This is a genomic window from Rahnella victoriana (assembly GCF_021276285.1).
GTDB lineage: Bacteria > Pseudomonadota > Gammaproteobacteria > Enterobacterales > Enterobacteriaceae > Rahnella > Rahnella victoriana.
Genome location: NZ_CP089919.1, coordinates 4,543,743 through 4,601,413 on the forward strand (window position 1 = coordinate 4,543,743; position 57,671 = coordinate 4,601,413).

Sequence of the window (57,671 nt, forward strand, 5' to 3'; positions counted from 1 at the left end):
CGAATGAGGCATCCGGCATATCCTCCGCAGTGGCCGAGGAACGAACAGCAAATGAGGCATCTGGCTCACCCTCGGAAAGCTGCTGATAAGCTTCGCGGATGGATTTTTCCAGTTCAGGCTGGAAGGGTGTTTCAATGATCCACTGACGGATTTGGGTGCCCGCTTTAGTCAGTTGCCCGATATCATCCACATCCGTTTTATCCAGCAATTCATGGATTCGGTGGTTTACGCCGCTCTGATCGAGAAAATCATTGAATGCCTGAGACGTCGTGGCAAAACCGTTAGGAACGGAAACACCCAGATCAGACAGATTGGTGATCATTTCCCCGAGGGATGCGTTCTTGCCCCCGACTTTATCAACGTCGTTCATACCCAGTTGGTTGTACCAGATAACATTGCGTAAATCGGGATCGAGATGAGCCATGAAACAGTCCTTTCTTAATTTATTTACAGTAAAGGTCAGGAGGAATGCGAACCGGTTATTCAGTCGTTGCCTGCCACCTTTTTGAGGGGTTTTAACAACGCTGTCATTTTGAGACTAGCATAATGATCCATAAGGAACAGACAGGTGAATCGATCCAGCAAATCAAACTATTTTTGTTTAGGAAAATTCCAGCGCTTCAAATTTTGTGATCGGGACAAAATCGTTATTATTCCTTATGAATCATGGATAAATCGCATCTAGTTTCTCAGCGGAATTAATGCTATCAGAGCTGCTGAAGTTCTGCTGAAGCAATTCAAAAAGCTGCGAGATATCGTGGAAAATTTAAAATGCCATTTCATTTATTACAGCCATTTTGCGCACTGCCTCGCAGCAATGAACAGAACATCCCGCAGCAGAAGAATTAGGCTTTTTATTTCCGCGAATTCTGGTTATTACTAAATACGCACCGGAAGGGTGTGATGAGCCGATCAGTAAATGAAGTGATATCAATCAGGAGCAGTGCGTGGACAGAAGCGTGTTTTATATTTCCGACGGTACCGCCATCACGGCTGAGGTGTTAGGCCATGCTGTGCTTTCTCAATTTCCGGTCAACGCGACAACTTACTCGTTGCCCTTTGTAGAAAGTGAAGAACGCGCCAAAGCGGTCTGCCGCCAGATCAATGACATTTATGAAAAAACCGGTGCCCGCCCGCTGGTGTTTTATTCCATCATTTCACCCAATATCCGCGACATCATTAAAGGCAGTGAAGGCTTTTGTCAGGACATTGTTCAGTCACTGGTTGCGCCCCTGCAAAATGAACTCGGTGTAGATCCGACCCCTATCGCCAACCGCACTCACGGCCTGACGGCAAGCAACATCAGCAAATATGATGCCCGTATCGCCGCGATTGATTACACACTGGCGCATGACGACGGCATCTCCCTGCGTAATCTCGATCAGGCGCAGGTCATTTTGCTCGGCGTGTCCCGCTGCGGTAAAACGCCCACCAGCCTCTATCTGGCGTTGCAGTTTGGTATCCGTGCCGCTAACTATCCCTTTACCGCCGACGACATGGACAACATCCAGTTACCCGCCGCCTTAAAGCCACATATGCACAAGCTGTTCGGGCTGACGATTGACCCGGAACGTCTGACGGCAATTCGTCAGGAGCGTGTTGAAAACAGCCGTTATGCCTCTTTACGCCAGTGCCGGATGGAAGTCTCCGAAGTTGAAGCCTTATTTCGCAAGAACCAGATCCGCTACCTCAACAGCACAAATTATTCCGTTGAGGAGATTTCAGCGAAGATCATGGACAGCTTTGGCATGAGCCGACGTATGTTCTGAATCCTTTTACTGATGTGGATGGCATATCCTGCCAACAGTGGTTGAATTCGTCGGTTTTTGCGTTATTGTGATCGGCATCACTTCCCGGTATTCCTGCCGCAGAGAAGAAACAAATTTTCGAGAACACGATGTCACAAACAGATGAACTGCGTACGACGCGCATCGACAGCCTGATCACGCCTCAGGCACTGGCAGACAAATTGCCAATTTCCCCGTCGGTCGCACAACACGTGATGGAATCACGTAAACGGATTGAAAAGATTATCAGTGGTGAAGATCAGCGGTTGCTGGTCGTTGTCGGTCCCTGCTCTATCCACGATATCGAAGCGGCTATTGATTACGCGGGTAAGCTCAGCGTAATGCGTGAAAAGTATCAGGACCGTCTTGAAATCGTCATGCGTACCTACTTTGAAAAGCCACGTACTGTTGTCGGCTGGAAGGGCCTGATCTCAGACCCGGAACTCAACGGGTCTTGCCGGGTTAATGACGGTATTGAGCTGGCGCGTAAAGTGCTGCTGACCGTCAACCAGATGGGTATCCCGACCGCCACTGAGTTTCTGGATATGGTGATCGGCCAGTATATTGCCGACCTCATCAGCTGGGGTGCCATCGGTGCCCGCACCACGGAAAGCCAGATCCATCGCGAAATGGCATCGGCGCTGTCTTGCCCGGTAGGTTTCAAAAACGGGACGGATGGCAACACCCGTATCGCCATTGATGCGATCCGGTCTTCACGCACCAGCCATATGTTCCTGTCGCCGGACAAAAATGGTCAGATGACCATTTACCGCACCGCCGGTAACCCTTACGGGCATGTGATTATGCGTGGCGGTAAAAAGCCGAATTATCATGCGGATGATCTTGAGCAAGCCTGTCTGAATCTGGCGGAATTCGATTTACCTCAGCGTCTGGTGGTCGATTTCAGTCATGGCAATTGCCAGAAACAGCACCGCCGTCAGCTGGAAGTGGCAGACGATATTTGCCAGCAAATCATCAGCGGTTCGACCGCCGTTGCGGGCATTATGGCGGAAAGCTTCCTGGTTGAAGGCACTCAGCCTATCGTCGCGGGTAAGCCACTGGTTTACGGCAAATCGATTACCGATCCTTGCCTGAGCTGGGAAGATACCGAAACCTTGCTGGAGATGCTGGCAAACGCCACCGACAGCCGCTTTTGATCACCTCGCTGTAACCTGACTGAGGGCAACAAATGTTGCTCTATTTACTCTCTTCTTATGGCTGACACCCTGTCAGCACTGTCTGTTTCAGTTTCTTAAATGCTGCTTCCCCTCTTAAATGAAGAGGTTATCAGCGAAAAATTACATCCCCGCCACAAAAATTTCCTTGATGTGTTCTGGCAATGATTTGATAATGATTATCAAATTGATATTAATTCCCATTACTATCCATGGATAATCCGGGCTTCTGACCCGAATATTTTTACAAATCATTCACATAACATCGCGAGTTTTTATCCGCGCACCTCGCGGATGACTTTAGAAAACGAGGAGACAGCAATGCATTCAGTTCACTATCAGGACTATTTACAGGCCAAAGAAGCCAATCCCGGTAAATATGCCCGCGATCTGGCGGAAATTTTGGGGATCAGCGAAGCGGAGTTAACCGCCCTGCGCGTTTCCCACGATGCCTCACGACTGGATGTTGATGCCCGCACGCTCCTCGCTGCGCTGGAAAATGTCGGTGGCACCAAATCCATTACCCGTAACGACTATGCAGTGCATGAACAACAGGGCCGTTACGAGAACCAACATCTGAACGGCCATGCAGGTCTGATCCTTAACCCGCGTGCGCTGGATCTGCGTCTGTTCCTGCAACACTGGCAGCATATTTTCAGCATGTCAGAAACCACTGCCCGTGGCGTGCGTCACAGCATTCAGTTCTTCGATGCGCAGGGCGATGCGGTGCATAAAGTCTATAACACTGATGAAACCGATATGGCGGCATGGGACGCGCTGATCGCGCAGTACAAAAGTGATGTTAACCCGCCGTTGCTGCCTGAAGCCGCGCCGGCAGTACCTGCCCTGAATGCCGCCGATGCCCAGGCTATCGATGCTGACTGGCGCGCAATGACCGACGTTCATCAGTTCTTCCAGTTATTGAAACGCCATGACATCACCCGTCAGCAGGCTTTCCAGGCTGTCGGCGACGATCTGGCATGGCGTGTCGAAAATGGTTCGCTGACCCGCTTACTGAACATCGCCAAAGAAGACCAGAATGAAATTATGATTTTCGTCGGTAACCGTGGCTGTGTGCAGATCTTCACCGGGCAGATTGAAAAAGTCATGCCGCACGGTGAATGGATTAACGTCTTTAACTCACGCTTCACACTGCATCTGGTAGAAAGTGCCATTGCACAAAGCTGGATCACCCGTAAGCCAACCAAAGACGGTTTCGTGACCAGTCTGGAATTGTTCGCTGCCGATGGCACCCAGATCGCGCAACTTTATGGTCAGCGCACCGAAGGCAATCCGGAGCAAACGCAGTGGCGCGAGCAGCTGGCTCAGCTCAGTCATGAAGGCGTAGCCGCATGAAATACACGCTGAAAACACTGATGGCTGCCGCTTTTTTGCTGGCGGCTCCGGCGTTGCAGGCGGCTGAAAAGCTGATCAGCATCGGTGGCGATGTTACTGAGATTGTCTACGCACTGGGCGCAGGCAATGAGATGGTCGCCCGTGACAGCACCAGCCTGCATCCGCAGGCGGTACTGGCGCTGCCGGATGTCGGCTATATGCGCCAGCTGAACACGGAAGGCATTCTGTCCATGCACCCTTCGCTGGTGCTGAGCAGTGAACTGGCTGAGCCTTCGCTGGTATTACAGCAGCTGGAGCAAAACGGCGTGAAGGTTGTCCGGGTCCCGGGCACGCCTTCTGCTGATACCGTGCCGAAAAAAATCGAGGTGATTGCTGCGGCGCTGAACCGTCAGGCAGAAGGTGACAAACTGATCGCGACGTATCGTGCTCAAATTGCTGCCATTCATCACGATGCCCTGCCGGTGAAAATGCTGTTTGTGATGAGTCACGGTGGCATGTCCTCGATGGCGGCCGGTCAGAATACCGCCGCAGATGCGATGATCACCTCCGTCGGTGCGCAAAATGCCATGCAGGGGTTCAGCCGTTATCGCCCGCTCTCGCAGGAAGGTGTGATCGCCAGCGCGCCGGATATCATTCTGCTGACGTCAGACGGCGTCAAATCACTGGGCGGAATGGATCAGGTGTGGAAATTACCGGGTGTGGCCATGACGCCTGCGGGCAAAAACAAGCGCGTGCTGGTGCTGGATGATATGTCATTGCTGGGCTTCGGCCTGCAGACCCCGGCCGTGATGGCGCAGCTTCGTCAGGCAGCGGAACAGCACCCATGAGCAGCATGAGCCCTCCAATGCCATCACGACGCCGCTCGCCGGTTTGGGCGCTGATCGGCCTCGGCGGTGCTCTGCTCGTACTGGCGGTTCTGGCAACCAATACCGGCGCCATGTCCCTGTCACTGAGAACCTTGTTCACGCGGCCATTTGATGATGGTTTGTGGCAGGTCTGGCTGACCATCCGTCTGCCAAGAGTGTTACTCGCGGTGGTGGTCGGGTGTGCACTGGCCTGTTCCGGCGCAGTAATGCAGGGACTGTTCCGCAATCCGCTGGCGGATCCGGGTTTGCTTGGTATCAGCAGCGGAGCTGCGCTGGCCGTGGCGCTGACGATTGTCATGCCACTGGCGCTGCCGCCCTTGCTGGCGCTTTACAGCCACATGATCAGCGCATTTATTGGCAGTCTGGCGATTTCCGCCATTGTCTTTACGCTGAGCCGTTTCGGGCATGGCGGGTTGTCCCGGTTGTTGCTCGCGGGGATTGCCATCAATGCGCTGTGCGGCGCGGCGGTCGGCGTGCTCACCTATGTCAGTGATGATCAGCAGTTACGCCAGTTCTCTCTCTGGAGCATGGGCAGTCTGGGACAGGCGCAATGGCCTACGCTGGCCGTCGCCGCCTCGCTGATCCTGCCCGCCTGTGTCGCCGCCATGTTTATGGCCCGCCGCCTGAATATTTTGCAACTGGGTGAGGAGGATGCGCACTATCTTGGCGTCAACGTCCGTCGCACTCAGTTGCAGTTGCTGTTGCTCAGTGCCCTGCTGGTGGGCGCGGCAGTGGCGGTGTCGGGTGTGATCGGCTTTATCGGTCTGGTGATCCCTCATCTGTTGCGCATGCGTATCGGCGCGGATCACCGCTGGCTGCTGCCGGGTTCAGCGATGGCGGGTGCCTGTCTGCTGTTGCTGGCCGATACCCTGGCACGCACGCTGGTGGCGCCGGCTGAAATGCCGGTGGGATTGCTGACCAGCCTGATCGGCGGGCCGTACTTTTTATGGCTGATCCTGCGTTCAGGAGTGCCGCGCAATGTCTGATTTCAGTTCATCAATGCATGCAGAAAACCTCTCCTATTCCGCCGGCGGGCGTCGCCTGATCAATGATGTGTCGCTCAGTCTGCAAAGCGGCGAAATGGTGGCGCTGATCGGGCCAAACGGCGCCGGGAAATCGACACTGATGCGGATACTGACCGGTTATCTGACGCCGCAGTCAGGCCAGTGCTCGCTTCTGGGAAAACCCCTCACCGAATGGACCGCGCAGGAACTGGCCCGGACACGCGCCGTTATGCGCCAGAACAGCACATTAGCCTTTGGTTTCTCGGTGCGGGAAGTGCTGACGCTGGGGCGCTCACCTCACGGACAGCAAAATATGCAGCGCGCGCTGACGGAAGTGATGGCGCAAACGGACTGCCTGAGTCTCGCCGAACGCGATTACCGCCATCTTTCCGGCGGTGAGCAACAGCGCGTGCAGCTTGCGCGGGTACTGATCCAACTGTGGCAGCCTGAGCCCTCGCCGCGCTGGCTGTTTCTCGATGAGCCGACCTCGGCGCTGGATTTATACCATCAGCAACATTCATTGCGTCTGCTGCGTCAGTTAACCCGGCAGACGCCACTGACCGTGTGTTGCGTGCTGCACGATCTGAATCTTGCCGCACTGTATGCTGACCGGATCATTTTGTTGCACAGCGGCAGCGTGGTCGCCAGCGGTACGCCTGCCGAAGTGCTGAGTGAAGGGATTTTGAGTCGCTGGTATCAGGCCGATCTGAATGTCTGTCCGCATCCGGAAACGGCGCTGCCGCAGGTGTTTTTGCGCCAGTAGATCCGGCCCTGGTCAGCGGAAATAAAAAAAATGCCACAGCAGATGTGGCATTTTTTATGTCAGCTTGAGCAGGATATTTCGAGATGTTTTCCCCAGTCCGGCGGCAGCGCCGCCATCTCGTCATATTGCGGCGCATCGCTGTAAGGATCACGCAGCGCCTGATGCAGTTGCGTCAGCACGCTGATGTCATCTTCTTCTGCCCTTTCAATGGCTTTCTGCGCCAGATAATTACGCAAAATCACCCGCGGATTGCTCTGTTTCATCGCATCCTGCCGCGTGGCGTCATCCACCTCTTCCGTTTGCAGGCGCTGGCGATACGCCTGATACCAGCTGTCGAAAGCCGCACGGTCAATGAATTCATCACGCAACGGGGAGGAAGCCTGTTGCTGTTCTGTCTGGCTGAGCAATCTGAAGGTTTGGGTGAAATCCCGGCCTTCCTTCGCCATCAGACTGAGCAGGCCGGTCAGCAGGTCATTATCCTGTTTGTTCTCGCTAAAGAATCCCAGCTTGCCGCGCATCAGCGTGCCATAGGCTTTCATCAGTGCCGGTTCATAGGCACCCAGCGCGCTTTGCAACTGTTCCGCAGACATCAGGCCAGAAAGCGTTTGTGCCAGACGATGCAGGTTCCAGTACGCCACGGCGGGCTGATTATCGTAGCTGTAGCGACCCTGATGATCAGAATGATTACAGATGTAACCCGGCTGATAATCATCGAGGAATCCGTAAGGGCCGTAATCAATGGTCAGCCCGAGAATCGACATGTTATCGGTGTTCATCACACCATGAGCAAACCCGACACTCTGCCAGTGCGCAATCAGCCTGGCGGTTCGTTCAACGACATCCGTAAACCATTGCTGATAACGCGAAGCCTCTGCCGGTTCACTTTCCAGTAACTGCGGCCAGTGATGCGCAATGACATAATCGGCCAGCTGCTTCACTTGATCCGGCTGTTTGCGGTAATAAAAATGTTCAAAATGGCCGAAACGGATGTGACTTTCCGCCACACGGATCAGCATCGCGCCGCGCTCCGGTTGCTCGCGGAAGACCGGCTGGTCGCTGGTGGCGATCGTCAGTGCGCGGGTGGTCGGTATCGACAGATGATGCAAGGCTTCGGAAGCCAGAAATTCACGCACCACCGAACGTAATACGGCACGCCCGTCGCCCATCCGCGAATAGGGAGTCAGCCCCGCACCTTTCAGATGCCAGTCCAGACGCTTTCCGGAAGGCAAAACCTGCTCACCCAGTAAAATGCCGCGCCCGTCACCGAGTTGTCCGGCCCATTGCCCGAACTGATGCCCGCTGTAAACCTGCGCCAGAGGCAGCATGCCGGGGAATAATGTTTCACCGCACCAGTATCCATGGTGCGCGGTATCGAAAAGCGCGTCTTCCAGTCCCAGTTCCCGCGCCAGCGGTTCACTGTGATAAAGCAGCCGGGCGCCTTTGAGTGGCGTCGGTTGCAGCGCCGTGTAAAAACCCGGCAACTGGTCAGCATAATGATGTTCAAATTGCGGCATAAATCCCCCTTTTTAATAGTGTAGGACTGCAATGCCGCGATTAACACGGACTAACCGCAGGGAGATTAGCGAATGCAGAGGCAAAAAATCCCGGTGCAGCAGGCGCTGACCGGGATGTCGTTCTGTATGCGGGTGATGGCAATTAATGAAATTGGGCAGGCCGTACCAGCAGGCGGTCCAGTTCGGCAGGCTCTACGCCCGGCCACAGCAGACCTTTTAAGCCCTGAACCTCGGTTCTGCGCAGCGCCTCAAAATAGTCCTGATTATCCAGTCCGTCGACCACCACGTTGCGGCAAAACCGGTTAACGTTTCGGATCAGAGACGGCATTACGATAGTAAAATTTTCACCTTCGCAAAGCTGCCAGAACAGGTTTTTATCCAGCTTCACCCACTGGAACAGATGATCAAAAATCGGTGCCATGGTGATATTGCCTGAACCAAAATTGTCCAGCCATAAAGGGAAATGCTGCTTCAGGGCGATAAGTTGTGGGTTATTTCTGCCTTCAGCAAGACGTGGAAAAGATTCACTCAGATTAAGATGAATGAAGGTATGAGCCTTAAGAGCATTGCGAAGCCCGTCATCTTCCAGCAACAACGCCACCTGTTTTTCCTCAACGGCGATATTCAATATGACCTGATTATCGTTAAACCATTGAGCATGCTCATCCGCCCAACACTGTTGCTCAGTGAGAAAGCGCAGTAATTGCTGGCGGGTCAACAAGTTGAGCACCAGTTCCGTGGGCATGACTAACTTACTGTCTGTGCTGGAGAAGCGGCAAATGAGTTCAACCGCCAGTAATTTCCCCCCGACCGAGTAGATCGGCTGGCACAGGTAGCTGCTGTTAAAGGCCGTATCGAATTGTATTTTCATTTTTGTCCAAAACGTCAACGGCACTGCGTATTGATTAATAACTTTTTTGACTATCAATCAGATCATCATGATGCCGGAGCCCCGAGGCATAACCGAAACGTTAGAGAAATTGATATCAAGAAAGAGCTTGTCCGGTTGTAAATGTGCTGCACAGACCACGCGAACGGCTGCGAAATCAAATGTTTTTAATTGTGCGTTTCCCCTTAACACCTTCTTTTTGAGGGTTATGTCAGCAGATACAGGGGTTTCAGACTAATCTTATCGTCAGCCATGAAAACGCGCAACTTGCACGGTGAACGCTGTCAGACTTATTTCAACAAGAATTCCGCTCAGAATTTGTGCTAACGCACAATAAAGCATGTCACTGAATATTTTAGCTAATGGTTATAGTGGCTTATGAAATATTGCGCAAGCCACACTGCGTACAATGTGGCTTTTTCGGACTAATGGGTTATTTTTCTAACACGATAATAAATCGAAGTTTATTTGCGTTATGTCTGCACGGGACCACTACTGCACACAACGCACCAGCCAGTTTTGCAGTTCGGCGAGTTCTGCCCGCATCGACGGGTACTGCGCCATGACGTTCTGGCAGGTCAGAGCCACATCCTGCGCATGGTAGCGCGTTCCCGCCAGCGCATCGGCCAGGGCCAGCAACGGTGCCGGATTCAGGCTGTCAGTGAAAATCTGTGCGCGGCTGATATTGCCTTTCTCCACATCAAAGTGAATATCCACACCGCCCCAGACAAACCGCTCATTCAGCAGATGACTGAAAGCCGGTGCCTTACCGAAATTCCATTCCCAGCTACTTTGTTTGGCAAACCGCTCAGGGAATCCGGGAATGTCCGGGTAAACATCCGGTGAGATGATTTCTGGTTCAACGCGCGCACCGTACCAGTCAAAGAAAGCCGAGGTGACGGCTTCGCAAATTTGCTCGTGGTTGATCTCCGGGACAAATTCGCTGAGATTGGCCACCCGTGAGCGCACCGAGGTAATGCCTTTCGCCTGTAATTTTTTCACATCGGGATTGAGATAATTTGCCAGACGGCTGAGATCGGCATTGAGCAGCAGCGTGCCATGATGAAATCCCCGGTCAGCCGTTTCACGGTACGCCGAGCCGGAGATTTTCCGCTCACCTTCCGCAGTCTGTACCACCAGATCGTTGCGGCCTGAGGCGCTGGCCTGAATACCGAGCGAGTTTAATGCGTTCAGGATAATGCCGGTGGAGACGCTTTTATCGTATTCCGGCTTGCCTGCCATAAACGTAAAGCAGGTATTGCCCAGGTCGTGGAAAACCGCCCCGCCGCCGCTGCTGCGGCGCGCCAGCCGGATGCCGTCTTCTTCCATCCGGCGGGTATTGCATTCTTTCCACGGGTTTTGCGCCTGCCCGATCACCACCGTTTCAGCATTACGCCAGAGGAATAACACCCGCTGCGTGGTCATCTCGCGAAAGATGCAGTCTTCCACCGCCAGATTGAACCAGGGATCATAAGAGTCGGAAAGTAATAGTCTGAGAGGTTTCATCGCATATTCATCCTGAAAGAGTCTGTCCGGATAATAACAGCAAAAATCAGGATGAAATACGCAGTGAAATCAGGGGGAATGCGATTTAACGCCGCGTCAGATGCGGCGCGCCTGCCAGTACACTTTGCGCCAGTAAACGTTGTCCAGTGAGGACCGCGTTACACCCTGGCTGGTGGAGGCATGAATAAACTGATCGGCGGTGTCATAGATGCCTACGTGCAGGCCATTTTCGCCACTGCCGGTTTTGAAGAACACTAAGTCTCCGGGCAACAGTTCATCGCGGGACACTTTGGTGCCGATTTTAGTCTGGTCAGCCGTGGTTCTGGGCAGCACGACGCCAAAACGGTCGCGGTAAGTGCGGAAGACAAAGCCTGAACAGTCGACGCCGCTCGGCTGCAATCCACCGTAGCGATAAGGTGCACCGTGCCACTGGCTGAGCTGATCGTTAAGCTCGGCAACCACGGTAATCGAATCGGCAAACCGGCCACTTGGCGGCGGGGCGTGGCTGCTGCAACCGTTAAGAATTAACGCGGCAACAGCCAGCAGGGAATACATGGATACGGACGACCAGCGCATAGTGCATTCCTTCTCGAATAGCGTCACGGCATGACCAGAACGCGAAGGGTTGCGCGGGCCGGATAAGTCGCCGTTATCTAAGAACTAATAGAATTTAGCGCTATTTTATCCGTCATCCAATATTTAATGATGTTTTTTATCATCTCAAAAACGATTCAGTGTGATTTTTTTACCGGTTTACTGTGGATCAGCCAGACGCCGGACAGGATAAGCAGACCGCCCAGGGTTTTGGTTAAGCTGATGCTTTCATTGAACCACGGCAGTGTGACGGCAGCGATGTACACCAGCGCATAGCTCAGGCTGAGCAGCGTATACGCGCGGTTAAGCGGTAAATAGCGTAAGGCAAAAAACCAGCATCCCATCGATAGGACATAACCACACAGCCCAAGAAACACGGCGATCAGGGGGGGTAAGTGATTAAGAATAAAAGAAACATGCCACAGCGACAGTGCATCTGACGGGATCTGCACCATGCCCCATTTCATCAGTAACTGGGCTGCGGTGACCAGTAACACACTGCCCGCGCCCCACAGATAGCCCTTCATAAGCTGACACTCATCAGCGCAATCCCCGACATAATCAGTGCGACGCCACACCAGTGCCGTCCGTCAACAACTTCATGGAAAAACCAGCGGGCGCACAACGTAATCAGGACAAAGTTAAGGCTGAGCATCGGATAAGCCAGACTCAGGGGCAGCAACTGCAATACCCGCAGCCATAACAGCATACCGATGCCCAGCAGCAGCACCGCCAGCCCGAGCCAGCGTAAAATGGCTGCCATGCCGTGCCCCGCCACCTGCGCGGCCTGCTTCTGACAAAGCTGACCGGCACAGGTGATGACGCTGACGGCGAGAACCAGAAGAAATCCGGTCATGGCAGTTTTTTGTAGAACAGCAGAGCCATACGATCCATTTTTACTGTCGCATCTGCCGGAGGCAGTTTTCCGATGGAGACGGCATTTTTATCGAGTTTCATGATCACGGAGATATTCCCCTGCTGTCGTGCCTTTTGTAACCATGCCGGGAATCCGGCGGCATCGACGAAATTAGCCTGTGCATCAGGATAACTCAGACCGTATTGCAGCTCGCCCCTTTCGTCAAACATCATGATATCACTGCGTTTGAGCATCCACGCCAGCCCGGTCGCCACCCCGACATTGTCAGCGAGGATATAGCGGCTGTCGTGCAGCAATCCGATGTTATTGTCTAAAAACACCTGCGGCTGTTTGGAATCCATCACTTTCTGCGGAATGGCCTGCCCGATCAGCAGCGCCAGCACCACCGGACAGGCCGCCGCCCAATACCAGCGTTTTTTCAGATCGGTCAGCGACATCGCACCGGCCAGCGCCCAGACGGCAAAACACAGGATGCCAATCAGCGCCCGTGGCAGCTCCGGGCGGCCAAATACCGGCTTAACGTGAACCGGTAAAATACCGGATATCACCAGAACCGCCACCGCCATCAGCACACCAAACACAATATTGATGATGCCGTTAGCTTTCAGCGCCCGCAGTTTGCCGGACTGACGGATCTGTTCCAGATGGTCAGCCATCAGCAGAGCCAGCGGCGCAAAGCACGGCAGGATATAGGTCGGCAATTTGCCTTTGGCGATACTGAAGAAAATCAGCGGCATCACCGCCCAGCTCAGCAGGAAGAACAGTTCCGGACGCATCACCCGTTTGGTCCAGCCAGCACGCAGCGCGCCGGGTAACAACCCCACCCAGGGTAACGCACCGAGGATCAGTACCGGCAGGTAATACCAGAACGGCGCTTTATGCTGGGCATCGGCTTCAGCAAAACGCTGAATATGTTCGACCCAGAAGAAGTAATTCCAGTAATCCGGCTCGCGGCGGGCGATCGCCAGCACCCACGGCAGGCTGAGGATCACGGCGCTGAGCACCGCCAGCGGCCCCCAGCCAAACAGGGTTTTGAAACGCTTTTCACGCCAGATAATGGGCAGGACGGCGATCACCGGCAATGCCAGCGCCAGAAAACCTTTGGTCATAAAACCCATACCACAGGCCAGCCCCAGTGCGATCCAGCTCGCGGCTTTTTGTGGTGTCCGCGAGACCCGCAGACAGAAATAGCTGGCGACCATCGCAACGGTCATCCATAGCGTAATCATCGGATCCAGCACACTGTAAGTACCGATGGTGAACACCAGCGTGCAGGAGAGATAAATCAGCACTGCGGTGCAGGCGGTCTGACGATTACGCCACATCAGATGCGCCAGCCAGAACACCAGCAGTGCGCTTAGCGCGGTGCTGAAGACCGAGCCAAAACGCACGGCAAAGTTACTGTCACCAAAAATCATCTGGCTGAAGTTGTTAAACCAGTAACCGGCGACCGGTTTTTCGAAATAACGTAACCCGAGCAGATGCGGCACAACCCAGTCGCCGCGCTGAAGCATTTCGCGGCTGATCTCGGCATAACGGGTTTCATCGGGCTGCCATAACAGGCGGGTATTCAGAGGGACAAGATAAACCAGCGCAAAGAACACCAGAATCAGGGTGCTCCATACGCCTTTAATCGTTTTTGACATCAGGAAAAACCTTCTTGCTGACAGCCCAGCCAACCTTCCCGGCCCGGGAAACTGGCGCGAACCACTTTGCCTTTTGGCAACGTACTGAGATCTTGCGGCAGCAACTCACCCAGCGTACAAAAGCGGATCCCCTGCGCCTGCGCGCGGGTGAGTAAGTCGTCAAATTGTGTTGCCAGCGACATGCCTTCCACTTCGGCATGGATGGTATACACCGGCACGCCGTGATCGTTCTCTATTGCATCGAGAATAAAGTCGTTGAAGTTATCTGCCGTGATCTCCCCGCCCGCCACTTCATCATACGTGGGCAATGTCACGGGAATTTGCACCGTGCCCGGCGTGCCGTTTTCCAGCACCGGCAGGAACGGGTGCGTACCACGACAATCACTGTTGTAGTAGAAATGGAAACGCTCTTTCACTTCCACCACCCGCTCGTCGGCGCGCCAGCCCGCGACGGCAGAACATTCGACATCGTGCCCGAGGCTTTTTTCCAGCGCCTCCAGCCCCAGCCGGATCTGTTCTTCCAGTTGTTTATCGGACCACTTCCCCGCTTTTGCCTGCCAGCCCTGATGATCCCACGCATGCAGCCCGACTTCATGACCGCGTTTGGTGGTTTCTTTCATCAGATAACCGAGATCTTTGGCGATAAGCTTGCCCGGCCACGCCGTACCGGCCAGCAGGATATCCCAGCCATAGAGGGACGCGGCATTAGAGCGCAGCATTTTCCACAGAAAGCGCGGTTTAAGCAGGCGCCACAAATGGCGCCCCATGTTATCCGGCCCTACGCTGAAGAAGAAACTGGCGGTAATGTTATGTTTTGCAAGGGTGTGCAGAAGCTGAGGGACACCCTCCCGGGTGCCGCTCCAGGTATCCACATCAATACGCAGACCCACGTTCTTCATGACCGGCACCGTTTCAGGCTTTGTCAGCATCAGGATTGACAGAGCGCAGGAAGAAATCCAGCGTTTCGGCGACGGTTTTCTCCATGCCGATTTCAGGTTTCCAGTCCAGCAACCGGCGGGCATTTTTGATGCTCGGCGTACGGTGTTCTACATCCTGATAACCTTTACCGTAGTACGTGCTGCTTTCCACCAGATTGAAACCGGCAAACGGCGGGAACTGCGCGCGCAGCGGGTGCGCCTCAAAGCTGCTCAGCAGCATTTCGGCCAGTTCACGGATGCTCGCTTCATTGGTCGGGTTACCGATGTTGATGATCTGGCCGTCACACAGGTTGTCGCGGTTCTCAATAATGCGGAACAGCGCTTCGATACCGTCGTTGATATCGGTGAAACAACGCTTCTGTTCGCCACCATCCACCAGTTTGATCGGTGAACCTTCGACCAGATTCAGGATCAGCTGGGTGATCGCGCGGGAACTGCCGATACGCGCCGCATCCAGGTTATCCAGACGGGGTCCCATCCAGTTGAACGGACGGAACAGGGTAAATTTCAGCCCTTCTTTCGCGCCGTATGCCCAGATCACCCGGTCCAGCAATTGCTTGGATACGGAGTAAATCCAGCGCTGTTTGTTGATCGGCCCGACGATAAGACGGGAATGATCTTCGTCGAATTCCTTGTCATCACACATGCCGTAAACTTCAGACGTTGACGGGAAGATGATGCGTTTTTTGTATTTCACGCAATCGCGGACGATTTTCAGGTTTTCTTCGAAATCCAGTTCGAACACACGCAGCGGATTTCGGGTGTATTCGATTGGCGTGGCGATGGCTACCAGCGGCAGCACGACGTCACATTTTTTAATGTGGTATTCGATCCACTCGGAATGGATGCTGATATCGCCTTCAACAAAGTGGAAGTGCGGATTATCCATAAAGCGGCTGACGGCGTCAGAGCTGATGTCCAGACCGTAAATTTCATAACGATCTTCGCGCAGCAGGCGTTCACTCAGGTGGTTACCGATAAACCCGTTAACACCGAGGATCAGTACGCGGGTACGGCGTTTCATCACCGCAGTAGGCAATGTCGCCACGCGCATATCCGGCATGATGCCCAGTTCCAGCGCCAGACGGGAACCCTGCACGTACAGGCCGTTTTCACTCTGCCCGGCCAGAATTTCCAGTGCGCCTTCGCCACAGGCGATAGTCAGCGGATCGGAAGAAAGCACGGTCCCCGGTTGTTTGTCATGCTGAGTTGCCAGCGGACGCGCGCGCCAGACCGTCAGTTTGCGCTGACCGAGGAAAGAGAACGCGCCCGGATAAGGTTCGGTGACGGCGCGGATCAGGTTGTTAATGTCAGTGGCCGGTTTGTGCCAGTGAATTTCACCATCGGCGGCCGTGCGACGGCCAAAGTAAGTGGCCTGTGTTTCATCTTGTGGCGTCAGCGTGAACGCACCCGCTTTCATCTCCGGCAGCACATCAGTCAGTAACGCTTTTGCCGCGTCACGCACTTTGGCATGCAATGTCAGGGCCGTATCATCTGGCGCAATGGTCACTTTACGCTGGCCGACGATATCGCCCGCATCCGGGCGTTTCACCATTTTATGCAGCGTCACACCGGTCTCGGTTTCCCCCCTGAGCAGCGCCCAGTTCACCGGTGCGCGGCCACGGTAGCGTGGCAGTAATGAACCATGCAAATTAAACCCGCCCTGCGGGGCAAGAGATAAAATCTCTTCGCTCAGCATGTTGCGGTAATAGAACGAGAAAATAACATCAGGCTGTAAAGCGCGGATGCGATCGATCCACAGCGGATGATTCACATCTTCCGGCGCATAAACCGGCAGATTTAATTCAGCCCCCTGACGGGCAACAGAAGAAAAGAACTGGTTTTCATTCGGGGCATCCGTGTGAGTAAACACCGCCTGCACGTCGTAACCGGCATCAACCAGAGCCTGTAAACCAACGCAACCGATATCATGGTAGGCAAATACAATCGCTTTCATCACTCTTTTTCCTGACTGTTTTCTTCGGAACGAACGCCGACGACTTTTTGAACGAAATAACGGGGACGTGCGCGCACATCGTTATAGATCCGCCCGATGTATTCACCGAGTAATCCCATGCCGACAAATTGCGCACCAATAAACATAAATAACACCGCAAACAGCGTGAACACGCCTTCCGCCGCCCATTCCGGGCCATTGATAAGGCGCATTAAAATCAGGAACACGGCCAGCAGGAAACCGAAGAGCGCAATCACGCTGCCCACCACACTGAGCATTCTGAGCGGCGTGGTCGTCAGACAGGTGATCAGGTCATACATCAGGTTAATCAGTTTCATCAGACTGTATTTGGAATCGCCAAATTCACGTTCGGAATGCTGAACCGGGATTTCCACCGTCTTACGCGCAAAGGTGTTGGCGAGGATCGGGATAAAAGTGCTGCGCTCATGGCAATGCAGCATGGCTTCAATAATGTGGCGGCGGTATGCACGCAACATGCAGCCGTAATCTCCCATCGATTTTCCGGTGGCACGCTGGATCATCATGTTGATCATTTTGGATGCGGTTTTACGGAACCAGGAATCGCGGCGGTTGGCGCGCACCGTGCCCACCACGTCATAACCTTCATCGGCTTTTGCCACCAGACGCGGAATTTCTTCCGGCGGGTTTTGCAAATCAGCATCAAGCGTAATGACCAGATCGCCCGTCACATGGCTGAAACCGGCCATGATGGCGGAATGCTGTCCGTAGTTACGGTTAAGCAGCACGGCGATAATGTGACTGTCTGGTTGTTCTGCCGCAGCGGAAAGCATGTCGCCTGAGCTGTCCGCACTGCCGTCATCCACCAGGATGATTTCGTATTGCTGGGTTAATTCTTTACATGCGGCCTGAGTGCGCGAGAGAAGCGCAGGCAGGCTTTCTTCTTCGTTGTAGACCGGGATGACCACCGAGACTTTACGAATGGGTTCATAATGCGCCACTACTGCGCCTCCAGAAGGGAAAAGAGAGCCGCGACAACACGGTCCACATCGCTGTCCTGCATATCAGGGAACAAAGGCAAACTGCACAGACGTGCCGAGTTCCATTCGCTGGCTGGCAGATTCAGATGCGGATAACGTTCGCGGTAATATTTTTGGGTGTGAGCTGCGCGGAAATGCAATCCGGTTCCGATCCCCTGCTCTTTCAGGCGTTCCATCAGATCATCACGGCTGATGCCGCAACGTTGTTCGTCGACACGGATCATGAATAAGTGCCACGCATGAAGATGCGGATAAGCCGGCACATGCATCGGCAGATAAGGCGAACCCTGTAATTTATCCATATAGCGTTGCGCCAGTTCTGCACGGCGGGCATTCATTTGTGCCAGACGTTTCAGTTGCACAACGGCGATGGCGGCATGGATATCCGACAGGTTGTATTTAAACCCCGGCGCGACCACTTCCGCCTGCGGCTTACGCCCCAGCACCTGGCGATCAAACGCATCAACGGCCAGACCGTGGAATTTCAGGGCGCGGACTTTAGCGGCCAGCGCATCGTCGTCGGTGGCGATCAGACCGCCTTCGGCACACGTCATGTTTTTGATGGCGTGGAAGGAGAAAATCGCGGTGCCCTGCGCGCCAATCCAGCGGTCACGGTATTTTGTGCCCGCCGCGTGCGCGGCATCTTCAATGACCGGGATACCATGCTGGTTGGCCACGGCATAGATCGGGTCAAGATCCAGCGGCGCACCGGCGTAATGGACAGGAATAATGGCTTTGGTTTTTGGGGTGATCGCCGCAGCGATGGCGTCGGCGCTGACCATCAGGGTGTCCGGATCAACATCGATCATGACCGGTTCTGCACCGAGCAAAACAATCATATTCAGGGTCGAAACCCAGGTCTGGGAAGGAGTAATGACTTCATCGCCGGGACCGATGCCCAGCGCCATTAATGTCACGTGCATCCCGCCGGACGCGGAACTGACAGCAATGGCATGTTTACAACCGAAAGCGGCAGCAAAATCCTGTTCAAGCTGATGTGTTTGCGGCCCGGTGGTTATCCAGCCAGAACGTAAAACCTGCCCAACAGCCGCAATCTCTTCTTCGCCCATGGAAGGACGAGAGAAAGGCAAAAAGTTTTCCATTACGCTATCCCGAAAAGGTAATTAACTCATACCGACTGTAGACCGCATTTATTTAACCGTAAGTAAACGCCGCCCTGAATTTATGACTCTTAGGATGTCGGTTTAAGCTTAATTTAACCTTAAGGATTTGCCAGTATTGCGAAGTTAAATAGAAAGTAAATCAAGGGGAAATAAATAAAAGGAGAGATTAAACAGCAAGAAAAACAGAGAGATAAATTATTCCTCTGATTATTTTAAAAATGAACTTTATTTAAAAAGTGAAAACACTGTTCTTTTTTCGAACAACGTAAAGTCCCTGAGGGTAAGAAGACGCAATATTTATATAATGACAGCGCTACACATTAAACGCTGACCGATGTTTCTGTCGCCATTATCCACTGCCGCCCAGCCATCTGGTGTATCTGAAATGCTACGTTATAGACGCCGGAAAGTATCTCCGCCTGCATCACCGTCGTACATTCCCCCGCCGCAATGACCGATCCGCCAGACATTAACCAGACCTGTTGCGCGTAATGCAGGGTGTGATTGAGATCGTGATCGCTTATCACCACCGAACGTCCGCTTGCACAGAATTCCGTCAGCAACTGATCCAGCGCCTGCTGCTGCGCCACATCCAGGCTGTTCATCGGCTCATCCAGAAACAATATCTGGCTGTCAGGATTCACCTGCGGCCAGACCTGCAACAATACCGCCGCCAGCCTGACACGTTGCCATTCTCCTCCTGACAGATGGGTGACCGGCCGCGCCAGTTTGTCACTTAGCTGCAATGCACTGCATAACCGCGCGATGGTCTTTTCCAGTGCGGCGGGATCGGCTTGTTGTGGCTGGTGAAGAGAAAGATACTGGAATACCGGCATCAGCGATGCCGGTGTCAGTTGCTGGCATAACCAGGCGCGAAGACGGGCCAGCCGCGGACCGGAAATCTCCGCCAGCGGCTGCCCGTCGAGCAACACTTCACCGCCACCGCCGGACATACCCGCCAGCCTCGCCAGCAAGGTGCTTTTTCCGGCACCGTTCGGCCCGATGATATGGATCCGTTTGCCCGGCGCAATCTGTGTGGTGAAGGCCCGCAGACGGCCTTCAACGGTGATATCGCGACATTCCAGCATCTGTGTTCTCACGCGTAAATCATTTCGCCAGAGCGGCTTTGATGGTTTCCATCAGGATCGGATCTTCCGGTGCCATATCCGGCGCAAAACGCTGAACCACGGTGCCGTCACGACCAATCAGGAATTTTTCAAAGTTCCACAAGATGTCATCCGGTTTCAATGGCTGGCGACCTTTGCTGGCAAGACGCTCATAGAAGGCGCTGTCTTCCGGTTTTACCGCTGTCGGACAGGCGGCAATCAGTGCCGAGTACAGCGGATGACGCTGTTCACCATTGACGTTAATTTTACTGAACATCGGGAATTTCACGCCAAAATTGGCGGTGCAGAAGGTTTTGATTTCCTCTTCCGTACCCGGCTCCTGCCCGGCAAATTCATTGCACGGGAAGCCCAGCACTTCGAAGCCACGGTCATGCCACGCCTGATAAATATTTTCCAGACCTTCGTATTGCTTGGTCAGGCCACATTGCGAAGCCACGTTGACCACCAGCAATACCGAACCTTTGTAAGCGCCCAGCGTAGTCGTTTCGCCATCGATCGTTTTCAGGGAGATATCAAAAATGTCATTGCTCATCGTGTTTATCCTGAGAGGTGTAGGTTAGGTAAAGGGGGTTTCAGGGAACAGCATAGACGACACGCTGCAAAGGATCAGCGGATTTGTCCGGTTCTGATTAATAACCAGATGAATACCGGGGCGCCGAGCGTGGCCGTGACCACGCCAATCGGCAGCTCAGCGGCATATAAGCCAATGCGCGCCAGCACATCCGCCAGCAACAGCACCGACGCCCCGCCCAGTGCGCTGGCAGGCAGTAAGCGGCGCTGATCGGTAATACCGCACAGCCTGAGAATATGGGGGATCACCAGACCGATAAAGCCAATCACCCCCGCCAGCGCGACACTCAGCCCGACCATCCAGCCGACAGCCAGCACCAGAATATAGCGCCAGGCGTTCAGCGATATCCCCAGCTGGCGCGCCTGTTGTGTCCCCAGCGAGAGCAGATTCAGCGTGTTGCCCTGCCACACCAGCCACATCAACACCGGCAGCAGCATTAATCCCAGCCAGATCTGGCTCCAGTCGACCCCGCCAAATCCTCCCATCATCCAGTACATCAGCTGGCGTAAATCGAGATTGCTGCTGAAATAAATGGCCCAGGTCATTAATGCACTGCACACAATGCCAATCGCCACCCCGACCAGCAGCATCCGCGCATTCGTCAGCAGGCGTTTTCGGGCGATATACAACAGGAAGAATGTCACAACCAGCGCACCGGCCACGGCGGCCAGACTGATGATCCAGACCGGTAACAGACCCTGCCCGAGCATCACGCAACCTACCAGCGCAACACCGGCACCGTTCGCCACACCGAGCAGCCCCGGCTCTGCCAGCGGATTTTCAAATAATGACTGCATCACGGTTCCGGCGACCGCCAGACTCGCGCCGACCAGGATCACGGCGATGGCACGGGGGAAACGCAATTGCCAGACAAAAAGACGCGCCTCGCTGCTCAGCCAGTGATCCGGCCAAAGCCAGCGTTCGCCCGCACAGAGGCTGAGCACGCCGGTCAGCAAAAGCAGCAGACTCAGCCCGTATAACCAGCGACGGTCACGACATTTCTGTTGATGTTCAAGGGCAGAAAAAGTCTGCGGGATAGGCATGACGTGCAGTTTCCTGAGGCGGACGGGAATTGACTATCCTACCGATATTAGGCAGTTAGCTCTAGCGCTGAACCGGATTATGGGGCAAATGAGAAATAAAAAAGCCGGTGACTGAGCACCGGCTTCGGACTGACTGACCCTGACAGGGAAGATCAGTGGCCCTGATGACCATTTGGCGGGATCGGTTGTCCGTTGCCCTGATGATCGTTATGACCGCCCTGCTGATCCTTGCCGCCGCCCTGATGACCGTTGTTATCATGATGGTCATTGCCGTTCGGACGCCCCTGATTATGAGGCTGCTGCGGAGGACGCGGCGTGTTGTGCCCCGGATTACCGTGGCTGCGCTGCGGCGGTTTGGCATCCCAGCGGTTACCATGCCAGTACATGCCATGCTCATTACGTTCACCATAATGATGGCCCTGATGATCATGCCACCACTGCGGCGGACGCCAGTCATAACCATCCCAGTAGTAACCGCGCTGATCCTGATCCCCGAGGTGAAGTGATACGCCAGGTACATTGAGGTCAATAGAAACATTTGCCTGCGCGATCACAGGCAACGCCAGTGCACAACAAAGCAATAAGAGAGATTTTTTCACGATAGTCACGCCTTCTTTATTTTTTATGACGTGTTTTTTATATCAGGCGGTAAGAGGAGAGAATATAAGACAGGAGCGGATTTTCAGTTAACTTGCCGAGACCTTACAATAACAATACAAACATATCCTGATTGAAATACATCAACAGGATGAAGATTATTATCTATTCAATTCTTATTACGACGCTAACAAATCTTAACGCAAGCCTGACAACAACCTGGCTGCATTCTATTTATACTCGCCCTGTTTATTCAAACAAAGGATGTACTTTATGCGTCGTATTTTAGCTCTGTTTAGCGTGGCTCTGGTCGTCGTCAGCCTCAGCGGCTGTTTATTCCCTCCGTTCTGGGGCCCTGGTGGTGGCGGTCACGGCGGTGGTGGCCACGGTGGTGGTGGTCCGGGCGGACCTCGTATGTTCTATAACCATTAATCACATTCTAAAAAGTATACTCTTCGGGTTCCCGGTTATTTCTGCGGAACCCTTGCTTCAGTAATTAATGTGCGCGCATTATTCACTGAACAATATGAGTCATTAACTTCAGGGGCTTCGGCCCCTTTTTTATTATCAGGCTTGTGAAGAAAGAATAAAGCACACTGCTCTTCCTGCCTTGAAATTTAATCTATCAGACTAATCCTGAACCGCCCACCCTCTTAACACTATCTTTTCACTTCCTGTGCTGATTACTTAAATCCGTAAAATGACAGGCCTGAAAGTTGTGAAGGTGCTCACAAAATAACCGGGAAAATGCGGCGTAAATCGCAGGCGAAAAAAAAGGCCGCTCTCGCGGCCTTTTTGATGTTTTCACTTATTCTTTCGGCGTGGCATTCTCTACACGACTTTTCAATTTCTGTCCCGGACGGAAAGTCACCACACGACGCGCCGTGATCGGAATATCTTCGCCGGTTTTCGGGTTACGTCCCGGACGTTGGTTTTTGTCACGCAGATCAAAGTTGCCAAAGCCAGACAGTTTAACTTGCTCACCATTTTCCAAAGCACGACGAACTTCTTCGAAAAATATTTCAACAAGGTCTTTGGCATCCCGTTTGCTCAGCCCGAGCTTCTCAAACAGGTGTTCTGACATTTCAGCTTTAGTAAGCGCCATAGGTTCAATCCCTCAAGGATGCTTGGAATCGCTGTTTTAGAGCCTCTACACATTTTGCAACGGTAGCGGCGATCTCCTCTTCTTCCAGTGTACGGCCGGTATCCTGCAACACCAGACTGATAGCCAGGCTCTTGTAACCCTCAGCTACGCCCTTGCCACGGTACACATCAAACAAGTTTACGCCAACTACCTGATTTGCGCCAACTTTCTTGCACTCTGCCAAAATATCGTCTGCGGGCACGTTTTCGGCGACTACAACAGCGATGTCACGACGGTTCGCCGGGAAGCGAGAAATCTCTTTCGCATCAGGCAGTACGCGGTCTGCAACCTTATTCCATAACAGTTCGAAGACCACAGTACGACCATTAAGATCGAGTTTACGTTCCAGCTCAGGGTGGACTACACCAATGAAACCAATACGTTCGCCGCGTAAATAAATAGCTGCGCTCTGCCCAGGGTGCAACGCAGGATTCGCTTCCACCTTGAACTGTACATCGTTCATTTTGCCGGTAAGCTCAAGAATAGCCTCAAGATCACCTTTCAAATCGTAGTAGTCAACTGCCTGACGCGCCAGATCCCAATGCTCTTCATTTTTCGTGCCGGAGATCACACCAGACAGCATGACGTCCTGACGGATACCCAAATCGGCTTGTGTATCAGGGACAAAGCGCAGGCCGCTTTCAAATAAACGCACGCGACTTTGCTGACGATTCTGGTTATTTACCACCGCAGTCAGCAGACCTGACCACAGGGAAAGACGCATGGCGGACATTTCTACCGAGATCGGGCGAGGCAGAATCAGCGCTTCTTCGCCAGGATGCAGCAGAGCCTGCACTTTTGGATCGACAAAACTGTAGGTAATCGCTTCCTGGAAACCGCGGTCAACCAACAGATTTTTCACACGTTTCAGCGACAGATTCGCTTCGCGGTGTTTAGTCATCACCAGACTGGCTTTCACCGGCACATCAGGAATGTTGTTGTAGCCGTAAACGCGGGCCACTTCTTCCACCAAATCTTCTTCGATTTGCATATCGAAACGCCAGCTCGGTGCCACAGCCACCCAGTGATCGCCGTGATGCTGAACCTGGCAGCCCAGACGGGTCAGAATGTCCGTGACCTGTGCATCTTCAACGTGATGCCCGATCAGGCGATCCAGCTTTTCACGACGCAGCGTGATGGTCGCCGCTTTCGGCAGATGCTCTTCAGAAGATGCATCAATCACCGGACCGGCTTCACCACCACAAATGCTCAGCAACAGCGCGGTAGCGCGCTCGATAGCCTTGTATTGCAGTTGCGGGTCAACACCACGCTCATAGCGATGTGAGGCGTCGGTGTGCAGCCCCTGACGGCGTGCGCGGCCAGTAATGGAAAGTGGCGCGAAGAACGCAGACTCCAGCAGAACATCCTGCGTTTCATCGTTCACACCGGAATGTTCGCCGCCAAAGATACCGGCCATCGCCAGTGCTTTTTCATGGTCAGCGATAACCAGCGTATCTTCGTTCAGTTTCGCCTGCGTGCCGTCAAGCAGGGTCAGCGGTTCGCCCTGCTGTGCCATACGCACAACGATGCCACCCTGGATGCGGTTCAGGTCGAACGCATGCATTGGCTGACCGAGTTCGAGCAGCACGTAGTTGGTGATATCCACCACCGCATCAATAGAGCGGGTGCCACAACGACGCAGCTTTTCACGCATCCACAGTGGTGTAGGCGCCTTAACGTTGATGCCTTTGACAACACGGCCCAGATAACGCGGACACGCCTGTGGCGCCTGCACATCAATGGAGATTGTGGCATCAACGGTGGCTTTCACCGGATTGATTTCCGGCTCGACCAGCGGCAACTGATTAATCACCGCAACATCACGTGCCACGCCGAGGATCCCCAGACAATCAGCACGGTTTGGCGTCACGCTGATTTCAATGGTGGTGTCATCCAGTTTCAGGAATTCGCGGATATCCGTACCGACGGATGCATCCAGCGGTAATTCGATAATACCGTCGTGATCTTCTGAAATACCCAGCTCAGAGAAGGAGCACAGCATGCCTTCTGAAGGCTCGCCACGCAGCTTAGCGGCTTTGATTTTGAAATCACCCGGCAAGACAGCCCCCACAGTGGCAACCGCCACTTTCAGGCCCTGACGGCAGTTTGGTGCGCCACACACGATGTCCAGCAGGCGATCGCCGCCCACATTCACTTTGGTGACACGCAGTTTGTCTGCGTTCGGGTGCTGACCACATTCGACAACTTCACCGACAACGACGCCAGTAAATGCGCCGGCAACCGGATCCACGCCATCGACTTCAAGGCCGGCCATGGTGATTTGGTCTGATAATGCTTCGCTGCTGATGGCTGGGTTTACCCATTCACGCAACCAGAGTTCACTGAATTTCATGTGATATTCCCGCCTTACTTAAACTGTTTGAGGAAACGCAGATCATTTTCGAAGAATGCACGCAGGTCTGTCACGCCATAGCGCAACATGGTCAGGCGCTCCATCCCCATGCCGAAGGCAAAACCGGAATAAACTTCCGGGTCAATGCCGACGTTGCGCAGGACATTGGGATGCACCATGCCGCAACCCAGCACTTCCAGCCATTTACCATTTTTACCCATCACATCCACTTCAGCGGAAGGTTCAGTGAACGGGAAATAGGAAGGACGGAAACGGATCTGCAAATCAGCTTCAAAGAAGTTGTTCAGGAAATCGTGCAGTGTGCCTTTCAGGTTGGAGAAGCTGATGTCTTTATCAACGATCAGACCTTCCATCTGATGGAACATCGGGGTGTGCGTCTGGTCGTAGTCATTACGATAAACGCGACCCGGCGCAATGATACGGATCGGCGGCTGCTGATCTTTCATTGTACGGATCTGAACGCCGGAAGTTTGTGTACGCAGCAAACGCCTGGCGTCAAACCAGAAAGTATCGTGGTCGGCACGTGCCGGATGGTGACCCGGAATGTTCAGCGCATCAAAGTTGTGATAGTCATCTTCGATTTCAGGGCCGGTTTCCACGGTAAAGCCTAATTCACCGAAGAAAGTTTCAATGCGATCGATAGTACGGGTCACCGGGTGCAGGCCACCGTTTTCGATGCGACGACCAGGCAGGGAAACGTCGATGGTTTCCTCCGCCAGACGGGCGTTCAGCTCGGCGGACTCCAGCGTATTTTTACGCGCGTTCAGGGCTTCCTGAACCTGCGCTTTCGCTTCATTGATGACCGCGCCCGCAGCCGGGCGTTCTTCCGCAGGTAATTCACGGAGGGTTGTCATCTGGAGTGTCAGGTGGCCTTTCTTACCCAGATATTCGACACGCACGTTATCCAGCGCGGCGATATCCTGAGCACTCTCTACGGCTGCCTTGGCATTGGCAACCAGCTCTGCGAGATGTGGCATTGCTTTCCTCTTCTTCTGGCCAATATGGCCCGATGTAAAATAACCGTGATTAATCAGGGGCGCGATTTTGACCCTGAACCTTAGTGTATAAAGCACAGATACAAAAAAGCCTCCACGAGGGAGGCTTAGGCGCTACTTTTCGTTTCTTCTCTTACGCGCGAAAGCCTTCCTGAGTCAGGCGCTAAAGTAAAAAAAGAAACGGAAAATAGCAGCATTCATGCTTGCGTTACCTTATCGGTTGGAAATCTTGTGCTGACGTTCAAACGAAACTACCGGTGGTATTAAACAACGAAACAGAATGTTTTTAAACACAAAATATAAAAGAGGGAGCAAGCTCCCTCTTTCACCTGACTTACGCCAGTGCTGCTTTCGCTTTCTCAACCAGAGCGGCAAATACCACTTTGTCGAAGACTGCGATGTCAGCCAAGATCTTACGGTCAATTTCAATAGAAGCTTTTTTCAAGCCGTTAATGAATTTGCTGTAAGACATGTCGTTCTGACGAGCTGCTGCGTTGATACGCGCGATCCACAGCTGACGGAACTGACGTTTCTTTTGACGACGGTCACGGTAAGCGTATTGACCAGCTTTGATAACAGCCTGGAATGCAACACGATATACGCGAGAACGGGCACCGTAGTAACCTTTCGCCTGTTTTAAGATTTTCTTGTGACGTGCACGTGCAATCACACCACGTTTTACGCGAGCCATATGCTCTCCTGAGTTTTATATTCTAAATGAAAAAGTGTATTTATGCGTACGGCAGACATGCAGAGACCAGACCCAAATCGTTCTTGGATACCAGGCCTTTTGGACGCAAGTGACGTTTACGCTTAGTAGCTTTTTTGGTCAGAATATGACGCAGGTTTGCGTGCTTACGCTTAAAACCACCGTTGGCGGTTTTTTTGAAGCGTTTAGCGGCGCCGCGTACTGTTTTGATCTTTGGCATTTTAAATTCCACTTCGCATTGTTATTAACATGAATCAGAAAGGCGAATCCAGCATACGCGGTGCGAACACCGCGTAGCAGGATTACTTGGAAGCCTTACTGTTTCTTCTTAGGTGCGAGCACCATGATCATCTGACGACCTTCGATCTTCGTAGGGAAGGATTCGACAACGGCCAGTTCAGAATCTTCACACAGGTCTTTACGGACGCGGTTAAGCACTTCCATACCGATCTGTTGGTGCGCCATTTCACGCCCACGGAAACGCAGGGTGATTTTGGCTTTATCGCCATCTTCCAGAAAGCGAATCAGGTTGCGTAGTTTGACCTGATAGTCGCCATCATCGGTACCAGGTCGGAATTTGATTTCCTTAACCTGAATAACTTTTTGTTTCTTCTTCTGCTCTTTGGTCGACTTGCTCTTCTCGTAGAGGAATTTGCCGTAATCCATGATTCGACAAACTGGCGGCTCGGCATTCGGACTGATTTCTACTAAATCGACGCCCGCTTCCTCAGCTTTTTCAAGAGCTTCATTCAGACTGACAATACCAATCTGCTCGCCATCGACGCCTGTGAGGCGAACTTCTTGCGCGCGAATCTCTTTGTTAATGCGATTAGGACGCGCCGGTTGAACTCGTTTTCCGCCTTTAATACTTTATTCCTCCAGTTGATGAAGACTTCTGCTGCGGATTTCCGCCAGCAGTTTGTCAACGACTTCGCTAACATCCATGCTTCCCAGGTCTTTGCCGCGGCGGGTACGAACAGCAACTTTGCCTGCTTCGACCTCTTTATCGCCACAAACTAACATGTAAGGAACACGGCGTAGCGTGTGTTCGCGAATTTTAAAGCCAATCTTCTCATTTCTCAAGTCGGCTTTAACGCGAATGCCTGCATCTTGCAGTTTTTTAGTTAATTCTTCGACATAGGTAGCTTGTGCATCAGTGATGTTCATGATCACTACCTGAACCGGAGCCATCCAGGTTGGGAAGAAGCCCGCGTATTCTTCAGTCAGAATACCGATGAAGCGCTCCATTGAACCCAGGATAGCACGGTGAATCATTACCGGTACCTGACGGTCGTTGCTTTCGCCAATATAAGAGGCGTTCAAACGACCCGGTAATGAAAAGTCGAGCTGCACGGTACCACACTGCCACGCACGATCCAAACAATCATGCAAGGTAAATTCAATTTTTGGACCGTAGAACGCCCCTTCACCTGGCTGATATTCGAACGGAATGTCGTTTTCAGTCAGCGCAGCGGCCAGGTCATCCTCAGCACGCGTCCACATTTCGTCAGTACCGATGCGCTTCTCAGGACGGGTGGACAATTTCACCACGATCTTTTCAAAGCCAAAAGTGCTGTACATGTCGTACACCATGCGGATACAGCTGTTTACTTCATCACGCACCTGCTCTTCAGTACAGAAGATGTGCGCATCGTCCTGTGTGAAGCCGCGAACACGCATCAGGCCGTGCAATGCGCCGGATGGCTCATTACGGTGACAGCTGCCGAACTCAGCCATACGCAATGGCAGGTCACGGTAGGATTTCAGACCCTGATTGAAGATCTGAACATGGCCCGGACAGTTCATTGGCTTGATGCAATATTCACGGTTCTCAGAAGACGTGGTGAACATCGCTTCTTTGTAGTTTTCCCAGTGACCTGTTTTTTCCCACAGTACACGGTCCATCATGAACGGACCTTTAACTTCCTGATAGTCATAAGACTTCAGTTTCATGCGTACAAAGGCTTCCAGTTCACGGAAGATAGTCCAGCCGTCGTTATGCCAGAACACCATACCCGGCGCTTCTTCCTGCATGTGGTACAGGTCAAGCTGCTTACCGATTTTACGGTGGTCACGTTTACCGGCTTCTTCCAGACGCTGGATGTAAGCATTCAGCTGCTTTTTATCCGCCCACGCAGTGCCGTAAATACGTTGCAGCATTTTGTTGTCGCTGTTGCCACGCCAGTAAGCACCGGAGGTTTTCTGCAGTTTGAAATGATGGCAGAAACGCATGTTCGGTACGTGCGGACCGCGGCACATATCGACGTATTCTTCGTGGTGATACAGACCCGGACGATCATCATGACTGATGTTTTCATCCAGAATCGCCACTTTGTATTCTTCGCCACGGCTTGCAAAGGTATCGCGTGCTTCCTGCCAGCTGACTTTCTTTTTAATGACGTCGTAATTCTTTTCAGCCAGTTCGTGCATGCGCTTTTCAAGCAGTTCGATATCTTCCTGAGTCAGCGTGCGATCTAAATCGACGTCGTAATAGAAGCCATTATCGATAACCGGGCCGATCGCCATTTTGGTGTCTGGCCACAGTTGTTTAATGGCATGACCCAAAAGGTGCGCACAGGAGTGACGCAAAATTTCAAGACCGGCTTCGTCTTTCGCGGTGATGATCGCCAGTTGTGCATCCACCTCAATGAGGTCGGTAGCATCAACAAGTTCGCCGTTAACACGTCCGGCGATACAGGCTTTCGCCAGACCAGGACCGATATCAAGGGCAACATCAAGAGGAGAAACGGGGCGATCAAAAACGCGCTGGCTTCCATCAGGAAGAGTAATGACAGGCATGCTAATTCCTTAATCTACAGTGGTGCCCCACACGACAGAGCACATCTAGAAAAATATTTGAGTTTAAATTCACGTAGTTATTCACGCTATTTAGCTTTACCTTGCCAAATATAGACACCCTGTATACATCAGAGAATTGTACCGGGATGCGACGTGAAAACAGGCGATGAGTTTACCATTCGTAAAGTGCGAATTTCCAGCAACCTGTGTTGCTAAACGCGGATATTTTTCGTGTAATCCCCCCGGACACGTTAAGGTAATCAGGGCAGCATTTAAAAAAAGGGAAGGATATGACAGAAGTCAGGCAATTATTTGAGGCACTTGGATTAGGTCTGGTGGTGCTGCTTCCGCTGGCAAATCCCCTGACCACCGTAGCCCTGATGCTCGGTCTTTCAGGGAATATGACGACACAGGAAAGAAACCATCAGTCGCTGATGGCCTCTGTGTATGTCTTCATCATCATGATGGTGGCCTACTACGCCGGCCAGGTGGTGATGAACACGTTCGGGATTTCCATTCCCGGCCTGCGCATCGCGGGCGGTCTGATCGTTACGTTTATCGGTTTCAGAATGCTTTTCCCGCAGCCTCATGTGGAAGAGAAAGTCATGATCGAAAACAAAACGGCGGAAATGAAGAAACAGGATTCACCGAACATTGCGTTTGTCCCTCTTGCCATGCCAAGCACAGCGGGACCGGGCACCATTGCCATGATCATCAGCAGCGCCTCAACGGTCAGAACGTCTGATTTCCCCGGCTGGATCATTACGGTCGCGCCAGTGATGATTTTCTTTTTGGTCGGTTTGATTTTATGGATTTCCCTGCGCAGTTCGGGTGCCATTATGCGACTGGTGGGGAAAAGCGGGATTGAAGCGATTTCGCGTCTGATGGGATTTTTGCTGGTGTGTATGGGCGTTCAGTTCGTGATCAACGGCATTATTGAGATTATTAAAAACTTTCCGCCAGCAGCCTGAGCCGCTGGCGAAAAACTCAATGCTTACCGCATCGCGAGGTAGGCATTGTTCACTTTCCACAGATAACGTGGAGCCTGAGGTGCCGGGTGTTTTTTCTGCACATGGTCAGAAAACTCAGCTGGCGTCATCAGATTGATTTTCGCAATCGCATAAGTCTTGTCTTTATCGAACGTTCTCAGCAGTGCCCCTGCCCCGTTCACATACGCCAGCGTGGTGGCATAACGACGGGTTTCCGGGTTGTTAATACCCGCCAGCTGCTGTTGTAAAATACTCAGGTAGGCCGTCCCCAGGTCAATATTTACCGCCGGATCTTTTAAATCATGCGGTGTCGGCTGACCATAACGTCCTTTCATCCGGTAGGCATCGCGTCCTGCCGTTGAGGCCTTTAGCTGCATTAACCCAATCGCATTCGATTTACTGACAACGGTTGGGTTATATCCAGATTCGACCTGAATGATTGCTTTAACAAGTGTTTCGTCGACGCCGTAAGTATTTGCCGCCTGATGAATAACATCACCATAAGGCCCCGGATGCATTAATGAAGTTTCCCGCTGAGGTGGCGGCGATGGATTCAGAAAATGCGTACTTTGAACCGGTGTTTCTTTAGCGCAACCCGCCAACAATAGCGCGGCCATCAAATAAAGAATGTTTGGTTTCACGTTATCTCTCTCGCGACTGGGACGAGATGTAGCATATACATCTTCTTCCCACACCTGAATATATTTTTAGTCTATTATTATTATTGTTTTGTTAAACAAGGGGGTTAGGAACATGTCGATAAGACAATTCCGGTTATAAAACCCGTTTGATGTCACATATTCCTAAATTAAGTGATTCACTGATTACACTTTCTATTTCGTCATTCCCAAAAATGCATAAATTAACATCATCATCTGATTCAGCCGTGCGCCGGATCGGGTTTTCGAAGCAGAAAAAACGCTAACTTAATGAATTATCGGGCCAGTCAGAAGGGGTAATACCATGTGGCAAGCCGTCAATCGTTTGTTGAGTGAACACCTTGGCAGTGCTGAAATCCGCGAACGTGTTGAGCTGCCCGGAGGGGAAATCCATCCGGCATGGCGGCTGAGCTACGGCGACAGAGACGTATTTGTAAAATGCAATGCGCGCGAAATGCTGCCTATCTTTGCGGCGGAAGCCGATCAGCTCGCCCTGCTCGCCCGCAGTCAGACCGTCAGGGTGCCGGAAGTGTATGGCGTGGGGAGCGATCGCGATTACAGTTTTCTGCTTCTCGAATACATCCCGCTGAAACCTCTCGATGCACATAATGCTTTCGTATTAGGCCAGCAACTGGCCGCGCTGCATCAGTGGAGTGAGCAACTGCAATTCGGTCTGGATTTTGATAATGAACTGGCAACGCTTGTGCAACCCAACAGCTGGCAACGCCGCTGGGCCACGTTCTTCGCCGAGCAGCGCATTGGCTGGCAGCTGCAGCTGGCGGCGGAAAAAGGCATGACGTTCGGCAGCATTGAAGATATCACCGCCATGGTTCATGCCCGACTGCAAAACCATCAGCCCCAGCCTTCACTTTTGCACGGCGATTTGTGGCCACATAACTGCGGATTATCCGGGGAGGGGCCGGTCATTTTCGACCCGGCGTGTTACTGGGGTGATCGGGAATGTGATCTGGCGATGCTGCCGTTATATCCCAATGTCCCCCCGCAATTATATGACGGTTATCAGAGTAAAACGCCGCTCCCTGATGACTTCATTTCGCGGCAAGCGGTCTACCAGTTATATTATTTGCTTAACCGCAGTAATTTATTTGGAGGTCAGCATCTTGTCGTCGCGCAACGCGCAGTGGAGAGACTGTTGCACGAAGATATCAGTTAGCCGAAAGGAGGCTTTCGCGATAAGACAAATAAGGCCAGAACATATCAATATTCTGGCCTTATTGATCAGGCGATTAAACCTAATAATTTCAGAATGAAATAGCCAATGACCGCAATGATAATCGGCAAAATATAGAGCGGAAAATACTGCACCAGAATGGTGTGTCGCGGTATCACAATACGTTCTTCAATTTGCGGACGGGTACGCCCTTCCGTGCCTTTCGCCTGCTCCAGGATCAGCTGATCCTGAATACCTTCACGGATGTGTTTCACCTGACGGGACATTCTCGCGCCAGACGCCTGCAACGCCAGCCCCACAAAAATCAGCCAGTAAATAATGAAAAACATGATGTTGGCGGTAGTAACGCCCTGGCCTAAAGCCGGCACCGGTGAGTTGTACCAAAAGACATTGAGAAACGAAGTATTAAATTTGACCATATCCACCATCACATGGACGAAATCCAGCATGACGGCGTTGATGCCCTGTTCGGTTTTAGTATGCTCATTGATAAAAGTCAGCAATGAAATCAGCGTAGAAAGCAGCGCAGGGATAAAAATGATCCATCCTGCAATTCGTTTAATCACTGCCACACGTCCGGCTTGTTGGTACGTCATGAATTCCCCTTGTTAGGATGCCTGAAGCAACTGCTAAGTTTACCCACAGAAAGGTTTTCCCGCCCAATGTTTTAATCAGTTAGCGTACCGGTATCCCCACAACAGGCAACGCGCCCCCGTTCACAACGGGTTTCACCTGCCTGACAGCCAGTGGTAGAGTGGGTTTCAATTTATTGTAAGGGAGTCCGCTTTCATGGCTTATGTCCGCCCTGTTAATGCAGCAATTTTTGATATGGATGGTCTGTTAATTGATTCTGAACGGTTATGGGTTCAGGCCGAACTGGATGTTTTCAGTAGTCTGGGCGTGGATATTTCCCAGCGACATTTGTTACCGGATACGCTGGGTTTGCGCATCGATCAGGTGGTCAGGATGTGGTATCAGGCGCTGCCGTGGCAGGGGCCGGGTCTTGAGGAGGTCTCTTCACGGATCATTGCCCGGACCATTGAACTGGTGGAACAAACCCGACCTCTGCTGCCGGGTGTGAACCATGCCCTTGAGCTTTGCCGTGATCAGGGGCTGAAGATTGGTCTCGCTTCTGCTTCACCACTTTATATGCTCGATACCGTGCTGGAAATGTTTAACCTGCAATCCTATTTTCAGGTCCGCGTTTCTGCCGAGAATCTGCCGTACAGCAAGCCTCATCCGGAAGTCTATCTGCTCGCAGCCGGGCAATTGCAGGTTGATCCTCTGAACTGCGTTACGCTGGAAGATTCCTTTAATGGCATGATCGCCACCAAAGCCGCGCGCATGCGTTCGGTGGTGGTGCCTGACCATGAATACAGCGCCGATCCCCGCTGGGCACTGGCCGATGTCAAACTGTCTTCTCTCGAAGAATTGCGTCCGGCGCATATCAGTTGAATGGAATGCGCAGCAGCGGGCGTTGCTGCGCACCTTCCGCACTTTCCTTCCCGTTCCTCACGCATTTCCCCTGCCATCATTTTCCAGGCGACGTTTAATTTCGTAAAGCTTGAACTGACTCATAAAATAAATAAAACGTTATTTCATTTTTATTGAATTCATATGCCAATGAACCTATGATTCCTGCAACAAGGACGAGCCGGGAGCTCTCCTGCTTCTGTACGCTGTCACTGCCACGCAACGGTCAGACTAGCCCGGTAAGTCCTCCTTAATATTGTCAATCTATGAGAGGCACCGACATGCAAGTTCGTCAAAGCATCCACAGCGACCACGCTAAAACGCTTGATACCGCTGAATTACGCCGTGAATTTCTCATTGAGAAAATCTTTGAAAAAAATGCCTACACCATGACCTACAGCCACATTGACCGCATTATTGTCGGCGGTGTCATGCCTGCTGAAAAAACGGTCACCGTCGGTGATGAAGTCGGTAAGCAACTCGGTGTGAGCTATTTTCTGGAACGGCGTGAGCTGGGCGTCATTAATATTGGCGGACCGGGCCTGATTGTGGTTGATGGCACAACCTATGAAATCGGTCATGAAGAAGCGTTGTATGTCGGTAAAGGGGCGAAACAGGTCGAATTCAGCAGTGTGGATGCGGCCAAACCGGCGAAGTTCTATTACAACAGCGCCCCGGCGCATACTACTTTCCCGAACAAAAAAATCACCCTGGCGGAAGCCTCTCCGCAAACTATCGGCGACGCTGCGACCAGCAACCGCCGGACCATCAATAAATTCATCGTGCCTGACGTGCTGGAAACCTGCCAGCTGACCATGGGGCTGACCAAACTGGAAGAAGGCAGCCTGTGGAACACCATGCCTTGCCATACCCATGAACGCCGTATGGAAGTGTATTTCTACTTCAATATGGAAGCGGAAACAGCAGTGTTCCACATGATGGGGCAACCACAGGAAACCCGTCACTTGCTGGTGCATAACGAACAGGCTGTTATCTCCCCAAGCTGGTCGATTCATGCTGGCGTGGGCACGAAAAACTATACCTTTATCTGGGGTATGGTCGGTGAAAATCAGGTATTCGACGACATGGATCACGTCAAAGTCAGCGAACTGCGCTAACCCCCCGCGCTCTGCCTTAACCGGCAGAGCGACTCATCTTTATGGCGAATGTGCCGTGGCAAAAGAGACTCTGAATATGATCCTCAATTCCTTTGAATTAAGCGGCAAAGTCGCCATCGTAACCGGATGCAATACCGGACTGGGTCAGGGCATGGCGCTCGGCCTTGCGCAGGCGGGATGTGATATCGTCGGCGTTAACGTCTCCGCACCGGAAGACACCGAAAAGAAAGTCACCGCGCTGGGCCGTCGTTTTCTCGACCTGCGGGCGGATTTGAGCAGTATCAACGGCATTCCTGATCTGATTGATAAAGCGGTCGGGGAATTTGGTCATATCGATATTCTGATTAATAACGCCGGGATTATCCGACGTGAAGATGCCATCGAATTCAGTGAGAAAAACTGGGACGATGTGATGAATGTGAACAGCAAAACGTTGTTCTTTATGTCACAGGCCGTGGCGAAACAATTCATCAAACAGGGCAATGGCGGCAAAATCATCAATATCGCTTCCATGTTGTCCTATCAGGGCGGGATCCGCGTGCCCTCCTATACCGCATCCAAAAGCGCCGTCATGGGTCTGACTCGACTGATGGCCAATGAATGGGCGAAGCACAACGTGAATGTGAATGCGATTGCTCCGGGATACATGGCCACGAATAACACCGAGCAGTTACGTGCTGATGAAGATCGCAGCAAAGAAATCCTCGACAGGATCCCGGCCGGACGCTGGGGATTGCCGGAAGATGTCATGGGGCCGGTGGTCTTCCTGGCGTCAAAAGCGTCGGATTACGTGAATGGCTACACTATTGCTGTCGATGGCGGATGGCTGGCACGGTAGCAACAAGATAAGTGACATGATTAAGGCGTATTTATATACGCCTTTTTCTTTTTTATCATGCCGTTGACAATTAGTTACAGGGTCGCTCTTCCAAGATTGTGACAGTTTCACTTATACTGGATAAAATAACAGTTATCCAGTTCGGACGCGTCATGACGGCGGAAGGCCATCTCATTTTCTCAATAGCCTGTGCAGTATTTGCTAAAAAGGCACAGCTTTCTCCCGAACTGGCGCATGGTGACTGGTGGCACATCATTCCAGGGTCTTTGCTCACCTGTCTGTTACCTGATATCGACCATCCGAAATCCGTACTGGGTCAGCGACTCAAATGGCTTTCCACACCTATCGCCCGCGCTTTCGGTCACCGCGGATTTACCCACAGTTTGCTGGCAGTGGCAGGCGGTATTTTCCTGCTGCGTACCCATTTCCCCCAGGACTGGGTGATCCCAGCCGATGCATTCCACGCCATGATCATAGGGTATCTGAGTCACATTCTGGCTGATATGCTGACGCCTGCAGGTGTACCGCTGCTCTGGCCTTGCCGCTGGCGTTTCCGTTTACCGCTGATTAACAGCCAGAAAGGCAACCAGCTGGAAAGAACACTCTGCTTATTGCTGGTCGGTTTAACGCTTTTCTGGCCAGACTGGACGCCCATCATTGGTGCAATTAATCCGGACTTTTTTAATCACATTCTAAAACTGTTCATCTGATGTGAACAAAATACGCCCGCATTGAATGTAATTAATACAAATACCACCAAAAAGTTATAATGAATTCCTTTTGGATATAAATACTCAGGCTCCCAAACTGATATTCTTCACCGCATTGCTTTGGGATGGTGCAATCCTTTCCGGAAACACCCGTTTCGTTTATCAAAATTATAAGACTGGAGTCTGGTATGAATCTTCCGCTCGTTCTAAACGTAGTGGCTTTCGTGGTGCTGCTGTTGCTGCTGGCGCAAACCCGCCATAAGCAATGGAGCCTGGCAAAAAAAGTCCTTCTGGGTCTGGCGATGGGCGTCGTCTTTGGCCTGGCATTACAGCTGATTTACGGTTCAGATGACCCGGTTCTGAAAACCTCAATCACATGGTTCAATATTGTCGGTAATGGCTACGTTCAGTTGCTGCAAATGATCGTCATGCCGCTGGTTTTCGTGTCGATTCTGAGTGCAGTAGCGAAACTGCATAACGCGTCGTCTCTGGGCAAAATCAGCTTCCTGACCATCGGCACCCTGCTGTTTACTACGCTGATTGCCTCTCTGGTGGGTATCTTCGTCACCGGTCTGTTCGGCCTGACCGCTGACGGGCTGGTACAAGGTACGCAGGAAACGGCACGACTGACCGCGATTCAGTCCAACTATGTCGGCAAAGTGGCTGACCTGAGCGTTCCTCAGCTGATCCTTTCCTTTATTCCTAAGAACCCGTTTGCTGATCTGACCGGCGCAAGCCCGACGTCAATCATCAGCGTGGTAATTTTTGCTGCTTTTGTGGGTGTCGCTGCCCTGCAACTGGTAAAAGACGATGCTGAAAAAGGCCCGCGTGTTCTGGCCTTCATTGATACCCTTCAGGCCTGGGTGATGAAGCTGGTACGTCTGGTCATGAAACTGACCCCGTACGGCGTGCTGGCGCTGATGACAAAAGTGGTCGCAGGTTCGAACATTCAGGACATCATTAAGCTCGGCAGCTTCGTTGTCGCGTCTTACCTGGGTCTGGCGATTATGTTTGTCATTCACGCAGTGCTGTTGTCTTTCACTGGTGTGAACCCGGCGAAATTCTTCCGTAAAGTCTGGCCGGTGCTGACCTTTGCGTTCACCAGTCGTTCCAGTGCCGCAACGATCCCGCTGAGCGTGGAAGCGCAGACTCGTCGTCTGGGTATTCCGGAATCTATCGCCAGCTTTGCGGCCTCTTTCGGCGCAACAATTGGTCAGAATGGTTGTGCGGGTCTGTATCCGACGATGCTGGCGGTGATGGTTGCGCCGACGGTGGGCATTAACCCGTTTGATCCGGTGTGGATTGCTACCTTAGTGGGTATCGTTACCCTGAGCTCTGCCGGCGTTGCGGGTGTGGGCGGTGGCGCAACCTTCGCCGCGCTGATCGTTCTGCCTGCTATGGGGCTGCCGGTGACATTGGTTGCCCTGCTGATTTCGGTAGAGCCGCTGATTGATATGGGCCGTACTGCGCTGAATGTCAGCGGTTCAATGACTGCCGGGACGATCACCAGCCAGTTACTGAAACAAACCGACAAAACCGTGATGGATTCTGATGAAACGGCTGAGCTGGCTCACCGTTAAGTCCGGACCGCGATAAATAAAAAACCGAAGCCACTGGCTTCGGTTTTTTTATATCTGAAACGGCCGTTTTATTCAGAACGGATAATCGTGAAAACCGATTTGCTCTGAAATATTCCGTGCGGCGGTATGCAGCATTTCCACGTAGTGACTTTTGCTTTCTTCGGAGAAACGAATGGTCGGGAACGAAATGCTCAGACCGGCAATCACCACGCCAAAGCGGTCGAATACCGGCACCGCAATGCAACGCAGTCCCTGCTCCTGCTCTTCATTATCTTCACCGTAACCCTGCGCACGCACCTGATCCAACGCTGTCTGTAAATCGGCGGCATTCATGATGGTGTTTTCAGTGCTGCGGGTGAACTCAATTTCCTGCAACAACGCACTGACTTCCGCTTTATCGCCCCAGGCCAGCAGCACTTTACCAATCGCGGTGGTATGCAACGGGTTGCGGCGACCGATACGCGAGTGCATGCGTAAGTTGTACATGGAATCGATTTTATGAATGTAGACAATCCCGTCTTCATCCAGCGCACCCAGGTGGATCGTTTCGCGGGTCAGGCGGGACAGTTCGCGCATCTGAATATCGGCACTGCGGATCAGATCGACGTTTTGCAGCGCCCTGGCTCCCAGTTCGAACAACTTCAGCGTCAGGGAATATTTCTCTGACTCCCCTTCCTGTGCCACATAACCCAGCGACTTCATCGTCTGCAGAAAACGGTACACCGTGCTTTTAGACATCATTACGCGCTGAGAAAGTTCTGTAATACCAATCTCACGCTCTTCGCCCAGTGCCTGTAAAATACCGAACACTTTCAGGACAGAGGAAACGGAATCGGGTTGCTTATCAAGATCTGCGATAGCCATAGGGTGAGTTACCTGCTCGCGTTAGTTTTGTTTCAAAAAAAATAGAACGTGGTTTTTATTATAGTGGCAAGCATCGCTGAGAAGCAATCAACCCATTGATTGAGAATGTAAGAACTGTTAAGCCAGTTTCATTCCTGCGAGAGAGATAAAAAATTCATTTCATCATGTGACAATTGTCACTTTAGGTTGATTAGCGTAGTAATATTCCCCTCACTGATGACTACGTACTGACATAACTCATGACTTCAACACCGACTGACGGACTTCCTATACCGCAACGATACGGTGCCATTCTGGCGATTGCGCTGGGTATCACCGTTTCCGTACTGGATGGCGCGATCGCGAACGTGGCGCTGCCGACGATTGCCAATGATTTCCATGCCAGCCCGGCAACCTCCATCTGGGTAGTGAACGCCTATCAGTTGGCGATCACCATCTCGCTGCTTTCACTGGCTTCGCTCGGTGACATATTCGGCTACCGGCGGATTTACCAGACCGGTTTACTGGTGTTCAGTATTACCTCTCTGTTCTGCGCCCTGTCGGATTCCCTGATGACGCTGACCGTAGCCCGCGTGTTACAGGGTTTCGGGGCGGCGGCGATCATGAGCGTGAATACGGCGCTGATACGCATTATTTACCCGCAACGTTTCCTGGGTCGCGGTGTCGGCATCAACGCGCTGATTGTGGCAGTCTCTGCGGCGGCAGGTCCGACAATTGCGGCCGGTATTCTGTCCGTTGCCTCATGGCAATGGCTGTTCGCCATTAATGTCCCTATCGGTATTGTGGCGCTGATCCTTGGCCTGAAGTTTTTACCCGCTAACTCGACGCGCAGTCAGGGACAACGCTTTGATATTGTCAGCAGCGTGATGAATGCCCTGACGTTCGGCCTGCTGATCAGCGCCATCAGCGGCTTTGCACAAGGCCAGAACCACCTGCTGATACTGGGTGAAGTGATTGCCCTGCTGGTCATCGGCTGGTTCTTCGTGCGCCGGCAGCTTTCGCAGCCCTTCCCGTTGCTGCCGATCGATTTGTTGCGCATCCCGATTTTCAGCATGTCTCTGGGAACCTCGCTGTGTTCTTTCAGTGCTCAGATGCTGGCCTTCGTTTCGCTGCCCTTCTTCCTGCAAAATACGCTGGGACTGAATTCCGTAGATACCGGACTTCTGCTGACGCCGTGGCCGCTGGCAACCATGGTGATGGCCCCGATCGCGGGACGTCTGGTCGAGCGTTTCCATCCGGGAATGCTCGGTGGCATTGGTCTGGTGGTCTTTTCCTTCGGCCTCTTTTCCCTGTCGTTACTGCCGCCGGAACCTTCGCATCTGAATATCATCTGGCGCATGCTGTTGTGCGGCGCAGGCTTCGGCTTATTCCAGTCGCCAAACAACCATACGATCATCAGTTCAGCCCCGCGCAACCGCAGTGGCGGCGCGAGCGGACTGCTGGGCACCGCCCGTCTTTTAGGTCAGACAACCGGTGCGGCGATGGTGGCACTGATGTTTAACCTGTTCCCGCAGCACGGCACCCACGCCTCGCTGATCCTTGCCGGCACGCTGGCGGGGACCGGAGCATTAGTCAGTTTGCTGAGGATGACCCAGAAGACCAGCAGTCAGAAAGAGGCTGAAAACCTGAAATCCTGATATGAAAAAGCCCGGCAAAATAGCCGGGCTTTTGTGTGTATCGCACAAGCGAATTACTTAATGTAAGCACCACTGCGCAGCGCTTCGATACGTTTATCCAGCGGCGGGTGAGACATAAACAGCTCGCTGAATGATTTCGATTTGCCGTTGATGCAAAACGCCATCATGCTGCCCGCTTCCTGCGGTTCATGGCTGGTTTTCAGGCGCTGCAACGCAGCAATCATTTTCTCACGGCCCACCAGTTTTGCTGAACCCGCATCCGCATGGAACTCACGGTGACGCGAGAACCACATCGTAATGATGCTGGCGAGGATACCGAAAACCAGTTCCAGCACGGTCGCTACAGCAAAATAAATCATCGGGTTACCGTTACTTTCTTCGCCATCACGGTTACCGGAAAGGAACCCGGAAGCCACCTGCGCAATAATACGTGAAATGAAAATCACGAAGGTGTTCACGATGCCCTGAATCAGCGTCATCGTCACCATATCGCCGTTAGCAATATGGCTGATTTCGTGGGCGATAACCGCCTCGGCTTCATCCTGACTCATGCTTTGCAGCAAACCGGTACTGACGGCCACCAGTGAGGCGTCGCGGCGCGCGCCCGTGGCGAACGCATTAATATCGGGTGCGTGGTAAATCGCCACCTGCGGCATCGCAATACCTGCCTGCTGAGACTGGCGACGTACGGTGTTCATCAACCAGCGCTCAGTTTCATTACGCGGCTGCTCAATGACTTCACCACCCACTGAGCGTAACGCCATCCATTTCGACATCAGCAATGAAACAATTGCACCACCGAAGCCAAACAGCCCGGCCATGATCATCAGCCCCGGCACGCTGCTGTGCTGAATGCCAGTCAGGCTAAGCACCAGCCCGAATACCAGCATAACGGCCAGGTTAGTCAGCAGGAACAACGCTATACGCATCATAAAATTTTACTTCCTCATTGTTACTTCGTTGTTATTAGCAGAGTCATACCACCGGCACATAGCACGCACGGTTGTACTGATCCTATGGGCTTCTTATCAGGATTCAAGAGCCCATGCGTTCTGAAGGCCTTAATTCACAATACTTTACATTTTGAAGTGTTTGATTTCACAGACAGGCCTGAAATATCGACAATCCCCCTAAATTCAGGACAAAAAAAAGCGCACCGGAGTGCGCTTTCAGTGTGACTTTCACAAGGATTATTTCGCCGGGGCCTGATCAGCCTGAGACTTTTCCAGCTTGCCGAGATCGACAGCAATATGGTCAGCTTCATCAAGGTAAGGATCCGGAGCAACGTAATCTTTCGGCAGATCGTCGAGAGATTTCAGTGGCTTCTTGCCTTCACGCTTGAAGCGTTCATTCAGGCGATTAAGACGCAGTGCATCATCTTCTTTATCTTCTTTATCACGTTGCATGTAATTAAGAGAAGCGATGTTACGTTTGTCTTTCAGCGCCTTGTAACGGGCGATATCTTCCTGGATGTACTGGAATTCAGGATCTTGCGCAATACGGGCTTCGTGCGCTTTCAACAGTTCAGGCAGGAACGGTTTCATGTCGCCTAATCTGGTGTAAGTGGCCGCGTTAATGCTATCCCACGGAAGGGCGTTATCTTCGAACTTCTCGCCGGTTTCAATCGATTCGATACCGGTTGGCATCAGGATATCAGGCGTTACGCCTTTACGCTGAGTACTGCCACCGTTGATACGATAGAACTTCTGGATAGTGTATTGCACAGAACCGAGAGCAGGCCACTCAGGACGCAGCATCTGGTCGTAAATACGGTTCAGTGAGCGGTACTGCTGAACGGTACCTTTCCCGAAGGTCGGTTCACCGACAATCAGCGCACGGCCATAATCCTGCATGGCTGCGGCAAAGATTTCAGATGCAGAGGCACTGAAACGGTCAACCAACACCACCAGCGGGCCTTTGTAATAAACGACACCATCGGTATCGCTGTCCTGACGGATGCGGCCGTTGTTGTCACGAACCTGAACCACCGGACCACTTGGGATAAACAGACCAGACAGAGAAACCGCTTCTGTCAGTGCGCCACCGCCGTTGGTCCGCAGATCGATAACCAGACTGTTAACGTTCTGCTTGGCCATTTTCTGCAACTGAACTTTGACGTCATCGGTCAGACCGACATAGAAGCCAGGAATGTCCATCACTGCAACTTTCTGGGCACCTACATTTTTAATGGTCATCTTGACGGCGCGGTCTTCCAGACGAATCTTCTCGCGGGTCAGCGTAATCACATGGTTCTTGGCATTTTTACCCGCGGGCAAGATCTGCAAGCGGACTTTACTGCCTTTCGGCCCTTTGATTAACGCCACCACATCGTCGAGACGCCAGCCAATCACATCAACAATAGGGGTCTGCTTGCCAGCCTGAACCTGGCCGACGCCGACAATACGATCACCCACTGCAATGGCTTTGCTTTTGGCCGCCGGGCCGCCAGCTACCATCGAGTTGATAACGGTATAATCGTCGTCACCCTGCAGGACCGCACCAATACCTTCCAGAGACAGGCTCATTTCGGTATTAAACTGCTCAGTGCTGCGCGGGGAAAGATAGTTCGTGTGCGGGTCAATTTCATGCGCGAAGGCATTCATGACCAGCTGGAAAACATCTTCGCTGTTGCTTTGTGTCAGGCGCTTCATCGCAAAATGATAACGCTTGGACAGCACATCACGAATTTCCTGATCGTTTTTGCCGGTCAGTTTGAGGTTCAGCTCGTCATATTTGACTTTCGCATCCCACAATTTATCCAGCTCAGCGCGGTCTTTCGGCCACGGTGATTTACTGCGATCAAGTTCAATGGTGTCATTGCCGGTGAAATCCATCGGGCGCTCAAGCACTTTCAACGCATAATCATAGCGTTCAAAGCGGCGTTTCTGCGCCAGATTGAATAAGGCATAAGGTGTGGTTAACTGACCGGATTTCAGTTCCTCCCCCAACGTGGCACGTTTATCAGTAAATTGTGCAACATCGGAAGCCATTAATACGTTATGGCCATAATCGAGCATGTTGAGGTAACGGTCGAAGATTTTCGCTGAGAAATCTGCATTAAGGTCGAACTGACGATAATGCGAACGGGTAAAACGAGCAGTGACACGCTCGCTCACCGTTGCATCCTGCGGATCTTGCGTTAAGTCAGGAAGTTGAGCGAGAGTCACCGGTGTACCCTCATTCGCTGCAAAGCTGGTATTCACCAGCCCTGCTCCCGCCATTAACAGACCCGCAATAACGCTTAATCTGACAAATTTGTTCATGCCTGAGTTGGCCTCCGTATCAGAACTGCAAATGTTCTGCGCGTACAATCATCGCCAGACCCGAAGAGAGTTGAACGCGAACACCGTCTTTGGCAATTTCCAATACGGTTGCATCCATCGCACTCTTACCTGCTCTGACTTTGATTTCCTGGCCAATTTGCAGTTTTGAAATGTCTGTTACTGGCACCTGACGCGGTTCACGTTTTTCCTCACGCGGTGGGCGAGGTGTACGTGGTTTGCGATTTTCCTGACCAGCCACAGCTGCGGGCGCATTTTCACGACGCGGCGCAGGTTTTTTAGCGGCCGGACGTGGACGACGTGGCTCAGTGGTTTCACCGGCTTCACGACGTTTAGCCTGTTGTTCTGCACGTTGTGCCTGAACACGGGCTTTCGCTTCTTCCAACTGTTTACGGGCATGTTCTACGTGCTGCTCTTCAAGAACGCCACATGAATTACCATCAAGGTCAACGCGTTCCGCGCCAACTTTAACGCCGTACAGATAGCGCCAGCTTGAGGTATACAGACGCAGAGCAGAGCGTAACTGAGTTTTGCTCAGATTCTCTTCACCTTGCACGCGTTCGACCAAATCCGCAAAGATACCGATCTTTAATGGGCGTGCTTCGCCTTCGGCGGTAAAACAGAGCGGGAACCGCTCAGCCAAAAAGGCGATGACTTCTTTACTACTGTTCAACTTAGGTTGATTTTCCATGAAATTTCCTGATTACAACGGGTTTGCCAACCGGCGCAGGCATGAACAGGCGTCATTATAATGACGCCGTTATTAAATGCCACGTTATCCGACGATCAACTTACGATCAGATTGACATATTTTTCAGCATCGCAGTGTTCGAGATGCTGGCAAAGCCCGCTGACCAACTCTGTCAGCCCCTGTTCATCAGCTTCATCGAAGCGTTGATAAACGGTGCTATCAATGTCTAATACGCCGATCACTGTGCCATTTACCGTCACCGGCAACACAATTTCAGCATTACTTGCTGCGTCACAGGCGATATGCCCCGGGAAGGCATGAACATCCCCTACACGCTGTACGGTGTTTTCCGCTACTGCAGTACCGCAGACGCCTTTTCCTACCGGAATACGCACGCAGGCAATTTTACCCTGGAATGGCCCCAGCACCAGCGTTGTGCCGTCCATCAGATAAAAACCTACCCAGTTCACGCCTTCAAGACGCTCATAAAGTAAGGCACTTGCGTTCGACAGAGTCGCAATGAAATTGTTTTCTCCGGCGATCAACGCGTTCAAATCACGTTTTAATTCCGTGTAGAATGCTTCTTTATTCATAGTAACCAATAATAACCTAAGGGCACTGAGCCGTTCTGTTGTGCTTAACCTCTATAAAATAAGCATTAAATGCCCATATGAACAAGGTTAATCCTGTGTGACATCAAAAAGACTCACCTACAATAACTGTTTGCCGACCGCATAATACGTTATTTTGTCAAAAAAACCTGGCTGATCTTGGCCTGATGGCCTCGCCTGACCCCTGACGGGGATGCGTAATTGTAACAACAGGTATTCTTTACTATTCCAGGTACTATGAAAATACACACAATATCAGCCCAGTTACCGCACGTTCGTTACCAGCGATGCAATGAATGCGATTACCTTTTCACGCTCCCGGCGCTGAAACGGACGCAGACAGCGCATTGCCCGCGTTGTAACGCCAAAGTGGAGAAAGGCAAGGTCTGCTCCCTGCCCCGGCTGATCACGATGGCCATCAGTATTTTGTTGCTGATGCCATTCGCCTATACCGAACCGCTGATCAGCATCCGTCTTCTCGGCACGCGTATCGATGCCAGCCTGCTCGAAGGCATCTGGCAGATGTCGCGTCAGGGCGATCCGGTCACCGCAAGCATGGTGGCGTTTTGTACCATCGGTGCGCCACTGACACTGGCGGTTTCCATTCTTTATCTGCATTTTGGCCACAAACTGGGGATGAATCTCAAACCCGTGTTGCTGATGCTTGATCGCCTGAAAGACTGGGTAATGCTCGATATCTATCTGATCGGCATGGCCGTCGCCAGCATCAAGGTCAAAGAATATGCCGATATCAATGCCGGTATGGCGCTGGCGGCCTATCTGATGATGACCGTGATGGTCACGCTGACGATGATTAATCTGAATATTGAGCAACTGTGGGAAGAGTTTTATCCGCAGCGCCAGCCGAAGGGCGTACCGTCATCACTGCGTCTGTGCCTCGCCTGTAAATTCACCGGTTTGCCGGATGAGCGCGATCGTTGTCCTCGCTGTCATGTCCCCATGCGACTACGCTACAAACACAGTCTGCAAAAAACCTGGGCGGCATTGATCGCGGCAATCATGTTTCTCATTCCCGCCAATTTGCTGCCGATTTCCATCATTTACGCCAACGGGCAGCAACTGAAGGACACCATATTTTCCGGCGTTGTTTCCCTCGCCACGTCCGGGAACGTACCGATTGCGGCGATTGTGTTTATCGCCAGCGTGCTGGTGCCTTTTACCAAAGTCATTGTGATGCTGACGCTGTTGCTCAGTATTCATTTCAAAGCGATTCAGGGACTGAAAACGCGTATCCGTTTACTCCGGCTGGTCACCTGGATCGGACGCTGGTCGATGCTCGATTTGTTTGTTATTTCATTAATGATGTCGCTGGTAAACCGTGACCAGCTTTTGTCTTTTACAATGGGACCGGCCGCCTTTTACTTTGGCTCTGCCGTGATCCTGACCATTCTTGCCGTTGAATGGCTTGATAGCCGCTTGATTTGGGATGCACATGCAACAGGAAACGCCGAATACACCGACTGAAGCACGGATAAAACACAGGCGCCGGATTTCGCCTTTCTGGCTTCTGCCGTTTATTGCTTTACTCATCGCCGGATGGCTGATTTACAGCAACTATCAGGAACGCGGAACCACTGTCACGATTGATTTCCAGTCGGCAGCGGGCATTGTTGCGGGCCGGACACCTGTACGCTATCAGGGTGTAGAAGTCGGCACCGTGGAATCCATCAGCCTGACGAAAGACCTGCGCACCATTCAGGTGAAAGTCAGTATCAAAAGTGATTTATCAGATGCACTGCGCGACGGGACACAGTTCTGGCTGGTCACGCCGAAGGCCTCACTGGCCGGGGTTTCCGGTCTGGATGCGCTGGTAGGCGGTAACTACATCGGCATGATGCCCGGTCCGGGCAACGAGAAAAATCATTTCACCGCCCTCGATACTCAGCCTAAATTCCGCCTGAATACCGGCGAACTGATGATTCATCTGCACGCAAAAGATCTGGGCTCACTCAGCACCGGCTCGCTGGTGTATTACCGTAAAATCCCGATCGGTAAAGTTTACGATTACGACATTGAAAGCGGTAACGACGGCGTCACCATTGATTTGCTGATCGACAAACGTTTCGCCGGTCTGGTTAAGGACAACACGCGCTTCTGGAATGTGTCCGGTTTCAAGGGCGATTTCAGCCTGAGCGGAGCCAAAGTGCAGATGGAAAGCCTCGCCGCGCTGGTCAACGGCGCAGTGGCGATGGACTCCCCGAATGACGGAAAACCGGCCAAAGCCGATCAGTCTTACGTGCTGTATCCCGATCTGGCACAGAGCCAGCGCGGCGTTGAAATCACGCTGGATCTGCCAAACGGCAACGGATTGTCCGAAGGACAAACGCCGCTGCTCTATCAGGGGCTGCAGGTCGGTACGCTGACCAAAGTCACCTTACAGCCGGATAACAAAGTCACCGGCAAGCTGACGGTCGATCCCTCCGTGCTCGATATGATGCGCGACGGTACGCGCATCGAAATGAACAGCCCGAAAATCAGTCTCGATAATGCCAACCTCAGCCAGTTGCTGACCGGCAACACCCTTGAACTGATCCCGGGCGACGGCGAACCCCAAAAACACTTTGTGGTCCTCGACAGCAACCAGCGGCTTTTGCAGAATCCCGGCGCCGTAAAAGTCCAGCTGATTGCACCGCAAAGCTATGGCATTGATGCGGGGCAGCCAATCAAGCTCTACGGTATTAACGTCGGTACGGTGATTGACCGGACCCTGACCGATGAAGGCATTCTGTTCAATGCCGCCATCAAACCGGAATACAAAAACCTGCTGCACAAAGACAGTAAGTTTGTGGTTAACAGCCGCGTTGACGTGAAACTGGGTATTGATGGCATGGAAGTGCTGGGAGCCAGCGCGCAGGAATGGGTAGATGGCGGTATCCGCATTATTCCCGGCAGCAAAGGCGCACCTGCGCAGAAATACCCGCTTTACAGTAATGCGGAAAAAGCGGCAGAAGGCATTCAGGGCGACCAGCCCGGCGCCACTCTGACGCTGACAGCCAAAAGCCTGCCAGATGTGCAGGCGGGTTCTGTGGTGCTCTACCGCAAATTCCAGGTAGGACAGATTGTCAACGTGCGTCCTAAAGCGAACGAGTTTGAAGTGGATGTTTATATCCAGCCGCAATACCGTAACCTGCTCAGCGACAAGAGTATTTTCTGGGCAGAAGGTGGCGCAAAAGTACAGTTAAACGGCAGCGGCCTGACCGTTCAGGCCTCTCCGCTGGATCGTGCGCTGAAAGGCGCTATCAGTTTCGATAACCTGGAAGGCGTCACCACCAGCAAGGGCGCGAAGCGGGTTCTGTATGATTCAGAAACCTCGGCGCGGGCTGTCGGCAGTCAGATCACACTGAACACTTATGACGCCAGCAAGCTTTCTGCCGGTATGCCAATCCGTTATCTGGGTATCACGATTGGTCAGGTTGAATCGCTGAAACTGGATCCGCAACTGAATCAGGTATCCGCCAAAGCCGTGCTGTATCCGGAATACGTGGATAATTTCGCCCGTCGCGGTTCGCGGTTCTCCATTGTCTCGCCTGAGATTTCAGCAGGCGGCGTCAGCAATCTGGAAACGCTGCTTCAGCCCTACATCAACGTTGAGGCGGGAAAAGGTGTCCCGGCGCGTAATTTCGATTTGCAGGAATCCACCATCACCGATTCCCGCTACACCGACGGACTGGGCATTGTCGTGGATGCAGCTGAAGTCGGTTCACTGCAAATCGGCACTCCGGTGCTGTTCCGTGGCATTGAAGTCGGCACGGTATCAGGCTTTTACCTTGGTGCGATGGCCGACCGCGTTAACGTGACTCTGCGGATCAGCAAGAAATACCAGTATCTGGTCCGCGAAAACTCGGTGTTCTGGCTGGCATCCGGTTATGACCTGCAGTTCGGCCTGACCGGTGGGGTGTTCAAAAGCGGGACGTTCCAGCAGTTTATCCGCGGCGGTATCGCCTTCGCGACGCCACCGACCACGCCACTGGCACCGAAAGCCGCCAACGGCAACCATTTCCTGCTCAATCCGGAAGCGCCAAAAGACTGGCAGAAATGGGGAACGGCAATTCCGAGAAATTAACCGGTATTGTTTTTATCGGGGCCACCTTCGGGTGGCCTTTTCATTGCCAGCCCGCGAGGGAACATCCTATTGCGGCAGGTAAATATGCTAAACTCCGCGACAGAAAACTTATTCAGTTCTGGAACCGCACTCTTGTCAAAGCTCACTCCTGCCAGCAGTTTTGCTGATAAATTACCCGCCGCTTTTCTGGACGCGACCCGCGCCATCATGCCTGCCAGCCTGAGCATGGATGATTTTATTGCAGCCTGTCAGCGCCCTCTTCGTCCCAGCCTGCGGGTCAACACCCTGAAAATCAGCGTGGATGATTTCCTGGCACTTGCCAGCCGTTATCAGTGGGATTTAGAACCGGTACCGTGGTGTGCCGAAGGTTTCTGGATCAACCGCCATGCGCTGGATGAATCACGTCTGGGTAATGCCCTGTCGCATCTGGCGGGGCTGTTCTACATTCAGGAAGCCAGTTCGATGCTGCCGGTTACCGCGTTATTTGCGCATGATACGCAACCGGCGCTGGTGATGGATGTCGCGGCCGCACCGGGTTCCAAAACCACGCAAATTGCCGCACTGATGGAAAACCGGGGCGGCATCGTCGCCAATGAGTATTCCGCCAGCCGTGTCAAAGTGCTGCATGCCAATATCAGCCGCTGTGGCGTCAGCAACACGGCGCTGACGCACTTTGACGGGCGCGTATTTGGTGCCGCACTGCCGGAAACCTTTGATGCTATTTTGCTGGATGCGCCCTGCTCAGGCGAAGGCGTTATCCGCAAAGATCCTGATGCCATGAGTAACTGGTCTGAAAACAGCGTGACGGAAATCGCCGCAACCCAGCGCGAACTGATCGACAGTGCATTTCATGCCCTCAAACCCGGCGGCGTGCTGGTTTATTCCACCTGCACCCTGAACGCGCAGGAGAATCAGCAAGTCTGCCAGTGGCTGCTTGAAACCTATGCTGATGCAGTAGAAACGGAATCGCTGGCAGACCTGTTCGCCGGAGCGCAGAAAGCCGTCACCCCGGAAGGCTATCTGCACGTTTTTCCTCAGGTTTATGATAGCGAAGGCTTCTTCGTTGCCCGTTTTCGTAAAACGAATTCCGTTCCGCGATTGCCGGTACCGGGATATAAAGTGGGCCGTTTCCCATTCTCTCCGCTTTCCCGTCAGGACAGCGCGGAAATCATCGCCGCTGCCGGTCAGTCCGGACTGTCATGGCCCGCGAAGCAGTACACGATCTGGCAACGTGACAAAGAGATCTGGTTGTTCCCTGCTGTACTGGAACCTTTGTTCGGTAAAGTACGTTTCTCACGCATCGGCGTCAGGCTGGCAGAGCGTTTTCCAAAAGGCTTCCGCTGGCAGCATGAAGCCGTGGTGGCGTTCAGCGATCCGCAGGCTAAAAACCGTTTTGAAATCGATGACGAGCTGGCGCAAAACTGGTTGCGCGGGGTGGATATTTATCCGGAAACGGCTCCGCCCGCCGATGAATGTCTGGTGACGTGGCTCAATCAGCCACTGGGGATCGCCAAACGTATCGGCAGCCGGATAAAAAACAGTCTGCCGCGCGAACTGGTGAGAGACGGTGCAATACGGCCACAGACGTTATCAAACGATTAAATTAATTTAACCATTATGCAAACTTCTGTGCCATGAGAACCTCCTGATGGCGCAGAATATTCTATTTAATCCGCAGCAAAAACGATTAAAATTATCCTAATAGGAGTTTAGGCGAATTCTGTACAACATAGCCTTTAGGTGAAATCAGGGTGACAAAGTGCATAGAACAATTCCCTCTGGAAAATTTTATGCTGCTTATCGTGGATAACTATTTATATTATCAAGAAAGGTTTATTGAATTATAAGTAGGAATAATCCTATCGTGGCATGTATTATTGCCGTCTGGAAAACATTGCCAGTGATATATCCTTTTCAGATATAAATCTTAATGCCAGATGTTGAGTAAAGACCTGCCAGTCGGAGAAGTGCCATGTCAGATGAAATGAAACTCGAATCAGCAGATGGACTGCTTTTACAGCAAATGGCCAGCCTGCGGGATATTATCGATAACAATTCTGACTGGATCTGGGAAGTCGATACGCAGGGGCGTTATGTTTTCTCCTCGAATAAGTGCATCGAATTTCTGGGCGTCCCGCCCGAAAAAGTATTAGGAAAAACCCCTTTTGACTTTATGCCCCCTGATGAGGCAAAACGGGTCGGCGAACAGTTCGCCGCCATCGTGGAACGTCGCGCGCCTTTTGGCGGTCTGTTAAATCGCAATATCCGCCCCGATGGTACGGAAGTGATTCTCGAAACCAGCGGCGTTCCGCTCTTCGATGCCGAAGGTAATTTTCGCGGATACCGTGGAATCGACCGCAACCTGACCAGTCTGGATCAGGCACCCGGTCAGCGTCTTTTCCAGCTGGAAAACATCTATTCCAATGCCCCGGTGGGCCTGTGTTTCATTGATTTGCAGATGCGCTATGTCACGGTCAATGATGCCATGGCAAACATTATCGGCCTGCAACCCTATGAAGCGATTGGCCGCAAAATCGGGGTATTTCTGCCAGGGCTTTCTCCGCTGCTCAATAACGCACTGGAACTGGCACAGCGCAACGAAACGACACCCGACCGCGAATTTTCCGTACCCGGAAAAAATCAGGTGTTCTTCGTGCGTATCAAAGCCGCTTATGACGCGCAAAATCAACTTAATGGCCTGTCTGTCGCGATGACGGATATCACCAGCCTCAAGCGGATGGAGCGGGCGCTGCGTGAAAGTCAGGAACACTACCGCAATATGGTCGAGCTGAACCCGCAGATCCCCTGGACGGCGGATCCGCGCGGCATGCTCAATGACGTGAGTTCACGTTTTCAGCGGATCACCGGCATGACGCGGCAGGATATTCTGGCGGATAAGTGGATCCAGAGCATGCATGTCGAAGACCGCCGTGCAGCGGTACAGACCTGGGAACAATGTCTGAAAACCGGTGCGCCGCTGGATATTGAAGTCCGTTTCTGCCATGTCGATCGTGGCTGGAACTGGATGCGCATTCGTGCCGCTGCGAGCTATGCGACCGACGGTTCCATCCAGCGCTGGTATGGCACCGCCGAAGACGTGCATGAGCGCAAATTGCTGGAACTGAAACTGGTCAAGGCCAACCGCCGCCTGGAAATTCAGGCACGCACTGATTCGCTGACCAAGCTGCCCAACCGCCGTGAGTTTAAAAAGGTGCTCAGCCACGAATATATGCGCGCCAAACGTAACCGGACGCCGCTGACCGTGGTGATGATCGACATCGATTACTTCAAGCATTTTAACGATCATTACGGCCATCTTTCCGGCGATGCCTGCCTGCGTCTGGTCGCCCGTACGTTACGGCGATCTCTCAAACGCAGTACCGACGTGGTGACCCGTTTTGGTGGCGAAGAATTTGCCGCCATTCTGCCGGACACCGATTTGAAAGGCGCGTGGATTGTGGCACAGCACATCATGGAATCGATTGAATCGCTGGGCATTAAACACAGTTTCAGCGAGTTCAACCGCGTGACCATCAGTCAGGGGATTGCGACCTATATGCCGGATCAGGATCCAGGCATTGAAGATCAGTCCGATATCGTGAGCGCCGCCGATGAAGCCCTGTATCTGTCGAAAAACAATGGCCGTAACCAGATTAACGCCATGCCGGTCTCAGTACGATTTAATCAGCTCTGACGTCATCCGGGAACCGCGCGCCTCTGCCGTACGGTTCCTTATCCTTCCGGTTTTCCCCTTTGTCCCCTGCCTGCTTTGTGCATCCGTGAAAATTCGGGTGGCACTTTTTGTGCTGTCGGCTATCCTCAATAGAGGGGAGACCAACTGGTCATACCTGATGTTCTATCAATCAATCGTGTCACCACTGGCAAGGAGTACCTGATGGGAAAATCGAGTATCAGAATTGGCAGTTATGAAATTGACGATGCACATCTCTCGACGCCCGAAGCAAAAGGCGGAGATAAAGTGCATATCCCGTGCAAGTCAGACCCTGATTTATGTATGCAACTTGATGCCTGGGATGATCACACCAGTGTTCCGGCGGTAGTCGATGGTCGTCACTCTGTGTTGTACAAGGAAAAGTATGACGAACAGAAAGATGAGTGGATTATGCGACTGGAGTAACACAGCATGGCGAACGGGATTTTGTTCGCCATGCCGCTTGCGGTCAGTCCACGTTTTCGACCAGTGCAATACCGCGTCCGGCAAAAAATCGGCCGAAAACCGCCACGGGCAAGGTGACATCTTGCTGGGTGGACACATCGTGGCCCGATGGATTATGAAAAGTCACCGACGCCTGATCGGCCCTTGTGACCAGAACCAGATGCCCGCCTTTGCGAGGCGGCACAGAATCAGGGATTCGAATCGACGGATGCACCGAGGCGATGAAGAACCGGTGCTGTTCCAGCTCCCCTGCAATATCTTGTGCTGAAATATCTACCCGTACCCGCGCCGTTAACCCTAATTCCTGACCCACATAATCGACAAAAGGCGCGTAGATCAGCCCCTTAATATTGTCCCCTTCACGAACGTAAGCGCCATACGCCAGGCTGCGTTGCGTCAGCGACAGGATTGGCTCGACTTTGCCGGAAACTGCCGCCAGAACCATTTTCAGGCAACACATTCCGCAAACATGGTTCGCCCATTCAATAAATTCCTGCTGGTTTGAAGCGCCGGACTGCGCCCATAACGTGACATCGCTGAGCTGGAGATCCCCGGCGATAATGCCTGCGGCACAATCGGGATCTTCCCACTGGCTGAAATAAGGTATTCCGGAACGTGTTGCAAACGCGCGCTGATTAACTGAATTCACTGACATGACATATTCCTGAACGACAGATCGACAACATCAGGTTGATCATATGACGGGGGTAAGTAAGGCCTGATCGTCCTGATCAGGCCGTAAAAGTGGGATCAGAACTTCTCAACCAAGCGGAACTTCATCAGTAACAGCGGCATGGTCGGTTCAAACATATCGTATTCTTCGAAGAAACGCTGATGCTCAGCGCGCCAGTAAGCCAGCGTGCGGTCACCTTCCCCTTCTTCCCAGGCGTGCTGCTCAGTCACCTGATCGAAAGGAACTTGTTTCACTTCGGTCAGCTGTACGGCACACACCGGATTATTGCGCCCATCGACCACCACAAAGATTTCGCCAGGTTCAGGTTCGGGATCATCATCGAGATTTGAACAGGTAGCTGTTTTTGTGCCTGCAATAACACGCTTAGCCAGTTCGTCTGCTGACGACTCGGTATCACCAAACGACCAGCGCTCTGCGTCCCTGTATTTAAGTGGGATCTGCGGAATCATAATTTATCCTTTCAATTGAGATAGTTCACTGCCATAACAGTTAAACATTAGCACAAAAAAACCCGCCGTAGCGGGTTTTGCAAGCCGGGAAAACGTCTTAAGGTTTGCAGTTATCCGGCATTGTCGCCGGCCACTGCCGCGCACTGCCTGCACCGTAAAGCACGGCGATACCGCATTCTTTATCCAGCCGGGCAAGAGGTTTACCTGTTTTGTCGATCATCATCGACATCGCTGACGTAGAGACCACGGCAACCCCGCTGTCAAACGGCGATACGGCACTGAAAAGCGGTGCAATGACAAAATTACCCTGCACGTCAACAAAGCCGTAATGGTTGTCTGCTTTGGCAAAGGCCAGTCCGTCGACCGGTAAACCTAAATCAGCATAAGATACGCCATCGTTCTGCTGGCCCTGACCGTTGATCCAGGTTTTCAAACCGTCGGTGCGGGTCAATACTGCCCGCTCCCCCACCATCCGGCTGGCCTGGCCTTGTACCGTCAGTACCAGTTTACCGGTGTTGTCGACATAGCGTGTTGCCGGGGCATTGTCCTGAGGATCGTAAGAAACCGACCAGGCGCTGGCTGGCGGCATCACCCATTTACCTTCTGGCATTGCCGCAACGCGCGCGCCTTTCGCATCGATAAGCTCATAGCCAGCGGGAGTCGCCCGTAATGCCCGATCTTGTTCAAATGCCGACCCCTGGGTGTCGACGACCGGCTGAATTTGCCACTCACCCTGCGCTGAGACATAACCTTGCTGCGGCTGTCGGGATAATTTCACCCAATCGCCAAGCGCGCTGATATGCGTTTGTTGCTCATGCAGTTCAATATTGCCTTGCGCATCCAGCAGCCACGACTGCCCTGCGGCGGACGACGCCAGGATCCGGCCATCACTGAACTGGGTGACGGATAATCCTGCTGTCGGCGCAATTCTCGCTTTCGCATCATTGCCGATGATTTCAGCGATGACACTTGATCCGGGCTGATCAGCCGTCGCAGGCTGGGTCAGCAACCACAGCGCGGCATTAATGCGCTGCACTTTGGCATACTTCGCTTCGACGGTTGTTTTGCCCTGACTGTCGACAATCCCCCACAAGCCCTGCGGCGTCTTAAACGCAGCGAGGCCATCAGCGTAAGTACCGACATCCTGCCACGAAGGCTGAACAACGGTTTTCTGGCTGAGCACATCATAGATGCCCCACAGCGCGCCTTCTGCAGCAGTTTCGCGATAGCGGAACCAGCCGTTGCCGACAGACTCGATTTCAAATACATCAGGCAAGTTATAATGCTTACCCGCGTGATCCAGCGCAGTCAGTTTGCCATCCAGATAATCCAGCGCATAACCTTGTACGAAAGGCGAAATATTGTCTTCCGTCAGCGGGATAACGATTTTGCCCTGCGCATCCACCACGCCGGTGCCATCCGCCGTTCTGACAATAAACTGCCCGATTTCATTACTGCTGTCTGCGGGCTCAATATCTTGCCATTTGCTGTCCAGCTGGAGAGAGCCGTCAGGACGCAGGAAGCCTGCGCCATTTTTACTGTCTGCGGTTTCCGGGCGAATCAGCGCCAGAGGGGATTGTGGCGTCGCGGCATCATTGCTGACATTCAGAGGTTCAATCCGGCTGTGATCGAGGGTGCTGACGGTCTTCGGATTCAGTAGCGCCTTGCCGGTTGCATCAACCACATTCACCACATCGCCCTGCTCATTACGCAGCCACAGGCGATGATTAATGACTTCTGCACTGTCAATTTGCGCCAGCCAGCCTATGGTTTGTGAACCGCCGATCATGCCGCCGGAAGGCCCCACAATGGCGTTCACTTTTTTCTGCTCACCTTTGGTGGTCACTAAGAACTCACCCGTGCCCTGCTGCCAGGGTTCACTGCCTGCGGGCAAGGTCAGCGGTTGTTTACGTCCGGGAACATACAATGTGAGCGTGTCTTTGGTTGCCGGATCCAGAACATAATCTCCAGACACACGCAACGCCCCGGCATTCGCTTCACTGAAGGTCGCGATAACGGCGGCCGAATTATCGAGCAACTTAATGCCGTCAGCTGTTTTAGCCAGCCAGAACGCGCCCGTTTCTTCACTGACCGACAAATATTTTTGGTCATCCTGCACACCATCGCTGCGGATCAACGTTATGCCATCAGCATTTTTCGCCAGCGCAACGGAAGGATTATGAGGATCAAGATTGATGGAGGCGTACTGAGGCTGAACGCGCCAGGTCAGATTACCATCCACAATGCCGT

At 52.5% G+C, this 57,671-nt stretch carries 53 protein-coding genes and 1 other annotated feature (2 of these 54 cut by a window edge); of the genes, 19 read left to right on the plus strand and 34 right to left on the minus strand.

Annotated elements, in window-relative coordinates; genetic code table 11:
* Positions 1-424: the 5' portion of a phosphoenolpyruvate synthase gene (ppsA, locus tag J9880_RS20900; protein ID WP_133823550.1), read on the minus strand. It extends 1,952 nt beyond the left edge of the window; 424 of the gene's 2,376 nt are visible here — the first part of the coding sequence; its start codon is at positions 422-424; its stop codon lies off the left edge, out of view.
* 523 nt (positions 425-947) lie between these two features.
* On the opposite strand from ppsA, the gene ppsR reads away from it, so the two are divergent.
* The 6 genes from ppsR to J9880_RS20930 all read left to right on the plus strand — a co-directional run bounded on the left by ppsR (position 948) and on the right by J9880_RS20930 (position 6,951).
* Positions 948-1,769: a posphoenolpyruvate synthetase regulatory kinase/phosphorylase PpsR gene (gene ppsR / locus J9880_RS20905; RefSeq protein WP_232769880.1), complete on the plus strand. Its 822-nt coding sequence runs from the start codon at positions 948-950 to the stop codon at positions 1,767-1,769.
* 128 nt (positions 1,770-1,897) lie between these two features.
* Positions 1,898-2,944 (plus strand): 3-deoxy-7-phosphoheptulonate synthase, encoded by a 1,047-nt coding sequence (locus tag J9880_RS20910; protein WP_095921453.1) that lies wholly within the window; start codon positions 1,898-1,900, stop codon positions 2,942-2,944.
* Between the two features lie 339 nt (positions 2,945-3,283).
* Positions 3,284-4,318, plus strand: coding sequence for a hemin-degrading factor (locus J9880_RS20915; RefSeq protein ID WP_232769881.1), 1,035 nt, complete (start codon positions 3,284-3,286; stop codon positions 4,316-4,318).
* On the plus strand, positions 4,315-5,145 hold the full coding sequence (locus J9880_RS20920) for a heme/hemin ABC transporter substrate-binding protein (protein ID WP_119826276.1): 831 nt from the start codon (positions 4,315-4,317) through the stop codon (positions 5,143-5,145). The genes J9880_RS20915 and J9880_RS20920 overlap by 4 nt, the downstream gene beginning before the upstream one ends.
* A 17-nt stretch (positions 5,146-5,162) precedes the next feature.
* On the plus strand, positions 5,163-6,170 hold the full coding sequence (locus J9880_RS20925; protein ID WP_119826279.1) for a FecCD family ABC transporter permease: 1,008 nt from the start codon (positions 5,163-5,165) through the stop codon (positions 6,168-6,170).
* Positions 6,163-6,951 carry a heme ABC transporter ATP-binding protein gene (locus tag J9880_RS20930; protein ID WP_232769882.1) on the plus strand — a complete coding sequence of 263 codons (789 nt, stop codon included), beginning with the start codon at positions 6,163-6,165 and terminating at the stop codon, positions 6,949-6,951. The genes J9880_RS20925 and J9880_RS20930 overlap by 8 nt, the downstream gene beginning before the upstream one ends.
* Before the next feature lie 59 nt (positions 6,952-7,010).
* On the opposite strand, the gene J9880_RS20935 is transcribed toward J9880_RS20930, so the two are convergent.
* The 23 genes from J9880_RS20935 to thrS form a co-directional block, all read right to left on the minus strand.
* Positions 7,011-8,465, minus strand: a complete 1,455-nt coding sequence (locus tag J9880_RS20935) for a protein adenylyltransferase SelO (protein WP_232769883.1) — start codon at positions 8,463-8,465, stop codon at positions 7,011-7,013.
* 142 nt (positions 8,466-8,607) lie between these two features.
* Positions 8,608-9,336 (minus strand): EAL domain-containing protein, encoded by a 729-nt coding sequence (locus tag J9880_RS20940; protein ID WP_119827410.1) that lies wholly within the window; start codon positions 9,334-9,336, stop codon positions 8,608-8,610.
* Positions 9,337-9,846: 510 nt separating this feature from the next.
* Positions 9,847-10,860: a lipoate--protein ligase gene (locus tag J9880_RS20945; protein WP_095921447.1), complete on the minus strand. Its 1,014-nt coding sequence runs from the start codon at positions 10,858-10,860 to the stop codon at positions 9,847-9,849.
* Positions 10,861-10,956: 96 nt separating this feature from the next.
* Positions 10,957-11,436, minus strand: coding sequence for an NlpC/P60 family protein (locus tag J9880_RS20950; RefSeq protein WP_082465713.1), 480 nt, complete (start codon positions 11,434-11,436; stop codon positions 10,957-10,959).
* A 155-nt stretch (positions 11,437-11,591) separates the two neighbouring features.
* Positions 11,592-11,981 (minus strand): 4-amino-4-deoxy-L-arabinose-phosphoundecaprenol flippase subunit ArnF, encoded by a 390-nt coding sequence (gene arnF / locus J9880_RS20955; RefSeq protein WP_119826285.1) that lies wholly within the window; start codon positions 11,979-11,981, stop codon positions 11,592-11,594.
* Positions 11,978-12,310, minus strand: a complete 333-nt coding sequence (gene arnE, locus J9880_RS20960; RefSeq protein WP_095921444.1) for a 4-amino-4-deoxy-L-arabinose-phosphoundecaprenol flippase subunit ArnE — start codon at positions 12,308-12,310, stop codon at positions 11,978-11,980. The genes arnF and arnE overlap by 4 nt, the downstream gene beginning before the upstream one ends.
* Positions 12,307-13,977, minus strand: a complete 1,671-nt coding sequence (arnT, locus tag J9880_RS20965) for a lipid IV(A) 4-amino-4-deoxy-L-arabinosyltransferase (RefSeq protein WP_232769884.1) — start codon at positions 13,975-13,977, stop codon at positions 12,307-12,309. Before arnT ends, arnE begins: the two co-directional genes overlap by 4 nt.
* Positions 13,977-14,876, minus strand: a complete 900-nt coding sequence (arnD, locus tag J9880_RS20970) for a 4-deoxy-4-formamido-L-arabinose-phosphoundecaprenol deformylase (RefSeq protein WP_232769885.1) — start codon at positions 14,874-14,876, stop codon at positions 13,977-13,979. The genes arnT and arnD overlap by 1 nt, the downstream gene beginning before the upstream one ends.
* Before the next feature lie 13 nt (positions 14,877-14,889).
* Entirely contained in the window at positions 14,890-16,872 is a 1,983-nt protein-coding gene (arnA, locus tag J9880_RS20975) for a bifunctional UDP-4-amino-4-deoxy-L-arabinose formyltransferase/UDP-glucuronic acid oxidase ArnA (protein ID WP_232769886.1), read from the minus strand.
* Complete coding sequence (arnC, locus tag J9880_RS20980; RefSeq protein WP_119826292.1) at positions 16,872-17,852, minus strand: undecaprenyl-phosphate 4-deoxy-4-formamido-L-arabinose transferase; 981 nt, start codon at positions 17,850-17,852, stop codon at positions 16,872-16,874. The genes arnA and arnC overlap by 1 nt, the downstream gene beginning before the upstream one ends.
* Positions 17,852-18,994: a UDP-4-amino-4-deoxy-L-arabinose aminotransferase gene (gene arnB, locus J9880_RS20985; RefSeq protein ID WP_232769887.1), complete on the minus strand. Its 1,143-nt coding sequence runs from the start codon at positions 18,992-18,994 to the stop codon at positions 17,852-17,854. Before arnB ends, arnC begins: the two co-directional genes overlap by 1 nt.
* Before the next feature lie 341 nt (positions 18,995-19,335).
* A complete protein-coding gene (gene btuD / locus J9880_RS20990; protein ID WP_232770499.1) occupies positions 19,336-20,103 on the minus strand; it encodes a vitamin B12 ABC transporter ATP-binding protein BtuD in 768 nt (255 codons plus the stop codon).
* 19 nt (positions 20,104-20,122) lie between these two features.
* Complete coding sequence (locus J9880_RS20995) at positions 20,123-20,674, minus strand: glutathione peroxidase (protein WP_095921438.1); 552 nt, start codon at positions 20,672-20,674, stop codon at positions 20,123-20,125.
* 74 nt (positions 20,675-20,748) lie between these two features.
* Positions 20,749-21,756, minus strand: a complete 1,008-nt coding sequence (btuC, locus tag J9880_RS21000) for a vitamin B12 ABC transporter permease BtuC (protein ID WP_119826298.1) — start codon at positions 21,754-21,756, stop codon at positions 20,749-20,751.
* 152 nt (positions 21,757-21,908) lie between these two features.
* Entirely contained in the window at positions 21,909-22,355 is a 447-nt protein-coding gene (locus J9880_RS21005) for a DUF2502 domain-containing protein (protein ID WP_131693475.1), read from the minus strand.
* 806 nt (positions 22,356-23,161) lie between these two features.
* Entirely contained in the window at positions 23,162-23,458 is a 297-nt protein-coding gene (gene ihfA, locus J9880_RS21010) for an integration host factor subunit alpha (RefSeq protein ID WP_004089944.1), read from the minus strand.
* A gap of 4 nt (positions 23,459-23,462) precedes the next feature.
* Positions 23,463-25,850, minus strand: a complete 2,388-nt coding sequence (gene pheT, locus J9880_RS21015) for a phenylalanine--tRNA ligase subunit beta (RefSeq protein ID WP_232769888.1) — start codon at positions 25,848-25,850, stop codon at positions 23,463-23,465.
* A 14-nt stretch (positions 25,851-25,864) separates the two neighbouring features.
* Entirely contained in the window at positions 25,865-26,848 is a 984-nt protein-coding gene (gene pheS / locus J9880_RS21020) for a phenylalanine--tRNA ligase subunit alpha (RefSeq protein WP_095921434.1), read from the minus strand.
* A gap of 99 nt (positions 26,849-26,947) precedes the next feature.
* Positions 26,948-27,072 (minus strand) — a sequence feature (Phe leader region).
* Positions 27,023-27,067: a pheST operon leader peptide PheM gene (pheM, locus tag J9880_RS21025; RefSeq protein WP_106120997.1), complete on the minus strand. Its 45-nt coding sequence runs from the start codon at positions 27,065-27,067 to the stop codon at positions 27,023-27,025. (Overlaps the previous feature by 45 nt.)
* Before the next feature lie 128 nt (positions 27,073-27,200).
* Entirely contained in the window at positions 27,201-27,557 is a 357-nt protein-coding gene (gene rplT / locus J9880_RS21030) for a 50S ribosomal protein L20 (protein ID WP_056773451.1), read from the minus strand.
* 40 nt (positions 27,558-27,597) lie between these two features.
* A complete protein-coding gene (gene rpmI / locus J9880_RS21035) occupies positions 27,598-27,795 on the minus strand; it encodes a 50S ribosomal protein L35 (RefSeq protein ID WP_013576135.1) in 198 nt (65 codons plus the stop codon).
* Positions 27,796-27,890: 95 nt separating this feature from the next.
* Positions 27,891-28,442 (minus strand): translation initiation factor IF-3, encoded by a 552-nt coding sequence (infC, locus tag J9880_RS21040; protein WP_013576136.1) that lies wholly within the window; start codon positions 28,440-28,442, stop codon positions 27,891-27,893.
* Between the two features lie 3 nt (positions 28,443-28,445).
* Entirely contained in the window at positions 28,446-30,374 is a 1,929-nt protein-coding gene (gene thrS, locus J9880_RS21045; protein ID WP_095921433.1) for a threonine--tRNA ligase, read from the minus strand.
* Positions 30,375-30,664: 290 nt separating this feature from the next.
* Here thrS and J9880_RS21050 point away from each other — a divergent pair, with 290 nt between their 5' ends.
* Positions 30,665-31,345 (plus strand): MarC family NAAT transporter, encoded by a 681-nt coding sequence (locus tag J9880_RS21050; protein WP_095921432.1) that lies wholly within the window; start codon positions 30,665-30,667, stop codon positions 31,343-31,345.
* 23 nt (positions 31,346-31,368) lie between these two features.
* On the opposite strand, the gene J9880_RS21055 is transcribed toward J9880_RS21050, so the two are convergent.
* Positions 31,369-32,004, minus strand: a complete 636-nt coding sequence (locus J9880_RS21055) for a transglycosylase SLT domain-containing protein (protein WP_408637211.1) — start codon at positions 32,002-32,004, stop codon at positions 31,369-31,371.
* 322 nt (positions 32,005-32,326) lie between these two features.
* Here J9880_RS21055 and J9880_RS21060 point away from each other — a divergent pair, with 322 nt between their 5' ends.
* Positions 32,327-33,196, plus strand: a complete 870-nt coding sequence (locus J9880_RS21060; RefSeq protein ID WP_195816898.1) for a fructosamine kinase family protein — start codon at positions 32,327-32,329, stop codon at positions 33,194-33,196.
* 65 nt (positions 33,197-33,261) lie between these two features.
* Here the strand turns inward: J9880_RS21060 and J9880_RS21065 are convergent, their stop codons facing one another.
* Complete coding sequence (locus J9880_RS21065) at positions 33,262-33,810, minus strand: YniB family protein (RefSeq protein ID WP_119826305.1); 549 nt, start codon at positions 33,808-33,810, stop codon at positions 33,262-33,264.
* Between the two features lie 193 nt (positions 33,811-34,003).
* Between J9880_RS21065 and hxpB the strand changes: the two genes are divergently transcribed.
* The 5 genes from hxpB (at position 34,004) to J9880_RS21090 (ending at position 38,933) form a co-directional block, all read left to right on the plus strand.
* Positions 34,004-34,669, plus strand: coding sequence for a hexitol phosphatase HxpB (gene hxpB / locus J9880_RS21070; RefSeq protein WP_095921428.1), 666 nt, complete (start codon positions 34,004-34,006; stop codon positions 34,667-34,669).
* Between the two features lie 299 nt (positions 34,670-34,968).
* Positions 34,969-35,805 carry a 5-dehydro-4-deoxy-D-glucuronate isomerase gene (gene kduI / locus J9880_RS21075; protein WP_119826307.1) on the plus strand — a complete coding sequence of 279 codons (837 nt, stop codon included), beginning with the start codon at positions 34,969-34,971 and terminating at the stop codon, positions 35,803-35,805.
* 76 nt (positions 35,806-35,881) lie between these two features.
* Positions 35,882-36,643, plus strand: coding sequence for a 2-dehydro-3-deoxy-D-gluconate 5-dehydrogenase KduD (gene kduD / locus J9880_RS21080; protein WP_195817022.1), 762 nt, complete (start codon positions 35,882-35,884; stop codon positions 36,641-36,643).
* A 152-nt stretch (positions 36,644-36,795) separates the two neighbouring features.
* Positions 36,796-37,353, plus strand: coding sequence for a metal-dependent hydrolase (locus J9880_RS21085; protein ID WP_095921425.1), 558 nt, complete (start codon positions 36,796-36,798; stop codon positions 37,351-37,353).
* A 188-nt stretch (positions 37,354-37,541) separates the two neighbouring features.
* Entirely contained in the window at positions 37,542-38,933 is a 1,392-nt protein-coding gene (locus J9880_RS21090) for an L-cystine transporter (RefSeq protein ID WP_119826311.1), read from the plus strand.
* Positions 38,934-39,005: 72 nt separating this feature from the next.
* On the opposite strand, the gene kdgR is transcribed toward J9880_RS21090, so the two are convergent.
* Positions 39,006-39,797 (minus strand): DNA-binding transcriptional regulator KdgR, encoded by a 792-nt coding sequence (kdgR, locus tag J9880_RS21095; RefSeq protein ID WP_119826313.1) that lies wholly within the window; start codon positions 39,795-39,797, stop codon positions 39,006-39,008.
* A gap of 239 nt (positions 39,798-40,036) precedes the next feature.
* On the opposite strand from kdgR, the gene J9880_RS21100 reads away from it, so the two are divergent.
* The gene (locus J9880_RS21100; protein ID WP_119826315.1) at positions 40,037-41,434 is read left to right on the plus strand and encodes an MFS transporter; all 1,398 of its coding nucleotides are present in this window, start codon (positions 40,037-40,039) and stop codon (positions 41,432-41,434) included.
* Between the two features lie 53 nt (positions 41,435-41,487).
* Here J9880_RS21100 and htpX read toward each other — a convergent pair whose 3' ends face one another.
* The 4 genes from htpX to J9880_RS21120 all read right to left on the minus strand — a co-directional run bounded on the left by htpX (position 41,488) and on the right by J9880_RS21120 (position 45,999).
* Positions 41,488-42,366 (minus strand): protease HtpX, encoded by an 879-nt coding sequence (htpX, locus tag J9880_RS21105; protein WP_119826317.1) that lies wholly within the window; start codon positions 42,364-42,366, stop codon positions 41,488-41,490.
* Positions 42,367-42,624: 258 nt separating this feature from the next.
* Complete coding sequence (gene prc / locus J9880_RS21110; protein WP_195816897.1) at positions 42,625-44,697, minus strand: carboxy terminal-processing peptidase; 2,073 nt, start codon at positions 44,695-44,697, stop codon at positions 42,625-42,627.
* Positions 44,698-44,716: 19 nt separating this feature from the next.
* Entirely contained in the window at positions 44,717-45,406 is a 690-nt protein-coding gene (gene proQ, locus J9880_RS21115; protein WP_015697850.1) for an RNA chaperone ProQ, read from the minus strand.
* 95 nt (positions 45,407-45,501) lie between these two features.
* Entirely contained in the window at positions 45,502-45,999 is a 498-nt protein-coding gene (locus J9880_RS21120; protein WP_095921419.1) for a GAF domain-containing protein, read from the minus strand.
* Between the two features lie 255 nt (positions 46,000-46,254).
* On the opposite strand from J9880_RS21120, the gene yebS reads away from it, so the two are divergent.
* The 5 genes from yebS (at position 46,255) to J9880_RS21145 (ending at position 54,239) form a co-directional block, all read left to right on the plus strand.
* Entirely contained in the window at positions 46,255-47,502 is a 1,248-nt protein-coding gene (yebS, locus tag J9880_RS21125) for a membrane integrity lipid transport subunit YebS (protein ID WP_095921418.1), read from the plus strand.
* A complete protein-coding gene (locus tag J9880_RS21130) occupies positions 47,471-50,101 on the plus strand; it encodes a PqiB family protein (RefSeq protein ID WP_232769889.1) in 2,631 nt (876 codons plus the stop codon). The genes yebS and J9880_RS21130 overlap by 32 nt, the downstream gene beginning before the upstream one ends.
* Before the next feature lie 84 nt (positions 50,102-50,185).
* Positions 50,186-51,703, plus strand: a complete 1,518-nt coding sequence (rsmF, locus tag J9880_RS21135; protein WP_131693480.1) for a 16S rRNA (cytosine(1407)-C(5))-methyltransferase RsmF — start codon at positions 50,186-50,188, stop codon at positions 51,701-51,703.
* 370 nt (positions 51,704-52,073) lie between these two features.
* Positions 52,074-53,795, plus strand: a complete 1,722-nt coding sequence (locus J9880_RS21140; RefSeq protein WP_131693481.1) for a sensor domain-containing diguanylate cyclase — start codon at positions 52,074-52,076, stop codon at positions 53,793-53,795.
* 201 nt (positions 53,796-53,996) lie between these two features.
* Positions 53,997-54,239, plus strand: a complete 243-nt coding sequence (locus tag J9880_RS21145) for a YebV family protein (RefSeq protein ID WP_013576157.1) — start codon at positions 53,997-53,999, stop codon at positions 54,237-54,239.
* A gap of 43 nt (positions 54,240-54,282) precedes the next feature.
* Here the strand turns inward: J9880_RS21145 and J9880_RS21150 are convergent, their stop codons facing one another.
* From J9880_RS21150 to J9880_RS21160, 3 genes are all read right to left on the minus strand, one after another.
* Entirely contained in the window at positions 54,283-54,933 is a 651-nt protein-coding gene (locus J9880_RS21150; protein WP_095921414.1) for a hypothetical protein, read from the minus strand.
* Between the two features lie 95 nt (positions 54,934-55,028).
* The gene (locus J9880_RS21155; protein ID WP_095921413.1) at positions 55,029-55,421 is read right to left on the minus strand and encodes an ASCH domain-containing protein; all 393 of its coding nucleotides are present in this window, start codon (positions 55,419-55,421) and stop codon (positions 55,029-55,031) included.
* 97 nt (positions 55,422-55,518) lie between these two features.
* On the minus strand, positions 55,519-57,671 hold the 3' portion of the coding sequence (locus tag J9880_RS21160) for a WG repeat-containing protein (protein ID WP_232769890.1). The gene runs 688 nt beyond the window's last position; only the last 2,153 of its 2,841 coding nucleotides appear in the window; its start codon lies off the right edge, out of view — the gene reads right to left on this strand; it ends in the stop codon at positions 55,519-55,521.

What these genes read in the sequence shown, in the direction of transcription:
- J9880_RS20910 (WP_095921453.1), top strand. Translation starts at nt 1,898, where the DNA reads ATGTCACAAACAGATGAACTGCGTACGACGCGCATCGACAGCCTGATC.
- J9880_RS20915 (WP_232769881.1), top strand. Translation starts at nt 3,284, where the DNA reads ATGCATTCAGTTCACTATCAGGACTATTTACAGGCCAAAGAAGCCAAT.
- J9880_RS20920 (WP_119826276.1), top strand. Translation starts at nt 4,315, where the DNA reads ATGAAATACACGCTGAAAACACTGATGGCTGCCGCTTTTTTGCTGGCG.
- J9880_RS20925 (WP_119826279.1), top strand. Translation starts at nt 5,163, where the DNA reads ATGCCATCACGACGCCGCTCGCCGGTTTGGGCGCTGATCGGCCTCGGC.
- J9880_RS20930 (WP_232769882.1), top strand. Translation starts at nt 6,163, where the DNA reads ATGTCTGATTTCAGTTCATCAATGCATGCAGAAAACCTCTCCTATTCC.
- J9880_RS20935 (WP_232769883.1), bottom strand. Translation starts at nt 8,465, where the DNA reads ATGCCGCAATTTGAACATCATTATGCTGACCAGTTGCCGGGTTTTTAC.
- J9880_RS20940 (WP_119827410.1), bottom strand. Translation starts at nt 9,336, where the DNA reads ATGAAAATACAATTCGATACGGCCTTTAACAGCAGCTACCTGTGCCAG.
- J9880_RS20945 (WP_095921447.1), bottom strand. Translation starts at nt 10,860, where the DNA reads ATGAAACCTCTCAGACTATTACTTTCCGACTCTTATGATCCCTGGTTC.
- J9880_RS20950 (WP_082465713.1), bottom strand. Translation starts at nt 11,436, where the DNA reads ATGCGCTGGTCGTCCGTATCCATGTATTCCCTGCTGGCTGTTGCCGCG.
- arnF (WP_119826285.1), bottom strand. Translation starts at nt 11,981, where the DNA reads ATGAAGGGCTATCTGTGGGGCGCGGGCAGTGTGTTACTGGTCACCGCA.
- arnE (WP_095921444.1), bottom strand. Translation starts at nt 12,310, where the DNA reads ATGACCGGATTTCTTCTGGTTCTCGCCGTCAGCGTCATCACCTGTGCC.
- arnT (WP_232769884.1), bottom strand. Translation starts at nt 13,977, where the DNA reads ATGTCAAAAACGATTAAAGGCGTATGGAGCACCCTGATTCTGGTGTTC.
- arnD (WP_232769885.1), bottom strand. Translation starts at nt 14,876, where the DNA reads ATGAAGAACGTGGGTCTGCGTATTGATGTGGATACCTGGAGCGGCACC.
- arnA (WP_232769886.1), bottom strand. Translation starts at nt 16,872, where the DNA reads ATGAAAGCGATTGTATTTGCCTACCATGATATCGGTTGCGTTGGTTTA.
- arnB (WP_232769887.1), bottom strand. Translation starts at nt 18,994, where the DNA reads ATGGAAAACTTTTTGCCTTTCTCTCGTCCTTCCATGGGCGAAGAAGAG.
- btuD (WP_232770499.1), bottom strand. Translation starts at nt 20,103, where the DNA reads ATGCTGGAATGTCGCGATATCACCGTTGAAGGCCGTCTGCGGGCCTTC.
- J9880_RS20995 (WP_095921438.1), bottom strand. Translation starts at nt 20,674, where the DNA reads ATGAGCAATGACATTTTTGATATCTCCCTGAAAACGATCGATGGCGAA.
- btuC (WP_119826298.1), bottom strand. Translation starts at nt 21,756, where the DNA reads ATGCCTATCCCGCAGACTTTTTCTGCCCTTGAACATCAACAGAAATGT.
- ihfA (WP_004089944.1), bottom strand. Translation starts at nt 23,458, where the DNA reads ATGGCGCTTACTAAAGCTGAAATGTCAGAACACCTGTTTGAGAAGCTC.
- pheT (WP_232769888.1), bottom strand. Translation starts at nt 25,850, where the DNA reads ATGAAATTCAGTGAACTCTGGTTGCGTGAATGGGTAAACCCAGCCATC.
- pheS (WP_095921434.1), bottom strand. Translation starts at nt 26,848, where the DNA reads ATGCCACATCTCGCAGAGCTGGTTGCCAATGCCAAGGCAGCCGTAGAG.
- rplT (WP_056773451.1), bottom strand. Translation starts at nt 27,557, where the DNA reads ATGGCTCGCGTAAAACGTGGTGTGATTGCACGTGCACGTCACAAGAAA.
- rpmI (WP_013576135.1), bottom strand. Translation starts at nt 27,795, where the DNA reads ATGCCAAAGATCAAAACAGTACGCGGCGCCGCTAAACGCTTCAAAAAA.
- thrS (WP_095921433.1), bottom strand. Translation starts at nt 30,374, where the DNA reads ATGCCTGTCATTACTCTTCCTGATGGAAGCCAGCGCGTTTTTGATCGC.
- J9880_RS21050 (WP_095921432.1), top strand. Translation starts at nt 30,665, where the DNA reads ATGACAGAAGTCAGGCAATTATTTGAGGCACTTGGATTAGGTCTGGTG.
- J9880_RS21060 (WP_195816898.1), top strand. Translation starts at nt 32,327, where the DNA reads ATGTGGCAAGCCGTCAATCGTTTGTTGAGTGAACACCTTGGCAGTGCT.
- J9880_RS21065 (WP_119826305.1), bottom strand. Translation starts at nt 33,810, where the DNA reads ATGACGTACCAACAAGCCGGACGTGTGGCAGTGATTAAACGAATTGCA.
- hxpB (WP_095921428.1), top strand. Translation starts at nt 34,004, where the DNA reads ATGGCTTATGTCCGCCCTGTTAATGCAGCAATTTTTGATATGGATGGT.
- kduI (WP_119826307.1), top strand. Translation starts at nt 34,969, where the DNA reads ATGCAAGTTCGTCAAAGCATCCACAGCGACCACGCTAAAACGCTTGAT.
- kduD (WP_195817022.1), top strand. Translation starts at nt 35,882, where the DNA reads ATGATCCTCAATTCCTTTGAATTAAGCGGCAAAGTCGCCATCGTAACC.
- J9880_RS21085 (WP_095921425.1), top strand. Translation starts at nt 36,796, where the DNA reads ATGACGGCGGAAGGCCATCTCATTTTCTCAATAGCCTGTGCAGTATTT.
- J9880_RS21090 (WP_119826311.1), top strand. Translation starts at nt 37,542, where the DNA reads ATGAATCTTCCGCTCGTTCTAAACGTAGTGGCTTTCGTGGTGCTGCTG.
- kdgR (WP_119826313.1), bottom strand. Translation starts at nt 39,797, where the DNA reads ATGGCTATCGCAGATCTTGATAAGCAACCCGATTCCGTTTCCTCTGTC.
- J9880_RS21100 (WP_119826315.1), top strand. Translation starts at nt 40,037, where the DNA reads ATGACTTCAACACCGACTGACGGACTTCCTATACCGCAACGATACGGT.
- htpX (WP_119826317.1), bottom strand. Translation starts at nt 42,366, where the DNA reads ATGATGCGTATAGCGTTGTTCCTGCTGACTAACCTGGCCGTTATGCTG.
- prc (WP_195816897.1), bottom strand. Translation starts at nt 44,697, where the DNA reads ATGAACAAATTTGTCAGATTAAGCGTTATTGCGGGTCTGTTAATGGCG.
- proQ (WP_015697850.1), bottom strand. Translation starts at nt 45,406, where the DNA reads ATGGAAAATCAACCTAAGTTGAACAGTAGTAAAGAAGTCATCGCCTTT.
- J9880_RS21120 (WP_095921419.1), bottom strand. Translation starts at nt 45,999, where the DNA reads ATGAATAAAGAAGCATTCTACACGGAATTAAAACGTGATTTGAACGCG.
- yebS (WP_095921418.1), top strand. Translation starts at nt 46,255, where the DNA reads ATGAAAATACACACAATATCAGCCCAGTTACCGCACGTTCGTTACCAG.
- J9880_RS21130 (WP_232769889.1), top strand. Translation starts at nt 47,471, where the DNA reads ATGCAACAGGAAACGCCGAATACACCGACTGAAGCACGGATAAAACAC.
- rsmF (WP_131693480.1), top strand. Translation starts at nt 50,186, where the DNA reads ATGCTAAACTCCGCGACAGAAAACTTATTCAGTTCTGGAACCGCACTC.
- J9880_RS21140 (WP_131693481.1), top strand. Translation starts at nt 52,074, where the DNA reads ATGTCAGATGAAATGAAACTCGAATCAGCAGATGGACTGCTTTTACAG.
- J9880_RS21145 (WP_013576157.1), top strand. Translation starts at nt 53,997, where the DNA reads ATGGGAAAATCGAGTATCAGAATTGGCAGTTATGAAATTGACGATGCA.
- J9880_RS21150 (WP_095921414.1), bottom strand. Translation starts at nt 54,933, where the DNA reads ATGTCAGTGAATTCAGTTAATCAGCGCGCGTTTGCAACACGTTCCGGA.
- J9880_RS21155 (WP_095921413.1), bottom strand. Translation starts at nt 55,421, where the DNA reads ATGATTCCGCAGATCCCACTTAAATACAGGGACGCAGAGCGCTGGTCG.